The sequence below is a fragment of the Streptomyces cyslabdanicus genome (assembly GCF_052663305.1).
Genome location: NZ_JBQRUW010000061.1, coordinates 1 through 49,787, shown reverse-complemented (window position 1 = coordinate 49,787; position 49,787 = coordinate 1). Strand labels below are relative to the sequence as shown.

Genomic DNA, 49,787 nt, shown 5'->3' with positions numbered 1-49,787 from the left:
CACGCCGGCGACGACGGCCCCGTCGTGGGCGCGCGTCAGGTCGGCGGCGAGGAGGTCGATCTCGTCGGCGTCCTCCGGCGGGCCGCCGCGCGGCGTGCGCCGTGGTGGAGCCTCGCCCCGGCGCAGCGCGTCGACGAGGGCGGGCAGTTCGGCCTCGCGGCGCGCGGTGCCGCGGCGCAGGACGCCGATCCGCTCGTGCACCGACCGGGCGGCCCGGCCTGCGGCGACGGCGGCGATCGCGATGCCCGCGAACGTGACGGCGAGTGCTCCGGCGAGCACGGCCCACAGGACGGGACCGGGACGCGCGCCGGTGGAACGCACGGTGAAGAGCACGGCCGCGCCGGCGCTGAGCGCGACCGAGGTCGGCGGCAGCACCGCCAGGCTCAGCAGCTGACGCCGTAAACGGGTCTCGGGCAGCGAGGGGACGGTGCGGGTCACCGGCCGCCCGTGCCGCCCGCCCTCACGGCGGTCTGCGCGGGCGGCCGGTGCACGAAGGTGAGACATCTGTTCCTCGTACGGGTCCGTCGGGCCTGTGTACTCGCGCCCGGGGCGCGAGCGGGCATGCGCCATCGCTGTGCCGGTCGACAGCGGCCCGTGCATGGCTCCGCGTCGCCCCACGGACACTCACAGTAGTCACCAACGCGTCAAGCGAAGGGGACAGTTGACGAAATCCCCCAGGAAGCGTCCCGCTCTGGTATGAGCGTCCGCACGACAGAGCGAGCATCCGCGCCGCCACGCATCCGTGAACCGAAACACATCGATCCCGCCCGGTCGGAAGCCGTCACAAGCCATCACAAACGGACGGCGGGTCACGACCTGGGATCGGCGATCGGACCGGGCTCGTAGGAGTGGCGCTGTGCCAACTGCGGTACGGACTGGACGGCGCGCAGGGCGGCCGGGGGGTAGCCGTCGCGGTGGGGCGGTGTGCCGCCGCCCGCCGCCCATCCCGCCGCCGGGCGCCCGCGGGACGGTTCCGCCCCCGGGCGGACGCCGGTGGTCAGCAGGCCGAGTTCCGCGGCGCGTACCCCCGCCTGGAAACGGGACCTGGCGTCGAGGAGTTCCATGATGGTGGCGATGTGCCGGCGGTAGGTGCGCACGGAGATGGACAGCTCGCGGGAGGCGGCCTCGTCGGTGGCCCCGGTGTGGAGGTAGTGGAGTATCTGCTGGACGAGCTCGACACGGGCGTGGGCGCCGAGGCCCGCCCACGCGGTGGCGTCGACGGCATGGCCCCAGACGGTGTCGAAGAGGGTCTGGCCGCACTGGGTGACGGAGGACGCCCGCAGGACGGACGCCTGGCGCTCGCGAGCCATCTCGGTGCACACGAGCGCCGTCCGGCCGTCGGCGATCAGGGCCGTCATCAGCGGAATGCGGGCGATGCGGACGGCCTTGCGTCCTCGCCGGGCGAACTCCCGCACCAGGTCGTGGTCGAGCGTGGCACGGGTGCACAGGATCCGGATCCGCAGCGAGTCACGGCCGAGCAGCAGTTCGCGCAGCATCGCGTCGACGGCCTCCGCATGGGCAGGTAAGGCGACCACGGCGTCGACCGTGCGTCCGGCCCCTTTCGCCAGCTCCGCGGCGGCGGCCAGGATCTCGGTGTCGACCGGCTTCAGGGCGGTGGCGAGCGGTGCGCGGGACGTCCCGTCCGGGTGCTCCTGGTGCTTCGCCACCGTGGAGAGGATCAGGGAGTGCACGTCCCGGAGGGTCCTGTCCATGTCGTGCCGGCCGGTTCCCTCCCCGTCGGCCCTCCCATGGTCATGCGACCTTCGCCCGAACTCGTTCCGCATTCCTCACCCCGTCTGGCCGGATCTGGCTGCGCCTGAGTGCTCGACCGCGTGGCGTTGGGCATGCCTGGTGAAGGCCGCGCCCGCGCCCCGATCGCGCACTGCCGGCCGCCGGGCCGCACGATGGGGACGGCGGGCGCCGGCGGTTTGGGCGCGGGTCCCCCGCCCTCATGGGACGTGGGGGCCCACCTGGGACACGTTTGATCTGGATGGGACGCTAGTTCCGCGACATGTTCCACGTCAACGGGCCCTGGAACAAAGAAACTTCTGCCAGCAAGTAAACCGCCGGAGACGGGTCGGGGCGCCTCTCGGCTCCCCCTCCGGAGCTTCCTCCGTCACTCCTCCAGTCGGATCGCCTGGGCCGGGCAGACCGCGGCGGCGCGCCGGACGTCGTCCGCGCGGTCGGCGGGCGGGGTGTCGTCGAGCAGGACGGCGGTGCCGTCCTCGTCCCGCTGGTCGAACACGTCGGCGGCGGTCAGCACGCACTGGCCGGAGGCGACGCACGTGCCCTGGTCGATGAGAACCTTCATGACTTCCTCCTCGCAACGCCCTCGGGGCGCGGAAAGGGCCGATCCGTGCGGGGGCGGCGTCACCGCCCCACGGACGTCACCGCCCCACGGACGTCACCGCCCGCGCACAGATCAGCCCGCGGCCACCGGCTACTTGCCGACCGCCGCCTCCATCTCACGCACCAGGCTGAGCGGCCGCATGTCGGTCCAGTTCTCGTTGACGTACTCCAGGCACGCCTCCCGGGTGTCCCGGCCGTGCGCGACCGTCCAGCCGGCCGGAACCTCGGCGAAGGCCGGCCAGAGGGAGTGCTGCCCCTCGTCGTTGACCAGAACGTAGTACTCGGCGTCGTTGTCCTCGAAAGGATTGGTGCTCATATGCCCTTCTCCATCCTGCGCTGCGGTCCGCCTGAACCGGGTTGTGTCCATTGGGGATTGCGGGAATCCTTCGTATCGGGTTTTTCGATCCTCCCTGGGACGGTCGGATTTCCGGCGGGACAATCCGCCGGGAACGTCAGAGCCTGACGGGAAGCGCGGCCGGCGACCTGACGAGCAGGGCGGGCTGATAGCGCAGTTCCGAGGGATGCACGGCGAGACGGGCATCCGGGAAACGTTCGAAGACGCGCCGGATCGATATCTCCGCCTGGGCGCGGGCCAGGTGCGTTCCGATGCAGTAGTGGATGCCGTGGCCGAAGGTGAGGTGCACGGGCTTCGGCCGGTCGATGTCCAGTTCGTCCGGCCGGTCGGGGAAGGCCTCCGGGTCGTGGTTCGCGCTGGCCGGGGAGAGCATCACGATCTCGCCCGCCGGAATCGTGGTGCCCGCGATCTCGACGTCCTCCAGGGTCAGCCGCTGAAGGGTGTACATCATGGGGCCGGCGAAGCGGATCAGCTCGTCGACCGCCTGCGGGATCCGGTCGGGGTCGGCCTTGAGTCGCCCGGCCTGCTCGGGGTGGGTCAGCAGCCCCACGAAGCAGCCGGTCACGAGCGCGGTGGTGGTCTCGTTGCCGCCGGTCATCAGCGCGAACGCGGTGGAGAGGATCTCCTTCGGGGTCAGCAGCCTGTCGCCCTCGGCGTGCACCATCGCGGAGACGAGGTCGTCGGTCGGGTGCCGTTCCTTCTCCGCGATCAGATCCGTCATGTACGCGGACAGTTGCCTGGTGTGCTCGGCCAGGACACCGGTCGGATCGGCGGCGTCGGTGGACCGCATCGTGTTCGACCAGACCTTGAACTGCCGCCAGTCGGAGGCCGGAACGCCCAGCAGCTGGGCGATGGCGATGATCGGCAGCGGCTCGGTGAGACCGGCCAGCAGGTCCGGCTGCGGCTGCCCGGCCAGCTCGTCGAGCAGCTCGTCGACGACCTTCTCCAGGCTGGGGCGCATGTTCGCGACCCGCTTGGGGGTGAAGGCGAACACCAGCGCCTTGCGCAGCCGGGTGTGCCGCGGCGGGTCGGAGTTGGCCAGGTGATGGGTGATCTCGTCGGCCGGTTTCAGCTCCTTGCCGATCTGCCGGCCGAGCGCCTGGTACAGGTTCCCGATGTCCCGGCTCATCCGGGGGTCGGCCAGCGCGTTGCGGACGTCCTCGTACCGGGTGACCACCCAGGCCCGCGCCCCGTCGGGCGTCTCCACCATGGCCACCGGCTGCTCGGCGCGCAGCGCGGCGAAGGTCGGAAACGGGTTCTGGGTGTATGCGTCACTGAACATCCAGTACTTCGAAAGCGCTCCGCCGGCTGCCATCGATGCCCTCCCTGCGGTCGTCCGGTGGGCCTCCGCCCTGCTCGCGGGGCACGTCCGGCCCACCAGCCTGGCCCCGCCCGGCGCGGTAGTCAGCGCTGATGTGGAATCTTCGATGTGCCGCTCCGGGACGGGCCGCACATGGCTGATTCGAATTCTTCGTACCGGTCTGGTGAACGCCGGTTCACCCCGGCTACGTTCACCGAGGCGTGTGAGTGATGCGCCGAATTCCACCGCGAATTGCCAGTACGAGTGCGGAACTTCCGTGCCGGCCTTGGTGATCGAACTCGTCCATTCCATGCGCGGCCCGTTCGGGCCGGCGTCACCATCACGAGGGAGCAGGAGCGATATGACGACCTCTGCGGAGAGCATGTCCGAGAAAATCAAGGAAATCGTCTGCGACATTCTCGAGCTCGAGGAGGACGAGGTCACCGAGAGCAGCCTGTTCAAGGAGGACCACGGCGCCGACTCGCTGCGCGCGATCGAGATCCTCGCCGCCCTGGAGAAGCACTTCCACGTCGTCATCGACCAGGCCGAGCTGGGCCGCATGGTCAACCTCAAGGGCGTGGAAGAGGTCGTCGCGGAAGCCGCCGGCAAGTAGTCACGACCGAGCGGTACCACCGCGGCACCGCCGATCGAAACCGGACGGAGAGACCATGCGTGCAACTGCAACCAGCAACGGGTCGGCACCACCAGCGCATCGCGTGGTCCTGACCGGCTTCGGAGTCTTCTCGAGCATCGGTGTGGGCGCGGTCGAGTTCGCCGAGGGGCTGCGGGCCGGGCTCAGCGGCGCCAAGCCGATCACCAGGTTCGCGACCGAGGGGTTCGCCCACGCCAACGGCTGCGAACTGGTCGGCTTCGAGCCGAGCCGGTGGATCCGCACCCTGGACATCGACGAACTCGGCCCGGCCACCCGCTTCTCGGTGGCCGCGGCCAGGATGGCCGTCGACCATGCCGGGCTGAGCGAGGACGTCCTGCGCGGACAGCGCGGCCTGATCTCCATCGGGTCCACCGACGGGGAATCGCACGACCTCGACCGCCTGGTCGAGACCGAGATCGAGCACGGACCCGAGAAGATGGACCCGCGGGTGGTCCGGCGGGTCCCGGCGAGCCGGCTGGCCACGGCCGTCGCACACGAACTGGGCCTGGAGGACGTCGAGGCGGTCACCATCCCCACCGCCTGCGCCGCGGGCAACTACGCCATCGGCTACGGCTACGACGCGGTGCGCACCGGCGAGGTGGAGTTCGCGCTGTGCGGCGGCGCGGACGCGATGTGCCGCAAGACCTTCGCCGGCTTCTACCGGCTGGGCACGATCGCCCCGGACCGCTGCCGGCCGTTCGACAAGGACCGCAAGGGCATCCTGACCGGGGAAGGCGCCGGCGTACTGGTCCTGGAGAGCCTGGAGTCGGCACTGCGCCGCGGTGCCACCATCCACGCCGAGGTGCTGGGCTACGGGCTCAACTGCGATGCCGACCACCCGGTCGCACCCAACCAGGGCAGCATCGCCCGCTGCATGGAACTGGCCCTGAACAACGCCGGGGTGAAACCGTCCGAGGTCGACCTGATCTCCGCGCACGGAACCGGCACCAAGGCGAACGACGTCACCGAGACCCGCGCGGTCCGCGACGTCTACGGCGAGGAACCGCCGCGCACCGTCTCGCTGAAGTCGATGCTCGGCCACACCATGGGCGCCGCCAGCGCGCTCGCCGCGATCGCCTGCGCCCTGGCCGTCGAGGGCGGGTTCATCCCGCCCACCATCAACCACCGGGAGACCGACCCCGAGTGCGAGGTCGACTGCGTGCCCAACCACGCCGTCGACGCCGACCTGAGGATCGTGCAGAACAACGGGATGGCCTTCGGCGGCAACAACGCCGTCGTGATCCTCGCCAAGTACGAGGAGCAGGACTCATGACCCGGCCCGTCGTCGGTGTCGGCGCGGTCGCGAGCATCGGCCGCGACCCGTCCGAGCTGTTCGAGAGCCTGTGCGCCGGACGGAGCGGACTGGCTCCGCTGCGCGGCTTCGACCGGTCGAAGTTCAAGGCCGGTCACCTCTTCGAGATCGACGACCGGCCCGCGCCGGGCGTGGACGTGCCGGGCCGGGCGACCGCGTTCCTGCTCGACGCGGTCGGGCAGGCGGCCCGCGACGCGGGCCTCGGCGAGGATCTGCGCGACGTGCCGATCCTGGTCGGCACCGGACTGCGGGAACTGCGGTCGCTGGAGCTGTGGTGGCGCGACGGCGCCGCGTTCGGGGCCGGTCAGATGCACTTCGGCACCGCCCTGCGGGAACGCTTCGGCGCGGTCGACACGCACACCTTCTCCAACGCCTGCTCCGCCTCGCTCTACGCGCTGGCACTCGCCGTCGACCAGTTGGAGAGCGGCGCGGTGGAGCACGTGATCGTGGCGGGCGCCGACTCGATCACCGAGAGCATGTTCGGGCTGACCGACGCCTTCCAGCTGGAGCCGCCCGGCCGGCTCAGACCCTTCGACGTCGACCGCAAGGGCACCATTCTCGGCGAGGGCGCCGGCGCGATCGTGCTGGCCCGCGAGGCAGACGGCCACCGCCGGGTCCACGGCCGGGTGCGCTCGGTCGGCGTGAACTGCGACGCCCACCACACCACCGCGCCGCTCCAGGCCGGGGTCGCCGCCGCGATCAGGCAGGCGCACCGGCGGGCCGGGGTGAAACCGGAGAACGTGGACCTGGTCATGCTGCACGGCACCGGCACCCCGCTCAACGACGAGGTCGAGGTGCGGGCCCTGCGCGAGGTCTTCGGCGAGCACGAGCGGGTGCCGCTGGTGACCGCCGTCAAGTCGATGACCGGGCACACCGCCGGGTCGGCCGGGGTGCTGAGCCTCATCACGGCCCTGCGGACCATGTCGACCGGGCGGATCCCGCCGGTGACCGAACTCGACGAACCGACCGAGGACGTGAGCGCGTTGCGGCTGGTGCACACCACCGAGGCCACGGGCCGCGTCGAGGTGGCGCAGGTCAACGGCTTCGGCTTCGGCGGACTGAACGCGGTGGCCATCGTGGAGGCGGCCCGATGAGCGAGTTCCCGAGGATCGTGGTCAGCGGTGTGGGTCCTGCCCTGCCCGGGGTGGCCGGCACCGAGGACCTGGTGGCCGGGCCGGAGTTCCCTGCGGAGCCGGTGGACCCGGCCGCACGGCTCGGCAAGAAGGGCCTGAAGTACAAGGACCGCGCAACCCGCCTCGGTCTGTGCGCGGCCTTCGCCGCACTGTGCGACGCCGGGCTGCGGGACGCGGACGGCCCGCTGGTCGAGGGCGACGGCGTCGGTGTCGTGGTGGCGTCCAACTACGGCAACGCGGACACCGTCTGCCGGGTGGTCACGACCATCGCGGCCGAGACGACCCGGGGCACGAGCCCGATGGACAGCCCCAACGCCTCCAGCAACATCGTCGCCTCCGAGATCGCCATCCGGTTCAAGCTGGGCGGCCCGAACCTGACCGTCTGCAACGGCGACTCCTCGGGGCTGGACGCCCTGCGCTGGGCCGCGGGCATGCTGGGTTCCGGCCGGGCCGAGCAGGTGCTGGTCGTCGGGGTCGAGCCGGACAACGAGGTGGTGCGCGCGCTGGTCGGCGCGGACCGGATCGTGGACGGGGCCGTCGCGGTGGTCCTGGAGCGTGCCGGGACCGCGCGGGCGCGCGGCGTGCGGCCGAGGGCCCTGCTGGGCGGCTTCGTGCGCACCGGCGGCGTCGAGGAGTGCGTCGGACGCCTGGACGCGCTCGGCTCGGGCGTCCCGGCCGGCTGGTACCCGCCGGAGACCGCCGACGGCACCGAACCGCCGGCGGGGCTGCTCGCCGGGGTTCCCCGGCACCGGATGCCCGACGGCTGGGGCGTGCTCTCCGGTGCGCTGGGCCTGGCGCAGTGCGCCGCCGCCACCGGCCGGTTCGACGCGGGCGAGCCCGGCCCTCTGTACGCGCTGGCCGGGCGCGGGAACGACGGCGTGGCCGGGGCCCTGCTGCTCGCCCCCGGAGACGCCCGGTGAGCCGTGACCGGCCGCGGTCGCCGGGCCGGACCGGCGCCGCGGCGTGCACGGTGCACCGCAAGCGGGCCACGGGCGGTACGCGCGCCCTCCTGCTGCACGGACTGGCCAACAGCTCCTCCGTGTGGGACGAGTTGGCCGGGCACGAGACGGGCGGCCTGGACCTGTGGGCCGCCGAACTGCCCTGGGGCGGCGGGGGGTCGCCGGACTGGGCCTACGGCCAGGACGCCTCCCGGGCGGTCGCGGACGCGCTCGGACAGGTTCCCGGCGGCGCCGGCGTCGTCGTGGCCCACTCCTTCTCCACCGTGCTGCTGCTCGACCTGCTCAGCGAGGAAGTCGCCCGGGGCGGCGACCCGTTCGCCCGCCACGGCATCGAGGGCCTGGTCCTGGTGTCGCCGTTCTACCGCCGTGATCCGGAGAGTTTCGAGTACGGCGTCGTCGGCGACATGCTGGAGAACTTCCGCCGCACCATGGAGGAGGGCATCCGCGTGGTGGCCGGGCCCCGACTCGACCCCTCGCTGCGCCGCGACATGGCGCAGCGGGTCTGCGAACGGGTCGGTCCGTACGGCTACCTGAGCTTCTTCCGCAGCTATCTGCACACGCCGTGGCTGCGCACCGACCTGATCACGGTGCCCTGCCTGGTGATCGGCGGGGAGGACGACTTCACCGCCGTCCCCGCCGAGAGCACGGCACTCGCCGCCGCTCTCCCCGACGCCCGCTGCCGGTTCATCCCCGGGGCCGGCCACTTCCCGATGGTGGAGCGGGCGGACGCCTTCTCCGCCGCCCTCGGGGAGTTCCTCGACTCGCTCGGCCGCACCGCGCCCGCAGCCGTCGACCAACCCGCTTGACAGAACAGGAGCCTGCGCACCATGACGTCCCCCATCAGCAGCGTCCCCGAGCCGACCGAGCAGTCGTTGAGCGACTTCCTCGACGCCACCGGCCACTTCTCGCTGCGGCCGTCCTACGAGGGCGGCAACATCAGCACGACCATCGGCTTCAAGCACGTGCACTACCTGCTCGAGGCCGCCGTGCTCGAGCACTTCCGCGCCGCCGGTCTGGGCGCCACGACCCTCTACGTCGAGTACGGCGTCGGCTTCGACGTCGTCTCCGTGGACACCCGGCTGCACACGGTGCTCACCCTGGACGACACGGTCGCCGTCGAGGTCAAGCCGGTCACCAAGGACTCCGGCACCCGGCTGCGTTTCGCGCTCACCGGGACCGTGGAGCGGGACGGGGCGCCGCGCAAGGCGGTGACCAGCAAGTTCGAGGTCGCTCTTCGGGCCATCGAGCATGTGCCGGACCCCAAGCCGCTGCCCGAGCGCCTGACCCGCTTCGTGGTGCCCCGGCTGGGACAGGCGACGCCGAGGGAGCTCACCGCCGTCCCGGTGGACAACATCGACCTGTCCGCGCAGCGCGGCGTCACCACGCGCTCCGGCGACCCGGTGCTGGCCGAGCTCATCGGCGACGACAACGCCTTCGGCTGGAAGTGGCGAGTGCCCTACTTCTACTGCCACTTCACCAGCCACATGCAGATGTCCGGCTTCCTGCGCCAGATGGAGGAGGTGCTGCACCTGTTCGTCGCCGACCGGGGGATCGCCATCCAGCGCCTGCTGGACGAGCGCAACTGGATCCCGGTGGTGACCAAGTGCGACATCGAACTCACCGACGAGGTGCGGATCGAGGACGAGCTGTACACGGTCTTCACGGTCGAGGACGTCTTCAAGGCCGTCCTGTTCACCGCCCGGATGGACTGCTACGTGGTGCGTGACGGCGCGCTGGTGCCGGTCGCCACCGGACGCATCACGCACGGCTACGTCACCAAGGAGTCGCCGGAGCGCGACTGGTCCCTGGTCACCTTCGACGACGAGGTGCTGGCCGCGCTCGGCGGCAAGACCCCCGCCGCCGGCTGACCTGACCCGGCAGAAGGAGCTGTTGCCATGAGCAGCGACACCATGGGCGCCGTCCGCGGACCGGTGATCACCGCCTGGTCGGCGGTGTCCCCGTTCGGGATGGGGCGGGCGGCGTTCGTCGAGGGGATGCACGACGGCGGTGAGACCGCCGTCCGGATCGACCGCGAGCAGTGGCAGGTGCCCGACGAGCGGGCCAGGCTGGTGCCCGGGTTCAGCCCGCGCGCGGCGCTGGGCCGCAAGGGCACCCGCTCGATGGACCGGGTGACGGGACTCGCGGTCAGCGCCGTCGGTGCGCTGCTCGACGACGCCGAGCGCAACCGCGAGGTCGCCACCGGGGAGCGCGGGGCGGTCGTGCTCGGCACCACCACCGGCAGTGCGCAGAGCATGATGGACTTCACCCGGGACTCGCTGACCGGGGAGAAGCCGTACTTCGTCGACCCGGCGCAGATGCCCAACACGGTGATGAACTGCGCGGCAGGACAGTGCGCCATCCGGCACCGGATCAAGGGCCCGAACGCCACCATCGCCGGCGGCCGGCTGTCCGGGCTGCTCGCGTTGAACTACGCGCGCAGACTGCTCGGCGCCGGCCGGGCCGAGGCGGTGCTGTGCGGCTCCGCCGAGGAGTACTCCAACGAGCGGGCCTGGCTGGAGTGGCACACCAGGGGGGACGAGGAGAAGCAGGCGCTGCTCGGCGAGGGCGCCGGCATGCTGCTCCTCGAGCCCGAGGAGTCCGTCGCCGCCGAGCACGTGCTGGCCGAGGTGCTCGCCGTGGAGAGCGGCGTGTTCGCCGAGGGCCGGCTGCCGACGGTGCTCAGCTCCTGCCTGCGCCGCGCCATGGACCGCGCCGGGGTCGACCCGTCGCAGGTGTGGGCGGCCGTCCCGTGCGGCGCCGGCGACGCGCTCGGCGCACGGGAACGCGGTGTGCTGGCCGAGGTGTTCGGCGCCGAGGCGCTCGAACCCGTGCGGAACACCGCCCTGTTCGGGGACGCGTCGGCTGCGTCGGTGAGTCTTCAGATCGCCTCCGTGCTCGCGGTCGCCGAGCGGACGCCCGGCGTCGCCGGGCGGGTCGCGGTGGTCACCGCGGTGGAGCGCGACGGCACAACCGGCTGCGCCCTGCTGCGGCTGCGCTGAGCACCGGGCCGTACCCGGAGCCGACCGGGCCCCGTACCCGGAAACCAATCGAGCGGAGGAGAGCGGTAGTCATGACGGCACAGCCCACCGACAAGCTGGACAAGGAAGAACTGCGGCGGACCCTCGCCGATGTGATCGACGTCGACGCCACCGAGATCGAGGAGGCCACCGACTTCGTGGAGGAGTTGCAGGTCGACTCGCTGCTCCTGCTGGAACTGGTCGTGGTGCTGGAGAAGAAGTACCAGGTCAAGTTCAGCGAGGAGGAGATGCGGACGGCCCGCACCTTCAGTCAGGCGCGCGCACTGCTGGAGAGCAAGCTGGCGGTGTCGGCGTGAGCGCCACCGCGCCCGAGGCGCCCGCCGGGCCGGTGACCCGGGGCTCCTTCGCCCCGAGGCCGTCCCCGGTGGACGCCGGGATCGAGGTGACGTCGGTGGCCCGGTCCGGGGCGGCCGGAGGGGACGGCCGCGTGCTCAGCGCGGTGGCCACCGTCGTGATCGACGGGGCGGAGCCCGTCTTCGCGGGCCACTACCCCGACTTCCCCATCTTCCCCGGGGTGTGCGTCGTCGAATGCGTTCTGCGCGGCGCGCTGGCGGTCGCCGAGCGGTCCGGGATGCCCGAACCCCGGCTGCTCGCGGTGGAGTCCACCCGTTTCCTCGGCGCCGTATACCCCGGCGACCTGCTCACGGTGCAGCTGGAGCTGCGCGATCACGAGGGCGGGGTGCGCTGCCGGGCCACGGCGCGCACCGAGCGGGGCGATGCCGCGTCGGTGCGGCTGCGGCTGTCCGGTGAGGTCGCCGTATGAACACCGTCGAGGTCGAACGTCTGCTTCCGCACCGGTTCCCCATGCTCCTCGTCGACCGGGTCCTCGACCTGGTTCCCGGCGAGAGCGTCACCGCGACCAAGGCGATCACCCGCAACGAGCCGTGCTACCGGGCCCTCGGCGCGCACACGGCCGGCGCCTGTCCGGAGTACCCGCAGACGCTCCTGATCGAGTCGTGGGGCCAGACCGCCGGCATCCTGGCGACCTGGCGCTCCCCCGACGAGCAGACCGACCCCCGGCAGACCGACCGGGTGATGCTGCTCGGCGGCCTCTCCGGGGTCGTCTTCCACCGGCCGGTGCTGCCGGGGGACGTGCTCCTGCACCGGGCCCGGCTCTCCCGCGCCCTGTCCGACACCGCGATTTTCGAGGGCGAGACCTCGTGCGACGGCGAGGTGGTGATGTCGGTCGAGCGGATGGTGATGGCCTTCCGCCCCGCCGACGAGCTCCTGCCGTCCACCGGTTGAGCCGACGTACAGCCGACCTACGGCCGACGTACAGCCGACGTACGGCCGACGTACGGCCGACATGGAGGAACGCCTGATGGCACAGGACAACAAGCCGGTCGCGCTGGTCAGCGGCGGCTCGCGCGGCATCGGCCGGGCCGTGGTGAAGCGGCTCGCCGCCGACGGCCACGACGTCAGCTTCTGCTACCAGTCCAACGACGAGGCCGCGACCGCCCTGGAGAAGGAACTCGGTGAGTTCGACGTCCGGGTGCTGGCCCGGAAGGTCGACGTGGCCTCGCCGGATTCGGTGCGCGCGTGGGTGGCCGAGACCCAGGAGACCCTGGGCACGGTGGACGTCGCGGTCACCGCCGCGGGCATCACCCGTGACAACCCGCTGCTGATGATGACCGACCAGCAGTGGAAGGACGTGCTCGCGGTCAACCTCGACGGCACCTACAACGTCTGCCGCTCGGTGGTGTTCGAGATGATGAAGCGCCGTTCCGGCTCCCTGGTGCTGATCTCCTCGGTGGCCGGGGTGCACGGCCACGCCACCCAGTCCAACTACGCGGCGACCAAGGCCGGGATCATCGGCTTCGCCAAGTCGCTGGCCAAGGAGGTCGGCCGCTACGGCATCCGGTCCAACGTGGTCGCCCCCGGGTTCATCGAGACCGACATGACCGCGGTGCTCAGCGACAAGGTCCGCGAGCAGATGCTGGCCTCGATCCCCCTGAACCGTTTCGGCGGCGCCGACGAGGTCGCCGACCTGGTGTCCTTCCTGGCCTCCGAGCGCGCCGGCTACATCACCGGCTCCGTCTTCCAGGTCGACGGCGGCATCACCATCTGAGCCCGCTCCCGACTCCCCCGCCTCCCCCACCGAAGGACCCCGCCATGGCCAAGAAGCCGCCCCGCTGGTACTTCTCCCTGCGCAGCCCGTACTCCTGGTTCGCCCACCACGACCTGAAGAAGCACCACCCCGACGTCCTTGACAGCGTGCGGTGGATCCCGTTCTGGGAGCCGGATGCGCGCAGCGAGGAACTGCTGGCGCAGGCCGGGGTCGAGCTGCCGCTGGTGCCGATGGCGCGGGAGAAGAACTTCTACATCCTCCAGGACGCCCGCCGGCTGGCCGAGGACCGCGGGCTCGACGTCACCTGGCCGATCGACCGGGAACCGGTCTGGGAGGTCGCGCACCTGGCCTACCTGGTGGCCGAGGACGCCGGGAAGGGGAGGGAGTTCGTCGACCGGGTGTACCGCGCCCGCTGGCAGGAGTCGAAGAACATCTCCGACCCCGCCGTGATCGGTGCGATCGCCGGTGAACTGGGCCTGGACGCGGACCGGGCCGCCGGCGCGGCCGACGACCCGGACCTGCGCGCCCGCGGGGTGCAGATCCTGGCCGACTCGGCCAGGGACGGCCTGTTCGGGGTGCCGTTCTTCGTCCACGGCCACGAGAAGTTCTGGGGCGTCGACCGGGTGGCCGGCTTCGTCGCCGCGCTGCGCGGCGTGCCGCTCGCCGCCGTCGCCGTGCCGGACGCGGAGGCGGCCGCGCTGCCTCAGATGGCCGCGGTGGGCGCGGACGCCGGTCACGCCGGTGGCTGCGGCTGAGCCGCCGCCACCGAGACGATCCCGAGGGGACGCGATGAGCGACGAGCACCGACTCGCGGGCGACTGGGACGCGATCGTGGTCGGCAGCGGCATGGGCGGGCTGACCTGCGCCGCGTACCTGGCGGTGGCCGGACACCGGGTGCTGGTGCTCGAACAGGCCGGGGTGCTGGGCGGCAACAGCCACGTCTTCCGCCGCCGTTCGGCCTACGAGTTCGACGCCGGGGTGCACTACATCGGCGACTGCGGGCCCGACGGCGTACTGCCGTCGATCCTGCGGGGACTGGGCCTGGGCGACCGCGTCGCGTTCCGGCAGCTGGACCCGGACGGATTCGACGAGGTCGTCCTGCCCGGGCTGCGGATGTCCGTGCCCGTCGGCTGGGACCGCTATCTCGACCGGCTCGTCGAGGTGCTGCCGGCGGACGAGGACGGGCTGCGGGAGTTCGTGGCGGTGTGCTCGGCGGCCGGCGCGGAGATGCGCTGGACGCTGCTGTCCGCCGTCGGCGCCGACCCGGCCGAGGTGCTGCGCCGCACCCCCACGGCGATGGCCTGGGGCCGCCGTACGCTGCACGACCTGTTCGAGCACTGCGGCCTGTCCGCCACCGCGCGCACCGTGCTGGCCGCCCAGGCGCTCAACTACGGGATCGGCCCGCAGGAGGCCACGGTCGCCATGCACGCGAGCGTGACCGACCACTACCTGCGGGGCGCCGCCTATCCGGTCGGCGGCGGCCAGGTGCTGGCGGCGTCGCTGACCGAGGCGATCACCGGTCACGGCGGCACGGTCAGGACCGGGCACCGCGTGGACCGGGTGCTGGTCGAGGACGGCCGGGCGTGCGGTGTCGTGCTGGACGGCGGGCGGGAGCTGCGCGCGCCGGTCGTGGTGTCCAACGCCGACTATGTGCGCACCGTCCGGGAACTGGTCGGCGAGGAGCACTTCCCGGTGTCGATCGGGAAGCGGGCCCGGACCGCGGTGACGGGCTTCCCCCTGGTGGTGCTCTACGTGGGACTCGACCGGGAACTGCCGGGCAGGACCGGGGCGAACCTGTGGTGGCACGGGAACGCCGACGTCGAGGAGGCGTTCCGCGGCCTTGCCGAGGGCCGGTTCGACGCGCCGTCGTCGGTGTTCGTCTCGTTCGCCTCGCTCAAGGACCCGCACACCGCGGCCATCGGGCCGTCCGGGCACGCCAACTTCCAGGTGATGGCCCTGTGCCCGCGTTCCCTTCAGGCGTGGGGCGCGGCGGCCGCGTCCGAGGACGGCGGACCATACCGCCGTGACCCGGCCTACCGGGCGGAGAAGGAGCGGGTCACGGAGGCGATGCTGGCCACCGCGGAACGCGCGCTCGGCCCCTTCCGCCGGTACGTGACCCATCTGGAGCTGGCCACCCCGGCCACCCAGCGCCGCTACACCCGTTCGACCGGCGGATCGCCCTTCGGGCTGGCCCGCTGGGGCGGCACGGGCGCCCGGCCGGACACCCGCACCAGTGTGGCCGGCCTGTACGTGGTGGGGCAGAGCACCCGCTACGGCAGCGGGATCACCGGTGCCGCCGTTAGCGGCATCGCCGGCGCCGGGCAGATCCTCGGCCGCCCGCTCCTGCCGGAGGTGCACGCGGGCACGGTGCTGGGCGACCCCGGGCGGCTTCCCGTGCGCGGCGCGGACTGGGACCCGCTGCGCCTGTGCGGCGGGTCGGCGCCCCGCGGCAGCCACCCCTGCTGACGGCGGGGATTCTTGGCCGGGGCGCCATTTCGACCTCTAAATGCTCGGGCGACCTGCGGCGATGGTTTATCGAGGCTTCTTATAAGGCCGTTCCCGGGCGCCGGGTGCGCAGGTAACGTCCAGGCGCGGGGCGAGATCTGATCGCCCCATCGGCCCGGATGCGCCCGATCGGTGTGGCCCGCGGGGGCTGTCTCCACCAGTTTTCCGATTCAAGGGGAGTGAGTAGTCGTGCCTCAATCCGGTGAGATCCGACTCCCTCTGACGCCGGCTCAATCGGGCATTTGGTTCGCGCAACGGATCGACTCCGGCAACACGGTCTACAACATCGCCGAGTATCTGGACATTCACGGGCCTGTCGATCCGGGCCGCTTCGAGACCGCGCTGCGCCGGGTGGTCGGCGAGACGGACGCGCTGCGCGTGCGGTTCGCCGAGAACGGTGAGGTCCCCGAGCAACGGATCCTGCCCGCCGTCGACTTCCCGTTCCCCGTCCTGGACCTGTCCGGCGAGAGCGACCCGGAGGCCGGCGCGCACCAGTGGATGGACGAGGACCGGACCCGGCCGATCGACCTGTTCGGCGACTCGCTGTTCGCCTTCGCCCTGTTCAAGCTCGCCGAGGACCGCTGGTGGTGGTACCTCCGCGTCCACCACATCGTGCTGGACGGTGCCGGTGTGGCCCTGTTCGCGCCGAGGGTGGCCGAGGTCTACTCCGCGCTGACGGCGGACACCGCCGTGCCGGCCAACCCCTTCCCGCCGCTGTGCGGCCTGGTGGACGCCGCCCGGGCCTACGCCGACTCCCCGGACCACGCCGACGACGCCGCGTTCTGGACCGAGCGGCTGGCCGGCGCGCAGCCCCCGGTCAGCCTGTCCGGCGGCCAACAGCACCTGCCCAGCAGGGTGATCCGCCGCAGCGAGACGCTCGGCGCCGCGCAGACCGAGGCGATCCGCGGGCTCGCGCGTGAGGCGGGCATCGCCTGGCCGGCCGTGGTGGTCGCCGCGCTCGCCCTCTACGTGCGGCGTCTCACCGGCACCGACGAGGTGGTCGTCGGCCTGCCGGTCGCCGCGCGTCAGGGCCGGGGCCTGCGCGGCGTGCCCGGCAGCGTCTCCAACCTGGTCCCGCTGCGGCTGGGCGCCGCACCGGACACCTCGGTGGGCGAACTGCTCACCGCCGTCTCCGCCGAGATGCGGCAGGCCGTGCGCCACCAGCGGTACCGGCACGAGGACATACGGCGCGACCTGGGACTCGGCCCCGAGCAGCACCTGATCGGACCGCACGTCAACCTGGTCCTGTTCGACTACGCCCCGGACTTCGCCGGACACGGCGCGACCGTGCACAACCTGCCGGGCGGCCCGATCACGGACCTCGCGATCGTGCTGGACACCCGCTCCACCGACGGCGCGCTGCGCTTCGACTTCGACGCCAACTCGGCGCTGTACGACGAGGAGTCGCTGGCCACGCACCAGGGCCGCTTCCTCGACCTGCTCTCCAGGCTGTGCGTCTGCGACCCCGCGACGCCGGTCGGGCGGCTGGACACCGCCACCGACGAGGAACGCGCGCGGGTGCTCACCCCGCCCGTCCCGGTCAAGGCCCCCGCCGCGACGCTGCCGGAGCTGTTCGAGCGGGTCGCCGCCGAGCACCCCGGGCGCACGGCCGTGGTGAGCGACGGGGTGGGCCACAGCTACCGGGAGATCAACACCCGGGCCAACCAGTTGGCCCGGACGCTGATCGAGCGGGGCGCAGGACCGGAGCGGTTCGTCGCGCTGGCGCTGCCGCGTTCGGCGGAGATGGTGGTCGCGCTGCTGGCCGTCCTCAAGGCCGGCGCCGCCTATCTGCCGCTGGACCCGGCCTACCCGGCCGAGCGGATCGCGTTCATGCTCGCGGACGCCGCACCGGACCTGGTGCTGACCGACACCACGCACGCGGGGGGCCTGCCGGACACCGAGGGCGTCACGCGGCTGGTACTGGACGACACCCATGTCGCCGCGGAGTCGGCCGCACGGGCCACCGGCGACGTCACCGACGCCGAACGGGCCGCGCCGCTCGACCCGCGGCACCCGGCGTACATGATCTACACCTCCGGGTCCACCGGCCGGCCCAAGGGCGTGCTCGTCCCCCACCACAACGTGCTGCGGCTGTTCACCGCCACCGAGCGGTGGTTCACGTTCGGGCCCGACGACGTGTGGACGCTGTTCCACTCGTACGCCTTCGACTTCTCGGTGTGGGAGATCTGGGGTCCGCTGCTGCACGGCGGCCGGCTGGTCGTCGTCCCGCACGAGGTGAGCCGCTCGCCGCAGGAGTTCCTGCGGCTGCTGGCCGACGAGCGCGTCACGGTGCTCAACCAGACCCCGTCCGCCTTCTACCAGCTCATGCAGGCCGACCAGGAGGACCCGGAGGCCGGCGGCGATCCCGCGCTGCGGTGCGTCGTCTTCGGCGGCGAGGCGCTGGACCTGCGGCGGCTTCAGCGCTGGTACGACCGGCACCCGGACGACGCGCCGGCCCTGGTGAACATGTACGGCATCACCGAGACCACGGTGCACGTCACCCATCGGGCGCTGGACCGCGCCACCGTGGCCGGGCGGCGGGGCAGCGTGATCGGCTCCCCCATCCCCGACCTGGCGATCCGCCTGCTGGACGACGCGCTGCGGCCGGTGCCGCCCGGCGTCGCGGCGGAGATGTACGTCTGCGGCGACGGGCTCGCGCGCGGCTACCACGGGCGCCCCGACCTGACCTCGCACCGGTTCGTCGCCGACCCGTTCGGCCTTCCGGGCACCCGGATGTACCGCACCGGCGACGTGGCCCGCTGGACGGCGGACGGCGAACTGGAGTTCGTCGGCCGGGCCGACCAGCAGGTGAAGATCCGCGGTTTCCGGATCGAGCCGGGCGAGATCGAGGCCGTCCTGGAGAACGCGGCCCGGGTCGCCCACGCCGCGGTGGTCGTCCGGGAGGACCAGCCCGGCGACAGGAGGCTGGTCGCCTACGTCACGCCGGCCGGCGAGCGCGGCGCCCTCGACCTCGGCGTGCTGCGCGAGACGGTGGCCGCCGCGCTGCCGGACCACATGGTGCCGTCGGCGTTCGTGGTGCTGCCGCGGCTGCCGATCACCGCCAACGGCAAGCTGGACCATGCGGCGCTGCCGGAACCGGAGTCCGTGGCCGGCTCGGCCGGGCGCGCCCCGCGCACCCCGGTCGAGGAGGTGCTGTGCGGGCTGTTCGCCGAGGTCCTGGGCGTGCCGGGGGTCACCGTCGACGACAACTTCTTCGACGTGGGCGGCCACTCCCTGCTGGCCACCCGGCTGGTCAGCAGGATCCGTTCGGTGTTCGGTGTAGAGCTCCAGATCCGGACGCTGTTCGAGGCGCCGACCGTCGCCGCCGTGGCGGACCGCGTCACCTGCGCCGACAACGCCCGCTCCGGCATCTCCCCGCTGCCGCGCCCGGCCGAGGTCCCGCTGTCCTACGCGCAGAACCGGCTGTGGTTCGTGGACCGGCTCGAGGGACCCAACTCGGCCTACAACATCCCGCTGGTGCTGCGCCTGTCGGGGCCGCTGGACCGGGGGGCGCTGCTCGGGGCGTTCGGTGACCTGCTGGCCCGGCACGAGAGCCTGCGCACCGTCTTCCCCGATGTGAAGGGCGTGCCGAGCCAGGTCGTGCTCGACCCGGGGACGGCCGTGATCGAGCTGCCCGTCTCGGCGATCAGCGCCGAGGAACTGCCCGTGGCGCTGGCCAGCTGCGCGGCCGGGGCGTTCGACCTGGCCACGGAACTCCCCCTGCACGTCGATCTGTTCTCGCTCGGCGAGCAGGAGCACGTGCTGTCCGTCGTGGTGCACCACATCGCGGCGGACGGATGGTCGCTGGGGGTGCTGGCCCGCGATCTGTCGACGGCGTACGCCGCCCGGGTGCGCGGAGCACGACCCGACTGGCGGCCGCTGCCGGTGCAGTACGCCGACTACACGCTGTGGCAGCGCGACGTACTCGGCGACGACCGGGACCCCTACAGCGCCATGGCACGGCAGATCGCCTTCTGGCGCTCGGAGTTGGCCGGTCTGCCGGACGAGATCACGCTGCCCGCCGACCGGCCGCGGCCGGCCGAGGCCGACTACCGGTCCGACGTCGTCGAACTGCGGCTGCCGGCCGAGCTGCACCGCGGCCTCGCCGACCTCGCCCGGCAGACCGGCACCACGCTGTTCATGACGCTCCAGGCCGGGCTGGCCTCGCTGCTTTCGGTGCTGGGCGCCGGTCCCGACGTGGTGCTGGGCAGCCCGGTGGCGGGCCGCACCGACGACGCCCTGGACGACCTGGTCGGCTTCTTCGTCAACACGCTGGTGCTGCGCACCGACGTCTCCGGTGACCCGACGTTCCGGGAACTCCTCGGCCGGGTCAGGGAGTCGGACCTGGCGGCCTACGCCCATCAGGACGTGCCGTTCGAGCGTCTCGTCGAGGTGCTGAACCCGGAGCGTTCACTGTCCCGCCATCCGCTGTGCCAGGTGCTGTTCTCCCTCCAGCGGAAACTCGACACCACCGTGGAATTCCCCGGCCTGACGGCGGTCGCCGAACCGGGCGTGCGCACGATGGCCAAGTTCGACCTGTCCTTCGAATTCGGCGAACGTGTCGACGGCACGGGAACACCGGGCGGTATCGACGCGGTCGTCGAATTCCGAACGGATCTCTTCGACCGCTCCACTGTGGAAATGCTCGGCGACCGGCTGGTGCGTTTCCTTCAGGCGCTCGTCGCCGAACCGGATTCCCCGGTAAGGGCGTTCGACATGTTGTCGCTGCCCGAACGGCGGCGGCTGCTGCGCGAGTGGAACGACACGGAGTGCGACGTCCCGGCGGGGACACTGGTCGACCTGCTCGAGCGGACGGCGGCGGAGCACCCGGACGCGGTGGCGGTGTGCGACGGGACGCGGTCGATGACGTACCGCGCCCTGCACGAGGCCGCCAACCGGCTGGCGCGGGAGCTGATCGCCCGGGGCGCGGGTCCCGAGCGCGTGGTCGCGCTGGGCATGCCGCGTTCGGCGGAGCTGGTCGTCGCGCTGCTCGCGGTGCTCAAGTCCGGTGCGGCGTACCTGCCGGTCGACCCCGGCCATCCGGTCGAGCGGGTCGCGCTGCTGCTGTCCGACGCCGCCCCGGCGCTGCTGCTGAGCACCGAGGGCGTGCTGTCCGGCTGGCCTCGGGAGGCCTTCGCCGAGGTGCCGGCGCTGGCGCTGGACGCCCCCGGGACGGTGGAGGCGGTCGCGGCCCGCCCCAGCACGAACCCGGTCGACGAGGACCGCGGGGCTCCGCTGCGGGCGGACAACGCCGCCTACGTCATCCACACCTCCGGCTCGACCGGGACGCCCAAGGGTGTCGTGGTGGAGCACCGCAACGTGGTCAACCTGGTCACCTGGGCGGCGCGGGAGATCGGCGCCGCCGCCCTGTCCCGGCCGCTGGCGTCGACGTCGCTCAGCTTCGACGTGTCGGTCTTCGAGATCTTCGCGCCCCTGACGGCCGGGGGGCGCATCGACGTGGTGCGCGACCTGCTGGCGCTGGCCGAGCGGGCGGACGGCTGGTCGGGCAGCATGATCAGCGCGGTGCCGTCCGCGCTGGCCGAGCTGATCGGCCAGGACAACGTGTCCGCCTCGGCCGACCTCGTGGTGCTGGCCGGCGAGGCGCTCTCCGAACGGGCGGTGGCGGACATCCGCGCCGTCATGCCCACGGCCCGGATCGCCAACATCTACGGACCGACCGAGGCCACGGTGTACGCGACCGCGTGGTACTCCGACGGCACTCCCGCTCAGCCGCTGATCGGCCGGCCGGTCGCCAACACCCGGGTGTACGTGCTGGACCCCTGGCTCCGGCCGGTTCCCGCCGGGGTCGCGGGCGAGCTGTACCTGGCGGGCGCGGGCCTGGCCCGCGGCTACCTGGACCGGCCGGCGCTGACCGCGCAGCGGTTCGTGGCCAGCCCGTTCGGCCCGCCGGGCGAGCGCCTGTACCGGACCGGCGACGTGGTGCGGTGGACCGCCGACGGCGAGCTGGCCTACCTGGGGCGCAGCGACGAGCAGGTGAAGGTGCGCGGTTTCCGCATCGAGACCGGCGAGATCGAGTCGGTGATCGCGTCGGACCCCGCCGTGGCGCAGGTGGTGGTGGTCGCGCAGGAGGACCAGCACCGCCACAAGCAACTGGTCGCCTATGTCGTGCCCGCCTCCGGAGCCGAGGCCGACGTCGCGGCCCTGCGCGAGCTGGTGGCGGCCACCCTGCCCGGCTACATGGTGCCGGCGGCCTTCGTCACCCTGCGCAGGCTGCCGCTGAACGCCAACGGCAAGCTCGACCGCGGCGCCCTGCCCGCGCCCCGGTTCGCCGGCGGCCGAGGCGGCCGGCAGCCGCGTACCCCACAGGAGCAGGTGCTCTGCGGTCTGTTCGCGGAGATCCTGGAACTGTCCTCGGTCGGCGTCGACGACAGCTTCTTCGACCTCGGCGGGCATTCGCTCATCGCCAACCGGCTGATCATCAGGATCCAGTCGGTGCTCGGCGTCGATCTCGCGGTGCGCGACCTGTTCGAGGCGCCCACGGTGGCCCAGCTCGCGGAACTGGTCGAGCGCGCCGGGACGGCCAGGCCCCGGGCGGTGCCGATGCCGCGCCCGGAGCGGCTGCCGGTGTCGTTCACCCAGCAGCGGCTGTGGTTCCTCAACCGCCTGGAGGGCCCGAGCCCGACCTACAACCTCGGTGTCTCGCTGCGCTTCACCGGCCGGATCGACCGCGACGCCCTCCACGAGGCCCTGCACGACGTCATGGCCCGGCACGAGAGCCTGCGCACGGTCTTCCGCGACCACGACGGGGTACCGGTCCAGTGCGTCGTGCCGGAGCGGGAGGCCCGCCTGCGGATCCCGGTGACCGAGCTGAGCGAGCCGGAACTGGACGCGAAGCTGACCGCGGCCGCCCGCCGCGGCTTCGACCTGGAGAACGAACTGCCCGTCCGGGCGGAGCTGTTCGTGCTCAGCCCCACCGAGCAGGTGTTCCTGGTCCTGGTGCACCACATCGTGGCCGACGGCTGGTCGTTCGCGTCGCTGGTGGGCGACCTGTCCGCCGCCTACGCGGAGCGGCGCTCGGCGCACGCCCCGCAGTGGGCGCCGCTGCCCGTGCAGTACGCCGACTACACGCTGTGGCAGCGGGACGTCCTCGGCGACCTCGCGGACCCGGACAGCGTGCTGGCGCGGCAGATCGGCTACTGGAAGGACACGCTGGCCGGTCTGCCGGACCAGCTGGACCTGCCGGCCGACCGGCCCCGGCCCGCGGTCCCCAGCCACGACGGCGGGTTCGTACCCATCAACGTCGGCCCCGAGGTGCACGCACGGCTCCTCGAGATCGCCCGCGGCAGCGGCGCCAGCCTGTTCATGGTGATGCAGGCGGCGCTGGCCGCGCTGCTGAACCGGCTGGGCGGCGGCACGGACATCCCCGTCGGCACCTCGGTCGCCGGGCGCAACGACGAGTCGCTGGTCGACCTGATCGGCTTCTTCGTCAACACCCTGGTCCTGCGCAACGACCTGAGCGGCGACCCGACCTTCCGCCAGCTCCTCGGCCGGGTGCGCGAGGCGGACCTGTCCGCGTACGCCCACCAGGAGGTGCCGTTCGAGCTGCTGGTCGAGACGCTGAGGCCGGAGCGCTCGCTTTCCCGGCACCCGCTGTTCCAGGTGCTGCTGAACTTCGAGAACACCCCCGAAATGGAGCTGGGCTTCCCCGGGGTGCGCACCCGCCTGCACCCGGTGAACACCGAGGTCGCCAAGTTCGACCTGTCGTTCTCCGTGGGCGAGCGGTACACCGGCGACGGCACCCCGGCCGGCATCACCGGTCTGCTCAACTACAGCTGCGACCTGTACGACCGCGGCACCGCCGAGGACATCTCCGCCCGGCTGAGCCGCCTGCTGGAGTCGGTCGCCGCCGACCCGGCGCAGCGGGTCAGCGAGCTGGACCTGCTCGGCGAGTCCGACCGCCACCGCATCCTCGCGCTCGGTGTCGGCGAGATCCGCGAGGAGGTTGCGCCGACGTTCGTCGAACGGTTCCAGCGGCAGGTCGCGACGGCCCCGGACGCCGTCGCCCTGGTCTGCCGGGACGAGGAGGTGACCTACCGCGAACTCGACGAGCGCGCCAACCGGTTGGCCCATCACCTGATCGCGCGGGGCGTGGGGGCCGAGGACTGGGTCGCGGTCGCCCTGCCGCGCACCCCGCACCTGGTGGTCGCCGTGGTGGCCGTCCTGAAGGCGGGCGCGGCCTACCTGCCGCTCGACCCGGACTACCCGCCGGAGCGCATCGAGTACATGATCGAGAACGCCTCGGCCATGCTGCTGCTCACCGACACCACCATCGGCGCGGGCATCCCGCGCTCCGAGAACCTGCCGCGGCTGCTGCTGGACGAGCCGGACACCGTCGAGGCCGTGGCCGGCCGCCCGGTGACGGCGCCGACCGACGCCGACCGGCTGCACCCGGTCCACCCGCACCACTCCGCGTACGTCATCTACACCTCCGGCTCCACCGGGCGCCCCAAGGGCGTGCTGACCGAACAGCACTGCCTGAGCGACTACCTGCGCTGGAGCACCTCGGGCTACCCGAGCACCACCGGAGCGGCGGTACTGCACAGCCCGATCTCCTTCGACCTGACGGTGACCGCGCTCTACACGCCGCTGTCCGTCGGCGGCACGGTGATCCTGGACACCCTGGACGACGGCGATCCGCGGACCCTGGCCGCCCTGGACCGGACGCCGTGCACGTTCCTCAAGGCCACCCCGAGCCACCTGCCGCTCCTCGAGGCGCTGCCCGACGCGTTCTCCCCCAGCCGCGAACTCATGCTGGGCGGCGAGCTGCTGCTCGGCGAGACCCTGACCGAGTGGCGTACCCGCCACCCCGAGGCGCACATCTACAACGGCTACGGCCCCACCGAGACCACGGTCAACTGCACCCAGCACGTGATCAGGGCCGGCGAACCGGTCGACAGCGGCCCCCTGCCGATCGGCCGTCCCATGCCCAACACCTGGCTGTACGTGCTGGACGAGGCCCTGCGGCCGGTGCCCATGGGCGTGGCCGGTGAGCTGTACGTGGCGGGCGAGGGCATCGCGCGCGGCTATCTGCACCGGCCGACGCTGACCGCCGAGCGGTTCGCGCCCAACCCGTTCGGCCCGCCCGGCTCCCGCATGTACCGCACCGGCGACATCGTGAAGTGGCGGCCGGACGGCGAGCTGTACTTCCTGCGGCGCGTCGACGACCAGGTCAAGATCCGCGGTTTCCGGGTGGAGATCGGCGAGATCGAGAACGCGCTGCTGCGCCGGACGGGCGTCGCCCAGGCCGCCGTCGTGCTGCGGGAGGACCTGCCGGGCGACCAGCGCCTGGTCGCCTACCTGGTGCCGGACGGCCCGCTGGACAGGGCGGAGGTCGCCCGCGAGGTGGCCGGGGACCTGCCGGACTACATGGTGCCCGCCGCCTTCGTGGTGCTCGACGAGCTGCCGCTCAGCCCCAACGGCAAGGTCGACCGGCGGGCCCTGCCGGCGCCGGACCACTCCGCCACCGGCACCGGCGCCGCCGCCGGACGCGCACCGCGGACACCGCAGGAAGAGCTGCTGTGCGCCCTGTTCGCGCAGATCCTGAACGTGCCCGCGGTCGGGGTCGACGACAACTTCTTCGACCTGGGCGGCCACTCCCTGCTGGCCACCCGGCTGGTCAGCAGGATCCGTTCGGTCTTCGGCACGGAGCTGCCGATCCGCGCGCTGTTCGAGAGCCCGACCGTGGCCGCCCTGGCCGGATCGCTGCGCGGGGCGCCGCAAGGCAGGCAGGCGCTGCGCGCCGCCCAGCGGCCCGCGCGTCTGCCGCTGTCCCACGGCCAGCGGCGGCTGTGGTTCCTGAACCGGCTCGAGGGCCACAGCGCCACGTACAACCTGCCGATCGCGCTCGACCTCGACGGTCCGGTGGACGTCTTGGCGCTGCGCTCCGCGCTCGGCGACGTCGTCGCCCGCCACGAGTCGCTGCGCACGATCTTCCCCGAGCGGGACGGCAGTCCGTACCAGGTGGTGCTCGATCCGTCGGTCGCCGCACCGGAGTTCACCGTGCTCGACGTCGCGGCGCACGAGCTGGACAGGGAGTCGCGGCGCATCGCCGGGCAGGGCTTCGACCTGACCGTCGAACTGCCGCTGCGGGCCGCCCTGCTGCGGGCCGGCGAGCGGGAGTCGGTGTTCGTGGTCGTGATGCACCACATCGTCGTCGACGGCTGGTCGACCGGGCCGTTCGGCAGGGACCTCGCCACCGCCTACGGCGCCCGGTGCGCGGGCACGGCACCCACGTGGACGCCGCTGCCGGTGCAGTACCCGGACTACATGCTCTGGCAGCACGCCGTGCTGGGCGACGAGGACGACCCGGACAGCGTGGCCGCACGGCAGTCGGCGTACTGGCGCGAGGCGCTGGCCGGACTGCCCGACGAACTGAGCCTGCCCGTGGACCGGCCGCGCCCGGCGACCCCCACCTACCGCGGCGGCTGGGCCACCTTCCGGCTGGAGCCGCGACTGCACCGGGACCTGTCGGCCCTGGCCCGCCGCCGCGGGGTCAGCATGTTCATGGTCCTCCAGGCGGGCCTTTCGGTACTGCTGCACCGCCTGGGCGCGGGCACCGACATCCCCGTGGGCACACCGGTCGCGGGCCGCACGGACGAGGCCCTGGACGATCTGGTGGGCTTCTTCGTCAACACGCTGGTGCTGCGCACCGACCTGTCCGGCGACCCCACCTTCGCCGAACTCCTCGACCGGGTGCGGGAGACCGACCTGGCGGCGTACGCCCACCAGGACGTGCCCTTCGAGCGGCTGGTCGACGTGCTGAACCCCGAGCGGGTCATGGCCCGCCACCCGCTGTTCCAGGTGATGGTCAGCCTGCACAACAACCCGGAGGCCGACTACGACCTGCCCGGGGTGTCCGCGCGGCGCCGCATGCTCGACCTGAACACGGCCAAGTTCGACCTCAACGTCAACCTGCGCGAGCTGTTCGACGACACGCAGGAGCCCGCCGGGATCGACGCGGTCGCCGAGTACAGCACGGACCTGTTCGACCACGACACCGTCGTGGGGCTGGCCGGGCGGTTCACGCACCTGATGGAACGGCTGTGCGCCGAACCCGACCGGCCCGTGGGCGACCTGGACGTCCTGACCCCGGCCGAGCGCGCCCTGCTGCTGCGCGACTGGAACGCCACGAGCGCCGACTTCGGCCCACGGTCGCTGACGGAGGCGATCGAGGCGGCGGCCGCCCGCACCCCGGACCGTGTCGCGGTCGTCGCCGCCGACGGCGGGACCACCCGCGCCGAGACCACCTACGCCGACCTGAACGCCCGGGCGAACCGGCTGGCGCGCCACCTGGCCGGCCGCGGCGCCGGCCCCGAGGTCCGGGTCGCGGTGAGCCTGCCGCGCGGCGCCGACCTGGTGGTGGCGCTGCTGGCGGTGCTCAAGTCGGGCGCGGCCTACATACCGCTCGACCCGGCCTACCCGGCCGAGCGGGTGCGGCACATCCTCACCGACGGCTCGCCCGCCCTGGTGCTGACGACCTCCGAACTCGCCCGCGAACTGCCCGTCCCGGCAACGGCGGAGACGATCGCGGTGGACGACCCGGCGCTGCGGGCACGGATCGCCGCCCTGCCGGACACCGACCTGCCGGACACGGCGCACGGCGACCACCCGGCCTACGTGATCTACACCTCCGGTTCCACCGGCCGTCCCAAGGGCGTGGTGGTCACCCGGGCGAACATCGCCAACTTCGTGCGGGACATGCGCGAGCGGCTGCCCGTCGGCGAGGCGGACGTCCTGGTGGCGGTCACCACCGTCGCCTTCGACATCGCCGGACTCGAACTGTACGTACCCCTGGTCGCCGGGGCCCGGCTCGTGCTCGCCACCACCGAGCAGGTGCGGGACGTCGACGCGCTGGCCGAGCTGATCACCGGCACGGGCGCCACCGTGGTCCAGGCGACCCCGACGCTGTGGCAGGCACTGGTGTCCGCGCACCCGGACGCCCTGGCCGGGCTGCGGGTCCTGGTCGGCGGCGAGGCGCTGCCCGCCGGGCTGGCCGCCCGGCTGCGCGAGCTGTCCGCGGGCGTTCGCAACCTGTACGGACCCACCGAGACCACGGTGTGGTCCACCACCGCCGCACTGGACGACCGGCCCGGCGCGCCGGTGATCGGCCGGCCGATCGCGAACACCCGGGTGTACGTGCTGGACGACCGGCTCGCGCCGGTCCCGGCCGGGGTCGCGGGCGATCTGTACCTCGCCGGTGACGGCGTGGTCCGCGGCTATCTCGGCCGGCCCGGACTGACCGGCGAACGGTTCGTGGCCGACCCGTTCGGCCCGGCCGGCACCCGGATGTACCGCACCGGCGACATCGCCCGCTGGAACACCGCGGGCGAGCTGGAGTTCGTCGGACGGGCCGACGACCAGGTCAAGGTGCGCGGTTTCCGGATCGAGCCGGGCGAGATCGAGACCGTGCTCGCCGGCCATCCGGAACTGGCCCAGGCCACCGTGGTGGCCCGGGACGACGGCGACGGGAACAAGCGGCTGGTGGCCTACCTGGTCGCGGCGCCCGGCCGGGAGGTGCCCGCCGCCACCGGGATGCGGGAGCACGCGGCACGCGTCCTGCCGGACTACATGGTCCCGGCCGCGTTCGTCGCCCTCGACGCCCTGCCGCTCACCCCGAACGGCAAGGTGGACCGCAGGCTGCTGCCCGCCCCGGACTTCGCGGTGCTGGTCGGCGACGAGCAGCCGCGCACCCCGCGCGAGGAAGCGCTGTGCGAGGTGTTCGCCGAGGTCCTCGGCCTGCCCTCGGTGGGGATCCGGGACAGCTTCTTCGACCTCGGCGGCGACAGCATCGTCTCGATCCGGCTGGTCGGCCGCGCCCGGGCGAGGGGACTGAGGATCACGCCGGAGGACGTGTTCGTGCACCGGACCGTCGAAGGGCTCGCGTCCGTGGCGACGGACGTCCCCGACCTCGTCGTCGAGTCGCCCGACGCCGGTGTCGGCGGTCTCCCGCTGCCACCCTCCGCGCACGCGCTGCGGGAGCGGGGCGGCCCGGTCCGGGCGTACCACCAGTCGCTCCTGCTCGACGCCCCGGCCGGCCTCGGCCTGGACCGGCTGCGCGAGCTGGTGGCCGTGCTCACCGACCGGCACGACGCGCTCCGGCTGCTGCTGGGCCGTCACGACGGCGGAGGGGACGGCGCCCGGTGGAGCCTTCAGGTGCGGCCCCCCGGCACCGTGGACGCCGCCGGCCGGGTGGCCCACGTGACGGTCGCCGGACTGGACGCGGACGCGTCGGCCGCCGCGGTGCGCGAGCACACCGGGCGGGCGGCCGACCGCCTCGACCCGGAGAACGGGGACGTCGCCCGGTTCGTCTGGTTCGACGCCGGGCCCGGACGGCGGGGCCGGCTGCTGGTGGTGCTGCACCGGCTGGCCGTGGACACGGTGTCCTGGCGGGTCCTGCGCGCCGAGCTGGCCGCCTGCTGGCGGGTCCTGACCGGGGAGAGCCGGGACGCCCCGCGCCCGGCCGGCACCTCCTACCGCCGCTGGGCGCAGCACCTGGTGGCCGCCGCGCAGGACCCGGAGCGCGAGCGCGAACTCGACTGGTGGAGGACGACGCTCACCACCGCGGAACCCCGGCTCACCGACCGGCCCTCGGCCCCCGGTCCCGACCGGCCCGGCGCCCCCGGCCTGCTGCGTCGCACGCTGCCCGCGGCGCGGACCGGACCGCTGCTCGGCCGGGTGCCCGCCGCGTTCCACTGCGCTGTGGAGGACGTCCTGCTCACCGCGCTGGCGCTGGCCGTACCGCAGTGGCGGCGCCGGCACCTGCGGGACCACCTCGGCGGCAGCGGCGTCCTGGTGGACCTGGAGCGGGACGGACGCGAGCCGTTCGCCGAGGGCCAGGACCTCTCCCACACCCTGGGCCGGTTCACCACGGCGCACCCGGTGCGCCTGGACACCGGTGCCGTCGAGCGGTCCGAGCTGACCGCGGGCGGCACGGCCGTGGGTAACGCCGTCAAGGCGGTCAAGGAGCAGGTGCGCGCGGTGCCGGACGGCGGTGTCGGCTACGGCATGCTGCGGTACCTCAACCCGCGCACCGCCCCCGTGCTGGCCGAACTGCCCCCGCCGGACATCGGTTTCACCCACCTCGGCGGCCTCGACGACGCCGCACCCGGCGAGTGGCCGGTGTCCGCCGGACCCACCGAGCAGGCGCCGGCGGCCGGCCACGCGCTGGAGCTGACCACTTCGGTCGTCCAGGGCCCCGAAGGGCCGTGCCTGACCCTGACCTGCGCCTGGCCGAGCGAACTGTTCGGCGAGGCGGACGTACGCGAACTGGTCGACGACTGGTTCCGCGCGCTGGAAGCCATCCTCACCCGTTCCGAGGCCGCGGACGCCGGCGGGCACACCCCGTCCGACCTCTCCCTGACCGGTCTCGACCAAGGCGACATCGACGTACTGGAAGCAGACGGAAGGTACTTCTCCTCATGACGAAGCCGGGGTTCCAGGACGTCCTTCCGCTCTCGCCCCTCCAGGAGGGCCTGCTCTTCCACACCGTCTACCACGAGCGCTCGCTGGACATCTACACGGCGAGACTCCGCCTCGACCTGGAAGGCGCGCTGGAGGCCGGGGCGATGCGGGAGTCGGTGGCGGCGCTGCTGCGCCGGCACCCCAATCTGCGGGCCGCCTTCCGCTACGAGCGGCTCAGCCGCCCGGTGCAGCTCATCCCCCGCGAAGTCCCCCTGCCCTGGGACGAGTTCGACCTGCGCGACCTGCCCGAGGAGCAGCAGGCGGCGCGACTGCGGGAGCTGACGACGGCCGCGTCGGAGCGCACCTTCGACCTGGCACGCCCGCCGCTGCTGCACTTCACGCTGATCCACCACGGCGAGCACGCCCACCGGCTCGTGATGGCGCACCACCACATCCTGCTGGACGGCTGGTCGGTCGGCCGGCTGATGACGGACCTGTTCACGCTCTACGCCGCGGGCGGCGAGGAATCGGCGCTGCCTCCGGTGACGCCCTACCGCGACTACCTCGCCTGGCTGGCCGAGCAGGACCGGCCCGCGGCGGAGGAGGCGTGGCGGACGGTACTGAGCGGCGTCGAGGAGCCGACCCGGCTGGTGTCGGACGACCGGCTGCGCACCCCGGTCGTGCCGGAACGCCTGCTGGTGGAGGTTCCGGCCGAGCTGAGCCGGGAGCTGACGGCGACGGCCCGCAGGCACGACCTGACCGTCAACACGGTCTTCCAGGGCGCCTGGGCGCTGGTCCTGAGCCGGCTGACCGGCCGCACCGACGTGGTGTTCGGCGGCACCGTCTCCGGACGTCCGGCGGACATCCCCGGTGTGGAGAGCATCGTCGGTCTGTTCATCAACACCCTGCCGGTGCGGGTGCGCCTGGACCCGTCGGAGCCGGTGGGCGTGATGCTGGCCCGGTTCCAGCGGCAGCAGGCCGGGCTGATGTCCCACCAGCACCTGAACCTGCCCGATGTGCACGCCCTGGCCGGCGCGTCCGGCGAGCTGTTCGACACCATCACCGTCACCGAGAACTACCCCTTCGACGAGAAGGGGTTCCGCGAGCTGGCCGGTCTGACGATCGTCGGCGCGCACGGCGCGGACGCCAACCACTACCCGCTCAGCGTGGCCGCCCTGCCCGGCGAGACGCTGCGCATCCGTTTCGGCTACCGGCCGGACGTCTTCAGCCCGGCGGACGTGGAGGCGATCGGCGCCCGGCTGGTGCGGGTGCTGGAAGCGGTGGTGCGCGACCCGGACCGCCCCGTGGGCCGTCTGGACGTGCTCGCCCCGCAGGAGCGCGAAGAGGTCCTGCTGCGGCGCAACGACACCGGGGGCGAGCCTCCGAGGACCCTGCCGGAGCTGTTCGCGGAGCAGGTCGCCCGGGCGCCGCGGGACCCGGCCGTCGTCTTCGAGGACACCACGCTGTCCTACGCCGAGCTGGACCGCCGCGCCAACCGGCTGGCCCACCACCTCGTCGCCGCCGGGGTCGGGCCCGAGCAGTACGTGGCCCTGGTCCTGCCGCGCTCCGTGGACCTCGCCGTCGCCGTCCTCGCCGTCCACAAGGCGGGTGCCGCCTATCTGCCGGTGGACCCCGACTACCCGGCCGAGCGCATCGCGCACATGCTCACCGACGCGCGGCCCGGCGTCGTCCTCACCACCACCGCCCTCGCGCCCGCCCTGCCGCCCGGCGACCGGCTCGTCGTCGAGCTGGACGACCCCGCCACCGCCGCACGCGTCGCCGCCGCCCCCGGCGACCGCGCCCCCGCCGTGGACCTGACGGCCGATCACCCCGCCTATCTCATCTACACCTCCGGGTCCACCGGCCGGCCCAAGGGTGTCGTCGTCACCCACCGCGGCATCGCCTCCCTCGTCGCCGCCCAGACCGAGCGGTTCGAGGTCGGCCCCGGCAGCCGCGTCCTGCAGTTCGCCTCCCTCAGCTTCGACGCCGCCTTCTGGGAGCTGGCCATGGGCCTGCTCACCGGCGCGGCCCTCGTCCTCGCCCCGGCCGAACGGCTCCGCCCCGGTCCGCCGCTGGCCGACCTCGTCGCCGAGCAGCGCGTCACCCACGCCACCATCCCGCCGGCCGCCCTCGCCGTCCTCGACCGGGACGCCCTGCCCGAGGGCATCACCCTGGTGGTCGCCGGCGAGGCCACCGCGCCCGAACTCGTCGGCCGCTGGTCCCCCGGCCGCCGCATGATCAACGCCTACGGGCCCTCCGAGACCACCGTGTGCGCCACCATGAGCGCCCCGCTCGCCGGGGAGGTCGTACCGCCCATCGGGGGCCCCATCACGGGCGCCCGCGTCTACCTCCTCGACTCCGCGCTGCGCCCGGTGCTGCCCGGTGTCCCCGGCGAGCTCTACGTCTCCGGAGCGGGCCTCGCCCGCGGCTACCTCGGCCGCCGCGCGCTCACCGCCGAGCGCTTCGTCGCCAACCCCTTCGAGGGTCCCGGCGCCCGCATGTACCGCACGGGAGACATCGCCACCTGGGACCAGGAGGGCCGGCTCGTCTTCCGGGGACGCGCGGACAGCCAGGTGAAACTCCACGGCTTCCGCATCGAGCCCGGCGAGATCGAGTCGGTGCTGCTGGCCCAGGACGGCGTCGCCCAGGCCGGTGTCGTCGTCCGCGAGGACCGGCCGGGCGACCACCGGCTGGTCGCCTACCTGGTGCCGGAGACCGGCGGCGCCGCGCCGGGCGTGGCCGGCCTGCGCACCGCCGTCGCCGAGGCACTGCCGGCCCACATGGTGCCGGCGGCGTTCGTGGTGCTCGACGCGCTCCCGGTGACGCCCAACGGGAAGCTGGACCGGCGGGCGCTGCCGGCCCCGGACTTCTCCGGTGTGGCCTCGGGCCGCACTCCGCGCACGCCCCAGGAGGAGATCCTGTGCGGGTTGTTCGCGGAGATCCTCGGCGTGTCCGTCGTGGGCATCGACGACAGCTTCTTCGAGCTCGGCGGGCATTCGCTGCTGGCGACCCGGCTGGTCACCCGGATCCGCTCGGTGTTCGGCGTGCGGCTCTCGCTGCGCAGCCTGTTCGAGTCGCCGACGGTGGCCGGGCTCGCCCACCAGCTCACCTCCGACGGGCCGGTGACCCGGCGGATCGAGCCGGCGCCGCGCCCGGCCGACGTGCCGCTGTCGCTCCAGCAGACCAGGCTGTGGTTCATCAACCGGTTCGAGGGCCCGAACCCGGCGTACAACGTGCCGATGGCGGCCCGGCTGACCGGCCCGCTGGACGTGGCGGCGCTGCGCGCGGCGCTGGCCGACGTGGCCCGGCGGCACGAGTGCCTGCGCACGGTCTTCCCGGACCGTGACGGCACGCCCTGCCAGGTCGTGGTGGACACCGTCCCCGAGCTGCGGGTGACCGACGTCGACCCGGCCGCTCTGGCGGCGGCGCTGACCGAGGCCGCGGGCGGGGGCTTCGACCTGACCGCCGAGCCGCCGGTACGGGCGCGGCTGCTGCGGCTGGGCGACGAGGAGCACGTGCTGCTGGTGGTGATGCACCACATCGTGATGGACGAGTGGTCGGCCGTGCCGTTCGGCCGCGACCTGTCCGCCGCCTACGGCGCGCGACGCGACGGCGGTGAGCCGTCGTTCGAGCCGCTGCCCGTGCAGTACGCGGACTTCGCGCTGTGGCAGCGCGAGGTGCTCGGCAGCGAGGACGATCCGGACAGCGCGGTCTCACGGCAACTGGCCTTCTGGCGCGAGACGCTGGCCGGGCTGCCGGACGAGTTGAACCTGCCGGCCGACCGGCCGCGCCCGGCGACCCCCTCCTACCGGGGCGGCACGGTGGGATTCCGCGTCAACCGGGAGGTCCACCAGCGCCTGGTCGCGCTCTCCCGCAGCTGCCAGGCCAGCGTGTTCATGACCTTGCAGGCGGGCCTCTCGGTGTTGCTGCACCGGCTGGGCGCCGGATCGGACGTCCCGCTCGGCACCCCGATCGCCGGGCGCGGCGACGAGTCACTGGACGACCTGGTCGGCTTCTTCATCAACACCCTGGTGCTGCGCACCGACTTGTCCGGGGACCCCGACTTCCGTGAGCTGCTCGGCCGGGTGCGGGAGGCCGACCTGGCCGCCTACGCCCACCAGGAGGTGCCGTTCGAGCGGCTGGTCGAGGTGCTGAACCCCAGCCGCTCGATGTCCCGGCACCCGCTGTTCCAGGTGATGCTCACCCTGCACAACAACCCGACCGCGCCGTTCCGGCTGCCGGGCGTGGAGGTCGGCACGCAACGCGTCGACACCGGGGTGTCCAAGTTCGACCTGCTGTTCAGCCTGCGCGAGAGCTACACGGCCGACGGGCGCCCCGGCGGCGTCGAGGGCTTCGTGGAGTACAGCGCGGACCTGTTCGACGAGCCGACCGCGGAGCGCATCGCGGCGGCCTTCGTCCGGGTGCTGGAGAGCGTCGTCGCCGAACCGGGCCGCCCGGTCGGCAAGGTCGACGTACTGGACCCGGTCGCCCGCCACGAACTGCTGGTGACCCGCAACGCCACCGAGCACGAGGTGCCCGCCGCCTCGCTGCCCGCGCTGTTCCAGGCCAAGGCCGCGGAACACCCGGACGGCCCCGCGCTGGTGTGCGGCGGGGAGGAGCTGACCTACGCCGAGCTGAACGCGCGGGCCAACCGGCTCGCCCGGCTGCTGATCGGCCGCGGCATCGGCCCCGAGCACATCGTGGGTCTTGCCCTGCCCCGCTCGGTGGAGCTGGTCGTGGGTGTGCTCGCGGTGCTCAAGTCCGGCGCGGGTTATCTGCCGGTCGACCCGGAGTACCCGGCCGAGCGGATCGCCTTCATGCTGGCCGACTCCGCTCCCCGGGTGCTGCTGTCCACCACCGGGGTCGCCGGCCGACTGCCCGCCGGCCCGACGCTGGCACTGGACGACCCGGATGTACGGGCCGAACTGGGCGCGCTGGCGGACACCGACCCCCGCGACGACGAGCGGACCGGGCCGCTGCTGCCCCAGCACCCCGCCTACCTGATCTACACCTCCGGCTCGACCGGCCGCCCCAAGGGCGTGGTGATGCCCGGCGGCGCGCTGGCCAACCTGATGTCCTGGCACGCCACCCACCTCCCCGCCGAACCGGGCGCCAGGACCGCCCAGTTCACCGCGATCAGCTTCGACGTCTCGGCCCAGGAGATCCTCTCGGCGCTGCTCGACGGCAGGACGCTGGTGGTGCCGGACGAGGAGACCCGGCGCGACCCGGCGCGGTTCGCGGCCTGGCTGCGGGAGCGGCGCATCACCGAGCTGTACGCGCCCACCATGATGCTGGACGCCCTCGGCGAGGCCGTCGCGGAGGACGGCACCGGTCTGCCGGACCTGCGGCACGTCGCGCAGGCCGGTGAGGCGCTGGTCCTTGGCGACCGGGTGCGCGACCTGTGCGACGCGGGCACGGAACGCGTCCTGCACAACCACTACGGCCCGTCCGAGACGCATGTGGTCACCGCGCACACCCTGCCCGCGGACCGGTCGGCCTGGCCCCGGGCCGGCGCGCCGATCGGGCGACCCGTGTGGAACACCCGGGTGTATGTGCTGGACGCGGCCCTGCGGCCGGTGCCGGACGGCGTCGCCGGCGAACTGTACGTCGCGGGCGCGCAGTTGGCCCGCGGCTACCACGACCGTCCGGGCCTGACCGCGGAACGCTTCACGGCCGACCCGTTCGGGCCGCCCGGAGCCCGGATGTACCGCACCGGCGACCTGGTGCGCTGGAGCCGCGACGGTGAGCTGGAGTACGCCGGCCGCACGGACCACCAGGTGAAGATCCGCGGTTTCCGGATCGAGCCGGGCGAGATCGAGGCCGTGCTGCGCACCCACCCCGAGGTGGCGCGGGCCGCCGTGGTCGCACAGGACGACGGGCGCGACGGCCGCCGCCTGGTCGGCTACGTGGTACCGGAGGCCGGCGCGATCGGGCGGACCGAGCTGCGCGCGCACGTCGCGGCCGCGCTGCCGGACCACATGGTGCCCGGGGCGTTCGTGCTCATGGACGCGTTCCCGCTGACGCCCAGCGGCAAGCTGGACCGGGCCGCGCTGCCGGTGCCCGAGGCCGAGGCGCCCGAGGGGCGTGCCCCGCGCGGCCCGCGGGAGGAGATCCTCTGCGGCCTGTTCGCCGAGGTGCTCGGCGTCGGCTCGGTCGGCGTCGACGACGACTTCTTCGCCCTCGGCGGCCACTCGCTGCTTGCGACCCGGCTGGTCAGCCGGATCCGCTCCACGCTGAACGTGGAACTGGCCGTACGGGACGTCTTCGAGTCGCCGACCGTGGCGGGCCTGGCCGGCAGGGCGTCCGGCGCGGCCGGAGCGCGCGCCGCGGTCCGCGCGATGCCCCGCACCGACCTGGTCCCGCTGTCGTTCGCGCAGCGCCGGCTGTGGTTCCTCAACCGCCTCGAGGGCCCGAGCTCCACGTACAACCTGCCGCTGGCGGCCCGGTTGACCGGCCCGCTCGACGTCGAGGCGCTGCGGGCCGCGCTCGGTGACGTGGTGGCCCGGCACGAGAGCCTGCGCACCACGTTCCCCGAGGTCGACGGCGTCCCCCGCCAGTCGATCGCCCCGGCCGGGCAGGCCGCCCCGGCCTTCGTTCTCGCCGAGGCCGACGAGGCCGGTCTGGACGCCGCCCTGGAGGAAGCCGCCTTCCGCGGTTTCGACCTGGCCGGCGAACTTCCCCTGCGGGCACACCTGTTCCGACTCGGCCCGGACCACCATGTGCTGCTGATCGTGATGCACCACATCGCGGGCGACGGCATGTCCATGGCGCCGATGGCGCGCGACCTGGCCGAGGCGTACGGTGCCCGCCTGGCGGGCCGGGCGCCCGCCTGGGCGCCGCTGCCGGTCCAGTACGCGGACTACACGCTGTGGCAGCGCGAGGTACTGGGCAGCGAGAGCGAACCGGACAGCGAGATCGCCCGGCAACTGGACTTCTGGCGTACCTCGTTGGCCGGGCTGCCGGAGGAGCTGCGGCTGCCCGCCGACCGACCGCGGCCCGCGGTGGCCAGCCACCGGGGCTCCACGGTTCCCTTCGCGGTCCCGGCCGAACTGCACGAGCGGATGGCGCGGTTGGCCCGGCGGACCAGGACCAGCCTGTTCATGGTCGGCCAGGCCGCGCTCACCGCGCTGCTGACCCGGCTGGGCGCGGGCACCGACATCCCGCTGGGCACCCCGGTCGCCGGCCGCGACGACGAGGCGCTGGACGAGCTGGTCGGCTTCTTCGTCAACACCCTGGTGCTGCGCACCGACACCGGCGGCGACCCGAGCTTCACCGCGCTCCTCGACCGGGTCCGGGAGAACAACCTCGCCGCCTACGCCCACCAGGAGGTGCCCTTCGAGCGGCTGGTCGAGGTGCTCAACCCCGAGCGCTCGCTGGGCCGCCACCCGCTCTTCCAGGTGTGGCTGAACCTCCAGAACACCGGCGACGTCGAGATCGGCCTGCCCGGTCTGGAGATCGGCGCGCAGGGCGTCGGCATCGGCGCCGCCAAGTTCGACCTGGCGTTCAGCCTGCGTGAGCGCTACGACGAGCAGGGCGCACCGCTCGGCATGACCGGCCTGGTCGAGTACAGCGACGACCTGTTCGACCCCGAGACCGTCTCGCGCATGGCCGACCGGCTGCTGCGCCTGCTGGACGCCGCCTGCGCCCACCCGGACCTGCCGATCAGCCGCCTGGAGGTGCTCTCCCCGGCGGAGCGGCGGCAGGTGCTGCACGACTTCAACGCGACCGCGCACGACGTCCCCCGGGGCACGATCGCCGAGCTGTTCGGCCGTCAGGCCGCCGCCACCCCGGACGCGGTGGCGATCAGCTACGACGGCACGGAGCTGAGCTACGCGCACCTGGACGCCGAGGCCAACCGCCTCGCACATCTGCTGGTCCGCAGGGGCATCGGCGCCGAGGACGTGGTGGCGGTCGCCCTGCCGCGTACGCCGCAGCTGGTGGTCGCGCTGCTGGCGGTGGTCAAGGCCGGCGCGGTCCATCTGCCGGTCGACCCCGCCTACCCGGCCGAGCGCATCGCCTTCATCCTCGCCGACGCCGGGCCGGCCGTCCTGCTGACCGAAGGGCCCGCCGCCACCGGGCTGCCCGGCTCCGGCGTCCCGCGGCTGCTGCTGGACGACGCGCAGGTGCGCGCCGAACTGGCCGCGCTGCCGGACACCGTGCCGGACGCGGGCCGCACGGCCTCCCCCGCGGGCGCCGCCTACATGATCTACACCTCCGGCTCCACCGGCACGCCCAAGGGCGTGGTGGTCCCGCACGAGGGCATCGGCGGCTTCGGCGCGATCCGCGAGCAGTTCGGCCTCGACGCGAGCAGCCGGATGCTCCAGTTCGCCTCCTCCAGCTTCGACGCCGCCGTCTGGGAGGTGCTCGCGCCGCTGCTGGTCGGCGGCGTCCTGGTGATGGCCCCCGCGGACGACCTGGCGGTCGGCGAGCCGCTGGCCGCGCTGCTGGCCCGGGAGCGGGTCACGCACGCCAACATCCCGCCCGCCGCGCTCGCGGTGCTGGCGCCGGGCGCGCTCCCGGACGGCATGAACGTGATCGTCGCGGGTGAGGCGTCCACGCCCGACCTGATCGCCCGCTGGGCGGACGGCCGGCGGCTGCTCAACGCCTACGGCCCGACCGAGGCGACCGTGTGCGCCACCGTCAGCGCACCGCTCACCGCGGGCGTCAACCCGCCGATCGGCCGCCCGCTGTGGAACGTGCGGGTGCTGGTCCTCGACGAGGCGCTGCGACCGGTCCCGGTCGGCACGCCCGGCGAGGCGTACCTGGCCGGCGCCGGCCTGGCCCGCGGGTACGCCGGCCGCCCGGGGCTGACCGCCGAGCGGTTCACGGCCGACCCGTACGGCCCCGCCGGCTCCCGGATGTACCGGACCGGCGACCTGGTCCGCTGGCTGCCGGACGGCAACCTGGAGTTCGTCGGCCGCGCCGACGACCAGGTCAAGATCCGCGGTTTCCGGATCGAGCCGGGCGAGATCGAGTCGCTGCTCGCCGCCCACGCCGACGTGGCGCAGGCCGCCGTGCTCGCCCGGGAGGACGAGCCGGGCGAGCGGCGCCTGGTCGCCTACGTGGTCGCCGGGGAGGGCCGTACGGCGCCCTCGGCGGCGGCGCTGCGGGAGCACGTGGCCGCGCGGCTGCCCGAGTACATGGTGCCGTCGGCCTTCGTGGTGCTCCCGGCACTGCCGTTGACCCCCAACGGGAAGGTCGACCGCAGGGCGCTGCCGGCGCCGGAGTCCACCGGTCCGTCCGGTGGCCGTGCCCCACGCAACGAGACCGAGGCCGGGCTGCGGCGGATCTTCGCCGAGGTGCTCGGCGACGAGTACGTCGAGATCGACGTCGAGGCGAACTTCTTCGAGCTCGGCGGGCACTCGTTGCAGGCGACCAAGCTGGTCAGCCGGATCCGCAGCGAGTTCGCCGCCGAACTGCCGCTGCGCGACTTCTTCGAGAACCCCACCGTGGCCGGCCTGGCCGTGCTGGTCGGCGGGGCCGAAGACGCCCGGCGGACGGTGGTGCCGCAGCCGCGGCCCGACCACGTCCCGCTGTCGTTCGCACAGCGCCGGCTGTGGTTCCTCAACCGCCTGGAGGGCCCGAGCCCCACCTACAACATCCCGCTGTCCATGCGGCTCACCGGCGCCCTCGACGTGGCGGCGTTGCAGGCCGCGATCGGTGACGTGGTGGCCCGGCACGAGAGCCTGCGCACCACGTTCCCCGAGGCCGGCGGCGTCCCCCGCCAGGAGATCCTGGACCCGGCTGCGGCGACTCCCCGGCTGCGGATCGCCGACGTCGCACCGGACGAGCTGGACGCCGCGGTCGCCGCGGCCGTCGCCCACGGCTTCGACCTGGCCGCCGAACTGCCGGTGCGGGTCCACCTGTTCACCATGGGGCCGCGCGACCACGTGCTGGTCTTCCTGGTCCACCACATCTCCTGCGACGGCTGGTCGCTGGGACCGCTGCTGCGTGACCTGTCCGACGCCTACCGGGCCCGGACGGCCGGCCGGGCGCCGCAGTGGACTCCGCTCGCCGTGCAGTACGCCGACTACGCCCTCTGGCAGCGCGACGTGCTGGGCAGCGAGGACGATCAGGACTCGCGGCTGGCGGCGGAGCTGGGCTACTGGCGCGCGCAACTGTCCGGGATGCCGGAGGAGTTGGAGCTGCCCACCGACCTGCCGCGCCCGGCCAGGCCCAGCCACCGCGGCGGCCTGGTCCGGCTGCGGCTCGAGCCCCCGGCGCACCGTGCGCTGGTCGGGCTGGCGAAGACCGCCGGGGCCAGCCCCTTCATGGTGCTCCAGGCCGCGCTCGCCGCGCTGCTCGACCGGATCGGCGCCGGCAGCGACATCCCGCTGGGGACCACGGTCGCCGGGCGCACCGACGACGCGCTGGACGAGCTGGTCGGCTTCTTCGTCAACACCCTGGTGCTGCGGACCGACACCAGCGGCGACCCGAGCTTCCGGGCGCTGGTGGAGCGGGTGCGGCGCACCGACGTCGCCGCCTTCGAGAACCAGAACGTGCCCTTCGAACGGCTCGTCGAGGTGCTCTCCCCCAGCCGCTCGATGTCCCGGCACCCTCTGCTCCAGGTGATGCTCAACCTGCTGAACACCCCGCCGGCCGAGCTGAGCCTCGGCGACGGCCTGACCATCGCCCAGCAGCCCCACGGCCTGCGGGTGGCCAAGTTCGACCTGGCGTTCAACCTGGCCGAGACGGTGGACGCGGCCGGACGGCCGGACGGCATCGTCGGTGTGGTCGAGTACAGCACCGACCTGTTCACCGAGGGCACCGTCCAGTCGCTGGCGGACCGGCTGGTGGCACTGCTCGAGCGGCTCCTTGCCGAGCCGGACCGGCCGATCGGGGAGCACGACCTGCTGACCGCGGGCGAGCGTGAGCTGCTGCTGGGCGACTGGCGCGGCACCGAGCCGGAGGTGCCGGCCGGCACCCTGGCCGAGCTGTTCGAGGCGCAGGTGGCGCGCACCCCGCGGGCGACCGCCCTGTGGTGCGAGGGCGAGCCGACCAGCTACGCCGAGCTGAACGAGCGGGCCAACCGGCTGGCCCGTGAGCTGACCGCAGGCGGGGTCGCCCCGGGCCGGATCGTCGCGGTCGCCGTCCCGCGCTCCCCTCTCCAGGTGACCGCGTTCCTGGCGGTGGCCAAGGCGGGCGCCGTCCACCTGCCGGTCGATCCGGACTACCCGGCCGAGCGGGTGGCGTTCATGCTCGCGGACGCCGCACCGGCCGCCCTGCTCGCCACCGAGGCGTCCCGCGGCCTGCTGCCCGCGGCACCGGCCGTGCCGACCTGGGTCCTGGACGAGCCCGCGTTCGCCGCCGCGGTGGCCGCGCGTCTGGCGACCGACCCGCCGGCGGCATCGGCCCCGAACAGTCCCGCCTACGTCGTCTACACCTCCGGGTCGACCGGCCGGCCCAAGGGCGTGCTGGTCGGGCACACCGGTCTGGCGTCGTTCGTGCACAGCCACGTCGAACGGCTGGGCCTGGACGGCGACAGCCGGGTGCTCCAGGTCGTGTCGACCAACTTCGACGTGTCGGTCGGCGACCTGGCGATAACCCTGCTGTCCGGGGCCGCGCTCGCCCTGCCGGGCCCGGACCGCGAACTCGTCGGCGAGGGCCTGGCCGACGCCATCGAGGCCGCCGAAGCGACCCATGTGATGCTGCCCGCCCCGGTCCTCGGCACCCTGCCGGAGCGGGACCTGCCCAGCCTGCGCTGCGTCGTCTCCGGCGGCGAGGCGCTCTCGCCGGGCCTGCTGGCCCGCTGGTCGGCCGGGCGTACCGTCGTCAACGCCTACGGGCCGACCGAGACCACCATCGCCGCCACGCTCAGCGGCCCGCTGTCCGGCGACACGACGCCGCCGATCGGCCGCCCGGTCGCGGGCACCCGCGTGGTGGTCCTCGACGAGCGGCTGCGGCCGGTGCCGGTGGGCGTCGCGGGCGAGCTGTGCGTCTCCGGTTCCGGTGTGGCGCTGGGCTACCTGGGCCGCTCGGCGCTGACCGCGCAGCGGTTCGTGGCCGACCCGTTCGGGCCGCCCGGCGCCCGGATGTACCGCACCGGCGACCTCGTGCGCTTCGACCGCGACGGCGAGCTGGAGTTCGTCGGACGCTCCGACCAGCAGGTCAAGATCCGCGGCTTCCGGATCGAACCCGGCGAGATCGAGACCGTCCTGCTCGCCCGGCCCGGCCTCGCCCAGGCCGCGGTGGTCGTACGGGAGGAGCGGCCGGGGCTCAGACAGCTCGTGGCCTATGTCGTCCCGGAGGAGGGCGCCGAACCACCGGAGCCCGCCGTGCTGCGCAAGGACGTCGCGGCCGCGCTGCCGGACTACATGGTCCCCGCCGCCTTCACCGTCTTGGACGCGCTGCCGCTCACCGCGAACGGCAAGCTGGACCGTGCCGCGCTGCCGGCTCCCGAGTTCGGCACCGGCGAGCCCGGCCGCGGCCCGGCCACCGAGCGGGAGGCCGCCCTGTGCCGGATCTTCGCCGAACTGCTCGGCCGGGAGACGGTCGGAGCCGACGACGGCTTCTTCGACCTCGGCGGCGACAGCATCGTCTCCATCCAGCTGGTCAGCCGGGCCCGGGCGGCCGGGATCGAGCTGACGGTGGCGGACGTGTTCGAGCACCGTACGCCCGCGGCGCTCGCCGGGATCGCCGAGGCCGTGACCGCGTCCGTCGCCGAGGACCCGGACGCGGGCATCGGAGAACTGCCGCTGACTCCGATCATGCACTGGTGGCGGGAGCACGGCGGCCCGATCGACGGCTTCCACCAGGCGATGGTGGTGCGGACTCCGGGCACGCTCGACCTCGCCGGACTGACCGCCGCCGTACAGGCCGTGCTCGACCGGCACGACGCGCTGCGGCTGCGGCTGGCCAGGGCGAGCGACGAGGACTGGCGGATCGAGGTACGCCCGCGGGGCGAGGTGCGCGCCGAGCAGCTGGTGCGCCGCGTGGACTTCGCGGACGCCGCCGCCTCCGGTGACCCCGAGGCGCAGCGCGCCGTGCTCGTGGAGCACGGCCGGGCGGCCACCCGGCAACTGGCCCCGGAGTCCGGCTCGCTGGTGCGGGCGGCCTGGTTCGACGCCGGTGCCGACCGGCCCGGACTGCTGCTGCTGGCCGTGCACCACCTGGTCGTGGACGGCGTGTCCTGGCGGATCCTGCTGCCGGACCTCGCTGCCGCCTGGTCCCAGGTGGCGGCCGGCCGGGAACCGCTGCTGGAAGCGGTACCCACCTCACTGCGCACCTGGGCCACACGGCTGGCCGAGGAGGCCGGCAGCGGGCGCCGGGTCGAGGAACTGCCGCTGTGGCGCGCGGCGTTGAGCGGCCCCGACCCGCAGCTCGGTGCCCGGCCGCTGGACCGGGAGCGGGACGTGTTCGGCACGGCACGGAGCCTGAACCTCACGCTGCCCGCGGAGGTGACCGAGCCGCTGCTGACGAGCGTGCCGGCCGCCTTCGGCGCCGGGATCAAGGACGTGCTCCTCACCGCGTACACGGTGGCCGTCGCCTCCTGGCGGGCCCGGCGCCGGCCGACCCGCGGCAACGCGGTGCTGGTCGAGATGGAGGGCCACGGACGCGAGCCGGTGGTCGCGGGGGCCGATCCGGGCCGGACCGTCGGCTGGTTCACGAGTTCCTTCCCGGTGCGCCTCAACCCCGGGCAGGTGGACTGGAACGACTTCTGGGGGGGCGGCGAGGCGGTGGACGCCGTGCTCGCCAAGGTGCGCGCCCAACTCGCCGAACTGCCGGACGGCGGGATCGGCTACGGCCTGCTGCGCTACCTCAACGAGCGCACGGGGCCGCAACTGGCCGCCCTGCGCTCGCCGCAGCTCGGGTTCAACTATCTGGGCCGGTTCGCCGCCGGCGGCGGTGAGGCACCGGCCCAGGACTGGAGCCCGCCGCCCGGCATGGCCGGGCTGACCGGCGGCGGCGACGCCGCCATGCCCATGGCGCACAGCCTGGATCTCAACGCGCAGACCGAGGACCGCCCGGACGGCCCGCGGCTGGTTGCCGCGTGGGCCTGGCCCGACGGGATGTTCGACGAGGCGGACGTGCGGGATCTGGCCGAGTCCTGGTTCCGGGCGCTGACGTCCGTGGTGGACCGCGCCCGGAACCTGACGGCGGCACCGGCCCGGCCGGGCACGCCCACTTTGGTCCCGGTGGACCAGCAGGAACTGCACGAGTTCGAGAACGAACTGGACGACGAGGGGTTGTCATGGTGAACCAGTCGCGCATCGAGGATCTCCTGCCCTTGTCGCCCTTGCAGGAAGGGCTCCTGTTCCACTCGCAGTACGCGCAGGACGACGACACGGCCCTCGACGTCTACACCGTGCAGATCGCGGTGGACCTGGACGGGGCCCTGGACACCGACCGGCTCCGTGACGCGGCCTCCTGGCTGCTGCGCCGGCACGCCAACCTCCGGGTCGGCTTCCGCCGCCGCAAGAACGGTGACCCGGTGCAGGTGGTGTACCGCAGCGTCGAGCTGCCCTGGTCCGAGGTCGACCTCACCGACGGTCCGGCCGACCGGCGGGAGGAACGGCTCGCCGAGCTGATGGCCGCCGACCGGGTGCGCGCGTTCGACCTGAGACGTGCGCCGCTGCTGCGCTTCACCCTGATCCGGCTGGGCGAGAACCGCTGCCGGTTCCTGATGACCAACCACCACATCCTGCTCGACGGCTGGTCGGGCCCGCTGCTGATGCGCGAGCTGTTCGCCCTGTACGCCGGCGGCGAGCTGCCGCCGGTGACGCCCTACCGCGACTACCTGTCCTGGCTGGGCCGGCAGGACCGGCGGGCCGCCCTCGCCGCCTGGCGCGACGCGCTGGGCGACGTCGGCGAGCCCACCCTGGTCGCGCCGGACGCCGACCGCGGCGCGGTGGTCCCGCAGGACCTGCTGGTCACGCTGGAGGAGGAGCTGAGCAGCGGGCTGGCGGAGACGGCCAGGCGCTGCGGCGTCACGCTGAACACCGTGGTGCAGGCGGCCTGGGGCGTCCTGCTGGGCAGGCTGACCGGGCGCGACGACGTCGTGTTCGGCGGCACCGTCTCCGGCCGGCCCTCGGCGGTCCCCGGGGTGGAGAACATGGTCGGCTCGTTCATCAACACCCTGCCGGTGCGGGTCTCCGCGCGGCCGGCGGAGTCCTGGGCGCGGCTGCTTCAGCGGCAGCAGCGCCGCCAGGTCGACCTGCTCGACCACCACCACGTCACGCTCGCCGACGCCCGGGCGCAGTCCAAGGTGACCGGCGAACTGTTCGACACCCTGGTCGTGTTCGAGAACTATCCGGTGGAGGCCGACGGCCTCGGCGAACTCGCCGAGGGCCTGCGGGTCACCGGCGCGGTCGGCCAGGACGCGACCCACTACCCGCTGAGCCTGTTCCCGGCGCCGGGCCGGCGCATGCGGATCCGGCTCGGCTACCGCCCGGACCTGTTCGACCGGGAGCGCGCGCAGGGCATCCTGGACGCGCTGGTCGGCATCCTCACCCGGATCCACGCCGACCCCGAGGCACCCGTCGGCCGCGCCCAGGCCCTGCCCGCGGCCGAACGCCACCGGCTCCTGACGGAGTGGAACGACACCGCGGTGCCCGTCGGCGACGCGTCCCCCGTCGACGCCTTCCAGCGGAACGCGGCGCTCACCCCGGACGCCGTCGCCGTGATCGACGCGGACGGCGAGGTCTCCTACCGGGAGCTCGACGAACGCGCAGGCCGGCTCGCCCGCCACCTCGCGGCGGCGGGCGTCGGACCGGAGTCGTGGGTCGCCGTGGCCCTGCCGCGCGGGGCGGCACTGCTGACGGCGCTGCTCGCGGTCCTCAAGACGGGCGGCGCCTACGTCCCGCTGGACCCGGAGTACCCGGCCGAACGGATCGGCTACATCCTCGACGACGCCCGTCCCGGCGTGCTGCTGACCGACTCCTCGGTGACCGGCCTGCCCGAGGCCCCCGGGGTGCGGCGCATCGTGCTGGACGAGGCCTCCGTCACCGACGCGCTCGCCCAGCTGCCCGGCGACGGTCCGGGCGACACCGACCTGACCGCGCCGGTCCGTCCGGCCAACCCGGCCTACGCGATCTACACGTCCGGCTCCACCGGCCGGCCCAAGGGCGTCGTGGTCTCCCGCGCCAACATCGCCAACCTGGTCGCCGACATGCGGACCCGGTTCGGCGTCGCGGCCGCCGACCGGCTGGTCGCGGTCACCACCGTCGCGTTCGACATCGCCGCGCTGGAGCTGTTCGTTCCGCTGAGCGCGGGCGCCACCGTGGTCATCGCCTCCCGCGAGCAGGTGCTGGACCCGGCGGCGCTCGGCCGCCTGATCACCGGCACCGGCGCCACGATCATGCAGGCGACCCCCACCCTGTGGCAGGCCCTGGTCTCCGAGCGGCCGAAGGCCCTGACCGGACTGCGGGTCCTGGTCGGCGGCGAACCGGTGCCGGCGGGCCTGGCCACGCGGCTGTGCGAACTGGCCGCCGAGGTCACCAACGTGTACGGCCCGACCGAGACCACGGTCTGGTCCACCGCCGCCCGGCTGGGCACCCGGCCGGGGCTTCCGCCGATCGGCCGGCCGATCGCCAACACCCGCGTCTACGTGCTGGACTCCGCCCTCTCCCCCACCCCGGCCGGCGTCGCGGGCGACCTGTATCTGGCGGGCGACGGAGTGGCCCGCGGCTATGCGGGACGGGCCGGCCTGACCGCCGAGCGGTTCACCGCCGACCCGTTCGGCGTGGCGGGCTCCCGCATGTACCGCACCGGCGACGTGGCCCGCTGGGCGGACGACGGCCAGCTGGAGTTCGTCGGCCGGGTGGACGACCAGGTGAAGATCCGCGGCTTCCGGGTCGAACCCGGCGAGATCGAGGCGGTGCTGACCGAGCACGAGGACGTCTCCCAGGCCACCGTGGTCGTCAGGGCCGACGAGTCGGGCGAGAGCCGCCTGGCCGCCTACCTGGTCCCGGTCTCCGGCCGGACGGTGCCGGCGGTGGACGCGCTGCGCGCCCACGCGGCGGCCCGGCTGCCCGACTACATGCTGCCGGCCGTCTTCGTCCCGCTGGACACGCTCCCGCTGACCCCCAACGGCAAGGTGGACCGGGGGGCGCTGCCCGCCCCCGACTTCACCGCGCTGGTCACCCGCCAGGGCCCGCGCACCCCGCAGGAGGAGATCCTGTGCGGGCTGTTCGCGGAGATGCTCAACCTGCCTTCGGTCGGCGTCCACGACAACTTCTTCGAACTGGGCGGCCACTCGCTGCACGCCACCCGGGTGGTCAGCCGGATCAGATCGGTCTTCGAGGTCGAACTGCCGCTGCGGGAGCTGTGGGAGGCACCCACCGTCGCGGAACTGGTCGGCCGGATCGGTGGCGCCGCCGGCGCCCGCGCCACCCTGCGGCCCTGGGAGCGTCCCGCGGAGATCCCCCTGTCCCACGCGCAGCGCCGGCTGTGGTTCATGAACCGCTTCGAGCAGACCAGCACCGCCCACAACATCGTCCTGGCGGTGCAGATCAGCGGGCCGCTGGACATCGACGCGCTGCGCACCGCCGTACGGGACGTGGTCGCCCGGCACGAGAGCCTGCGCACCGTCTTCCCGGACCGGGACGGCGAGCCGCGCCAGGAGATCCTCTCCCCGGACCGGGGCTGCGAGTTGGCTCTGGTCCGCACCACGGCGGAAGACCTGGACACCGCCATCGCGGCGGCGTCCGCGCAGAGCTTCGACCTGGCCACCGAGACCCCGCTGCGGGTCACGCTGTTCGAGACCGGACCCGAGTCGCACGTCCTGCTGACCGTGCTGCACCACATCGCAGGCGACGGCTGGTCGCTCGACCCGTTCTCCGCCGACCTGGCACGCGCCTACACCTCGCGGGCCGCCGGCGAGGCGCCCGACTGGCAGCCGCTGCCGGTGCAGTACGCCGACTACACCATGTGGAACTACGAGATCCTGGGCTCCGAGGACGACCAGGACAGCCTGATCCACCGGCAACTGGACTTCTGGAAGGAGACGTTGTCGGGCCTGCCGGACGAACTGCGCCTGCCCACCGACCGGCCCCGGCCGGCCGAGGCCGACTACCGGGCGGACTCGGTGCTGGTGCACCTGCCGGCCGAGCTGCACCGCCAACTGGCCGCGCTGGCCCGGCAGACCGGCACCACGCTGTTCATGGTGCTCCAGGCGGGCCTGGCCTCGCTCCTTTCCGCGCTGGGCTCGACCTCCGACGTGGTGCTGGGCAGCCCGATCGCGGGCCGCACGGACGACGCGCTGGAGCGGGTCGTCGGCTTCTTCATCAACACGCTGGTGCTGCGCACCGACCTGTCCGGCGACCCGACCTTCAACGCACTGCTGGGCCGGGTGCGGGAGACGGACCTCGCGGCCTACGCCCACCAGGACGTGCCGTTCGAGCGGCTGGTCGAGGTGCTCAACCCGGAGCGCTCGCTGGCCCGCCACCCGCTCTTCCAGGTCTCGCTGGCGCTCCAGAACACGCCGGAGAGCAGCATGGGCCTTTCCGGCCTTGACTGCACCGTACGTCAAGTGCCCGTCAAGTCCACTCAGTTCGACCTCTCCCTCAGCTTCAACGAGAGCGTCGACCGCGAAGGTGAACTCCAGGGGATCAGCGGCCTCGTGGAGTTCCGCCTCGACCTGTTCGACCGCTCGACCGTCGAGGAGCTGGGCGAGCGGCTGGTCCGCTTCCTGGAAGCCGTGGCCGCCGACCCGGAACTTCCCGTGCGGGCGGTCGATGTGCTCTCGGCACCCGAGCGGCGACGGTTGCTGCACGACTGGAACGACACGGCGCGCGGTGATGTGCTGCCGGTGACGTTCCCGCAGTTGTTCGCCACGTCCGTGGAACGGGACCCGGACGCGGTCGCGGTCGTGCACGGCGAGGAGTCACTGACGTACCGGGAGACGGACGAACGAGCCAACCGGCTCGCCCGCGTCCTCATCGACGCCGGAGTGGGCCCCGAACGCCTCGTAGCGTTGGTGCTGCCCCGCTCGGTCGAGATGGTCGTGGCCCAACTCGCCGTGCTCAAGGCCGGCGGCGCCTACCTGCCCGTCGACCCCGACTACCCGCTCGACCGCATCGCGTACATCCTCGGCGACGCCGCACCCGCCCTCATCCTCTCCACCGAAGCAACCGCCGAGCGGCTGGCCGGTGTGGGCGGCGGAGCACACTGGCTGACCGTCGACACCAACCCCGGCACGGACGGATCCCCGGTCAGCCCCCCTGCTCTACGACCGGACCACCCCGCCTACGTCATCTACACCTCCGGATCCACCGGACGCCCCAAGGGCGTGGTCGTCTCCCACCGAGGCCTGGCCGCCTTCACCACCTCCTGCGTCGAACGCTTCACCGCCCACGCCGACTCACGCGTACTCCTGTTCTCCTCACCCAGCTTCGACGCCTCCGTACTCGAACTCTGCACGGCCATCGGCGCCGGTGGCACCCTCGTCGTCCCACCCCCCGGCCCCCTGGTCGGCGAAACCCTCGTCGAAGTCCTCCGCGACCACCGGGTCACCCACGCCCTCATCCCCCCGGCCGCACTCGCCAGCGTCCCCACCGAAGCAGCCACCCACCTCACCCACTTCCAGACCCTGATCGTCGGCGGCGACGCCTGCCCACCCGAACTCGTCGCCCGCTGGGCACCCGGCCGCCGCATGGTCAACGCCTACGGCCCCACCGAAGCCACCGTCGCCGCCACCATCAGCACACCCCTCACCGCCGACGGCCCTGTGCCCATCGGCACCCCCGTCATCAACAC

At 73.4% G+C, this 49,787-nt stretch carries 20 protein-coding genes and 1 pseudogene; 16 read left to right on the top strand and 5 right to left on the bottom strand.

The window, feature by feature from the left end; all coding sequences use genetic code 11:
- From ACTYVM_RS31785 to ACTYVM_RS31765, 5 genes and pseudogenes are all read right to left on the bottom strand, one after another.
- Positions 1-504, bottom strand: a pseudogene (locus ACTYVM_RS31785) (hypothetical protein); the annotation flags it as partial.
- A gap of 305 nt (positions 505-809) precedes the next feature.
- Positions 810-1,712: a hypothetical protein gene (locus ACTYVM_RS31780; protein WP_445529290.1), complete on the bottom strand. Its 903-nt coding sequence runs from the start codon at positions 1,710-1,712 to the stop codon at positions 810-812.
- A 404-nt stretch (positions 1,713-2,116) separates the two neighbouring features.
- Complete coding sequence (locus ACTYVM_RS31775; RefSeq protein WP_445529289.1) at positions 2,117-2,311, bottom strand: ferredoxin; 195 nt, start codon at positions 2,309-2,311, stop codon at positions 2,117-2,119.
- A gap of 129 nt (positions 2,312-2,440) precedes the next feature.
- Positions 2,441-2,665 (bottom strand): MbtH family protein, encoded by a 225-nt coding sequence (locus ACTYVM_RS31770; RefSeq protein WP_445529288.1) that lies wholly within the window; start codon positions 2,663-2,665, stop codon positions 2,441-2,443.
- 136 nt (positions 2,666-2,801) lie between these two features.
- Positions 2,802-4,019, bottom strand: a complete 1,218-nt coding sequence (locus ACTYVM_RS31765; RefSeq protein WP_445529287.1) for a cytochrome P450 family protein — start codon at positions 4,017-4,019, stop codon at positions 2,802-2,804.
- Positions 4,020-4,365: 346 nt separating this feature from the next.
- Here ACTYVM_RS31765 and ACTYVM_RS31760 point away from each other — a divergent pair, with 346 nt between their 5' ends.
- The 16 genes from ACTYVM_RS31760 to ACTYVM_RS31685 all read left to right on the top strand — a co-directional run.
- Entirely contained in the window at positions 4,366-4,617 is a 252-nt protein-coding gene (locus ACTYVM_RS31760; protein WP_445529286.1) for an acyl carrier protein, read from the top strand.
- Positions 4,618-4,672: 55 nt separating this feature from the next.
- Positions 4,673-5,929 (top strand): beta-ketoacyl-[acyl-carrier-protein] synthase family protein, encoded by a 1,257-nt coding sequence (locus ACTYVM_RS31755; RefSeq protein WP_445529285.1) that lies wholly within the window; start codon positions 4,673-4,675, stop codon positions 5,927-5,929.
- The gene (locus tag ACTYVM_RS31750) at positions 5,926-7,062 is read left to right on the top strand and encodes a beta-ketoacyl-[acyl-carrier-protein] synthase family protein (RefSeq protein ID WP_445529284.1); all 1,137 of its coding nucleotides are present in this window, start codon (positions 5,926-5,928) and stop codon (positions 7,060-7,062) included. The genes ACTYVM_RS31755 and ACTYVM_RS31750 overlap by 4 nt, the downstream gene beginning before the upstream one ends.
- Positions 7,059-8,021 (top strand): beta-ketoacyl synthase N-terminal-like domain-containing protein, encoded by a 963-nt coding sequence (locus ACTYVM_RS31745; RefSeq protein ID WP_445529283.1) that lies wholly within the window; start codon positions 7,059-7,061, stop codon positions 8,019-8,021. The genes ACTYVM_RS31750 and ACTYVM_RS31745 overlap by 4 nt, the downstream gene beginning before the upstream one ends.
- Positions 8,018-8,866, top strand: a complete 849-nt coding sequence (locus tag ACTYVM_RS31740; protein ID WP_445529282.1) for an alpha/beta fold hydrolase — start codon at positions 8,018-8,020, stop codon at positions 8,864-8,866. The genes ACTYVM_RS31745 and ACTYVM_RS31740 overlap by 4 nt, the downstream gene beginning before the upstream one ends.
- Positions 8,867-8,887: 21 nt before the next feature.
- On the top strand, positions 8,888-9,928 hold the full coding sequence (locus tag ACTYVM_RS31735; RefSeq protein ID WP_445529281.1) for a thioesterase family protein: 1,041 nt from the start codon (positions 8,888-8,890) through the stop codon (positions 9,926-9,928).
- A 27-nt stretch (positions 9,929-9,955) separates the two neighbouring features.
- Positions 9,956-11,059 (top strand): beta-ketoacyl synthase N-terminal-like domain-containing protein, encoded by a 1,104-nt coding sequence (locus ACTYVM_RS31730; RefSeq protein WP_445529280.1) that lies wholly within the window; start codon positions 9,956-9,958, stop codon positions 11,057-11,059.
- A gap of 71 nt (positions 11,060-11,130) precedes the next feature.
- Complete coding sequence (locus ACTYVM_RS31725) at positions 11,131-11,394, top strand: acyl carrier protein (RefSeq protein ID WP_400027805.1); 264 nt, start codon at positions 11,131-11,133, stop codon at positions 11,392-11,394.
- On the top strand, positions 11,391-11,861 hold the full coding sequence (locus ACTYVM_RS31720; protein ID WP_400027803.1) for a 3-hydroxyacyl-ACP dehydratase FabZ family protein: 471 nt from the start codon (positions 11,391-11,393) through the stop codon (positions 11,859-11,861). The genes ACTYVM_RS31725 and ACTYVM_RS31720 overlap by 4 nt, the downstream gene beginning before the upstream one ends.
- Entirely contained in the window at positions 11,858-12,343 is a 486-nt protein-coding gene (locus ACTYVM_RS31715) for a 3-hydroxyacyl-ACP dehydratase FabZ family protein (protein WP_445529279.1), read from the top strand. The genes ACTYVM_RS31720 and ACTYVM_RS31715 overlap by 4 nt, the downstream gene beginning before the upstream one ends.
- Positions 12,344-12,419: 76 nt before the next feature.
- On the top strand, positions 12,420-13,166 hold the full coding sequence (gene fabG / locus ACTYVM_RS31710; protein ID WP_445529278.1) for a 3-oxoacyl-[acyl-carrier-protein] reductase: 747 nt from the start codon (positions 12,420-12,422) through the stop codon (positions 13,164-13,166).
- A gap of 44 nt (positions 13,167-13,210) precedes the next feature.
- The gene (locus ACTYVM_RS31705) at positions 13,211-13,921 is read left to right on the top strand and encodes a 2-hydroxychromene-2-carboxylate isomerase (RefSeq protein WP_445529277.1); all 711 of its coding nucleotides are present in this window, start codon (positions 13,211-13,213) and stop codon (positions 13,919-13,921) included.
- 34 nt (positions 13,922-13,955) lie between these two features.
- Entirely contained in the window at positions 13,956-15,632 is a 1,677-nt protein-coding gene (locus ACTYVM_RS31700) for a phytoene desaturase family protein (RefSeq protein WP_445529276.1), read from the top strand.
- 228 nt (positions 15,633-15,860) lie between these two features.
- Complete coding sequence (locus tag ACTYVM_RS31695; RefSeq protein ID WP_445529275.1) at positions 15,861-30,113, top strand: non-ribosomal peptide synthetase; 14,253 nt, start codon at positions 15,861-15,863, stop codon at positions 30,111-30,113.
- Positions 30,110-44,290, top strand: coding sequence for a non-ribosomal peptide synthetase (locus tag ACTYVM_RS31690; protein WP_445529274.1), 14,181 nt, complete (start codon positions 30,110-30,112; stop codon positions 44,288-44,290). The genes ACTYVM_RS31695 and ACTYVM_RS31690 overlap by 4 nt, the downstream gene beginning before the upstream one ends.
- Positions 44,284-49,787, top strand: a 5,504-nt coding sequence (locus ACTYVM_RS31685; RefSeq protein ID WP_445529273.1) for a non-ribosomal peptide synthetase, incomplete at its 3' end; no start/stop codon positions are given. The genes ACTYVM_RS31690 and ACTYVM_RS31685, both read left to right, overlap by 7 nt.

What these genes read in the sequence shown, in the direction of transcription:
- ACTYVM_RS31780 (WP_445529290.1), bottom strand. Translation starts at nt 1,712, where the DNA reads ATGGACAGGACCCTCCGGGACGTGCACTCCCTGATCCTCTCCACGGTG.
- ACTYVM_RS31775 (WP_445529289.1), bottom strand. Translation starts at nt 2,311, where the DNA reads ATGAAGGTTCTCATCGACCAGGGCACGTGCGTCGCCTCCGGCCAGTGC.
- ACTYVM_RS31770 (WP_445529288.1), bottom strand. Translation starts at nt 2,665, where the DNA reads ATGAGCACCAATCCTTTCGAGGACAACGACGCCGAGTACTACGTTCTG.
- ACTYVM_RS31765 (WP_445529287.1), bottom strand. Translation starts at nt 4,019, where the DNA reads ATGGCAGCCGGCGGAGCGCTTTCGAAGTACTGGATGTTCAGTGACGCA.
- ACTYVM_RS31760 (WP_445529286.1), top strand. Translation starts at nt 4,366, where the DNA reads ATGACGACCTCTGCGGAGAGCATGTCCGAGAAAATCAAGGAAATCGTC.
- ACTYVM_RS31755 (WP_445529285.1), top strand. Translation starts at nt 4,673, where the DNA reads ATGCGTGCAACTGCAACCAGCAACGGGTCGGCACCACCAGCGCATCGC.
- ACTYVM_RS31750 (WP_445529284.1), top strand. Translation starts at nt 5,926, where the DNA reads ATGACCCGGCCCGTCGTCGGTGTCGGCGCGGTCGCGAGCATCGGCCGC.
- ACTYVM_RS31745 (WP_445529283.1), top strand. Translation starts at nt 7,059, where the DNA reads ATGAGCGAGTTCCCGAGGATCGTGGTCAGCGGTGTGGGTCCTGCCCTG.
- ACTYVM_RS31735 (WP_445529281.1), top strand. Translation starts at nt 8,888, where the DNA reads ATGACGTCCCCCATCAGCAGCGTCCCCGAGCCGACCGAGCAGTCGTTG.
- ACTYVM_RS31730 (WP_445529280.1), top strand. Translation starts at nt 9,956, where the DNA reads ATGAGCAGCGACACCATGGGCGCCGTCCGCGGACCGGTGATCACCGCC.
- ACTYVM_RS31725 (WP_400027805.1), top strand. Translation starts at nt 11,131, where the DNA reads ATGACGGCACAGCCCACCGACAAGCTGGACAAGGAAGAACTGCGGCGG.
- ACTYVM_RS31715 (WP_445529279.1), top strand. Translation starts at nt 11,858, where the DNA reads ATGAACACCGTCGAGGTCGAACGTCTGCTTCCGCACCGGTTCCCCATG.
- fabG (WP_445529278.1), top strand. Translation starts at nt 12,420, where the DNA reads ATGGCACAGGACAACAAGCCGGTCGCGCTGGTCAGCGGCGGCTCGCGC.
- ACTYVM_RS31705 (WP_445529277.1), top strand. Translation starts at nt 13,211, where the DNA reads ATGGCCAAGAAGCCGCCCCGCTGGTACTTCTCCCTGCGCAGCCCGTAC.
- ACTYVM_RS31700 (WP_445529276.1), top strand. Translation starts at nt 13,956, where the DNA reads ATGAGCGACGAGCACCGACTCGCGGGCGACTGGGACGCGATCGTGGTC.
- ACTYVM_RS31690 (WP_445529274.1), top strand. Translation starts at nt 30,110, where the DNA reads ATGACGAAGCCGGGGTTCCAGGACGTCCTTCCGCTCTCGCCCCTCCAG.